Here is a 53,695-nt window from a genome sequence, read left to right as displayed (position 1 = left end):
GAAGCCGCTTTACCCTTCGCGGACTTCGACCTCGGCTCCTTGATGATGCCGAGCCGCAGCGCGGACACGAACCGCCGCAGGTCCTTCTGCCGCAATCCTGCCTCGCTCTTCCAGTAGGAGCCGTCGTCCATCGCTCCATGCGAGCACGACATCACACCTCGGATCAAGCCGTTTCACGCCCTCGCGCGCCACCCACGGAGGAGCCGCCAGCCGGTCCTTCCGGAGGTCGTATCCACGCGCTCCGTAGGCGCCAGCTCGGAGGTGAGATGACTACTCCCCGTCAGCCCGCGCCGGACGGGTCGTTCGTGCTGGGCAGTGTTTTCGGCCAGGACATCAACGAGGACTCCGCCAGAGCGGTGCTCAAAGAGTCGACGCTGGCGGTGTTCACCCGCTACCAGCAGCGGCTGCACAACCAGGTCGTCAACGTCATCAACGACCACTCCCAGTCGATCACAGAGCTGCGCCAAGCCTACGAACAACTCACCCTGCACGGGCGCACGATCGTGTTCCCCGGCAATGCGTCCTACACGCCCAGCAAAGGCATCGTCTTCGTCGACGTCATCCTCCTCGGCGGCGGAGCCGGAGGCGCGGCCGGCCGCTGGGACATCCTCGGGGCGAATCGCAAAACCGGAGGCGGCGGCGGAGGCGGAGGGGAAGTCCACTACAGCATCCCCGCCTCCCTCCTCCCGGTCGACCGCGACGGCAACTTCCGACCTATCGCCATCGTCATCGGACGCGGCGGAGGCGGCGGCACCGGCGACGCCCAACCTGGAAACGGCGGCGGCGACACCAAATTCGGTGACTTCCTCACCGCTGGCGGCGGTGTCGGCGGGCAAGCCGACGCCGAAATCGGCGGCACCGGAGGCCCCGGCGGGGTCGGCATGGTGCGCGGCGGCGACGGCGGCAAAGGCGCGGCCTCGGCTACCTACCCGGCAGCCGCGGGCGGTAACTCGTACTCGCCCTACTCACTCAACGGAGGCGGAGGGGGCGGCGGTGGAGGCGCGGGCATCGCCGGGCCGGGAATGTCAGGCGGCCAAGGCGGAATCTCCCTCGGTGGACTGCCCGGACAAAACGGCCAACCGCCGTCGAGCGTGGTCACCACCGGCGGCGGTGGAGGTGGCGGTGCACCCAGCACAACCACCAGCGGCGGCCACGGAGCTGCCCCCTCCGGTGGTGGCGGTGGAGGTGGCGCCGGAATGACCCCGCCCCGAGGCAACGGCGGCAACGGCGGGTCCGGCGTGCTGTATGTCATCGAGCGATTCAGCTGATGCGCACGGTCTTTCGGCTCTACTCGACCAACGACACCTGGCACAAACCGCCCGAGTTGGAATCGGTCGAAATCATCGACCGGGCCGGGGGAGGCGGCGGCAACGCCACCAACGGCGGAGGCGGCGGTGCCGCCGTGCACCCCCGCCGCATCCGCGCCAGCCAGCTACCCGACTCCGTCGTCATCATCGTCGGCCCCGGCGGCGACGTCGGGCTCGACGGTGGCCACACCGCATTCGGTGACCTCATCACCGCCCCGCCAGGACTCGGTGCCGACCACGGTGGCACCGGCGGGCGCTCGAACATGCGTGGCGGAAACGGCGGCGGCCCAAACCAACCCGGCGAATCGGTGAGCTCCGGCGTCGTCGCCCTGCTTGCCGGGGGCGGTGGCGGCGCGGGATCAGGATCGACCGGCGGCGCATCCGGACTCGTGCCCGCGGGCACGAGTTACCCAATGCTGTGGCAGGCCGGTCAATCCGGCGGCGGCGGCCACGCTGGGCAACCCGGCGGGTTCCCCGCCGGGGGCGGCGGCGCGGGCGCGCCCGGCGCGGCAGGGCTACTCACCCTCATCGAATACCTCTTCGAGCCTATGCCACCCAAACCCTGACTCCAACCCTCTGCATACCGGCCTATTTCAAGACACTAATCCCGAGAAGGAGGTAACCCATGGCGTACGCCGTGCTTCACGTCGAGGACCTCGGCGGGTACATCGGACCCGCCCGCTGCTACAAACTTGACCCGCCCGTCCGCCTCGGCGACACCGACCACGAATACGTCTCCGTATGGGTCCAGCCACGGCTACCACACCAGCAGGCCGAAGTCGGAGTCGTTGCCGCCACCTCCACCGGTGCGTGCGCCACCTGGTCGATGCTGCGCCAACCCGGAAGCTTTGTCCTGCACGGCGATCCCGACACCGACGACTACCTCGACGGCTGCTACACCATGGCACTCGGCTTGCTCGGCTACCAACTCAGCGACACGCCCTCCGCCGCCTAACCGCACACCACGCACCACGACGAGCCCGGCTACGGCCGGGGCTCGTCTTTCGTTGTCTCGCAGGCACTCAGTCTTCGGCCGTGTGTTGATAACCCTCTACCATCTGGCGCGCCCGCACCCAATCCTCAGGCCGTAAATCCCCTATCCCCACCATGTTCTGGTCGGAGGCGATTCGCATCGCGGCCGCGATCACCTCCACCGGCGGTACCAGCTCCACCGGTAGTTCGGTGTGAACCAGGCCGGGGGTGGCGATCGGTAGGTCCGCCGCGACCTCCACCCAGGTGTGGTTGGTGAACAACACCTGCACCCGACCGGGTCGCAGCGCGTCCGGCACGACCGACGACACCCGGCGGTCATCGGGCCAGCGGTCGCACGGCCGCAGGTCTCGCGCTGGTGTCGCCGGTGTCGGCCACGGGAAGGGTTCTGTGAAGGTGTAATCCAATGACCATGTGTCCATGCACTTCGGGCACACGGTGAATTGATGCTCGCATTCGGACGTGTCGGTGACAATCGGAATTCGTACCGATTCAATGTGCGAGGTCCACTCCATGGAATCAACGGGTCTGCTCGCGCACTCGAGTGTTGCGCCTACAGTTAAAGTTTGTTCGGCCATTGACCGTCCTTTCGGTTACGCGAAATGCGTACACGGAACGTAGCTCTGACCGTTTCGATATTGGAACCCGCAAATAGAGTCAAAATCGAGTCTTAATTCTGTTGCGGCACAACGTGATCGACGAGTGCTTGCGATGACCTCGGCGGGTAGATCCATGGCGCGGACCGAGTCCGGTATCGAAGCATCGGCTTGGTCGTCAGGTGGTTGCATGAGTGATACGCAATCTCTGGATCAGTGTTATCTTGCATGGATAAGCGACCGTCCACAACACCAAGGTCAGGTCCATGATTGTCCAACCATTGCGCCAGCAGCAGATACCCGATGTGATTTCGCTGATGGCGCTCGGCGGTCCATACATCACCGCACGAACCTCTTCCGACTACTGGCTGTATGCGACGTTGTTCTCCTCGACTTGTCTGGTGGCTGTTGTCGACAGCCAGTTGGTTGGTGTGGTTATCGGCTTCCGAAGCCAGGACGACTCGAACGAGCTTTACATCCAGGACGTGATGGTTCATCCGAACTATCAACGTCAGGGGGTCGTTCGAAGGTTGCTGAACGAGCTGCTCGGCCGGGCGAAGGTGATGGATTGTCGCCGTGTGTATCTGACCTCGGATCCGGGCAACCGCGCCGCCCATGAAGCCTGGATCGCGCTCGGATTCCGGAACGTCAGCGGCGATGGCGTCGTGGACGGGATCTCAGTCATCACCGACTTCAAAGGCCAGGGAAAGACGAGAGCCATCTACGAGTACTCGCCGACCTCAGCTGCCATGTCCGACAGAGTCGTTCGGGAGAAGGTCTTGTGCTACATCGTTCGTGACGGCAAGCTGCTGGTCTTCCGCCATACCGACTACTCCTGGGAAGAGGTCGGCGTGCAAGTACCCGCAGGCAGTATCCGCGCCGGAGAGACCCCAGAAGACGCAGCACTTCGTGAGGCCCGAGAGGAGACAGGGCTCAGCGACTTCTCGATCCGAAGCAAGCTCGGCGAAGCCGAATATGACATCAGCCCTTACCGTTTGGAGATTCAGCACCGCCACTTCTTCGAACTCGAACTGCATGAGCAGGCGCCGGAGCGGTGGACGAGCCAAGAAGACCACGATGGCCAAGGCGAGCCGACGAAGTTCGAGTGCTTCTGGATACCGCTGAGATCTGCGCATATCCTCCAGTCCGGACAGGGCGCGCTACTCGGTCGACTTATCTGCTGAGTTGATCTGGACTGGGCGTGGTTTCGGGGTTGACAACCAAATGCTGCGTGTCGTTATGGGTTTTCAGCATCCAACGCAGCCCTGCCGTCGGTCGGGTCCACGAAATCGGCTGCTCTTCCCATACCGTCAGGCTGGCGTGGTGGGACGCGACTGCGACTGTGGATCTGGTCTCGATTGGCAGCTGGAAGAAGAAGTGGAATGTAGTGTCGATGGTTTCGCCGTGGCCAGCGATCATAATGCGTTCGCCCGGGTGCCGGGCAAGGATCTCGCCGATCGCGATGCTGGATCGGTGGATGTATTGCTGCCAAGTCTCTCCGCCCATGGCCAGCGGCCGATCTGCGGCGAGTGCCGGGATGTCTCCGTATTCGGCAACGACCTCCCGCCAGGGTTGGCCATCGCCGTTGCCGTGGTCTTGCTCGGTGAGGTCCGGTATAGCCACCGCGTCCAAGCCTAGGTACGCGCCGAGGATTGCCGCGCTTTCGCGGGCGCGGCGTAAGGGAGTCGTGTAGAGGACGTGGATCGGTCGTTCGTGGTGCTGCTGGCTGAGGCGTGCTGCTAGCCGTTCGATTTGGCGGCGGCCTCGATCGGTGAGGCCACGGCAGCCCCTGGGGCCGCCGATGATTCCGTCGCGGTTGCAGCGCGCCTCGCCATGGCGGGCGATGAGCAGTTCAGTGGGCATCACGGATCGGTTCATGTGGCTCGCTTAGTGCGGGCGATGACGGTGTCGTACAGGCGCAGGCAATTCGCCGCGTGTTGGAGGCCAGTGAATTGAGTTGCGCGTCGGTTCGCATTGCGCCGCAGGGTATTTCGGTATTGCGGGTCTGATACAAGCTGGTCTATTGAGAGGGCGAAGGCGTCAGGGTCGTTTGCGGTGACGACTTGCCCGGCGTCGCCGATCAATTCGGCCATGTTGGCGACCTCGGTGGCCAGTATCGGCACGCCATGAGCCAGGTAGTCGGCAATCGCCCCGCTGCCCTGGAATGTGGGTACGGACCGATACGGAAACACCGCGAAGTCGGATGCTTGAACGAGCGCTTTGCGGTGTTGGGGGTACAAGTACGCTGCAACGACGTCGAGGTGGGCGCGCCCATGCTTGACACCACTTTCGGCCTCTTGGGTAAGGTCGGCTCCTGCCTCAATCGGACTGTCCCAGAACGGTCCAGCGATGATGACGTGGCTCGGGTTCTTGGTTTTCTGGCAGGCTGCGATGAGACCAGCGGTGTGCTTCCATGGTGCGGCGTAGCCGTAGAGGCTGGCCAAGGGGCCGTGGTCAACGGTCAATACCGACCGCAGCGGGCCGGGGTTTGCAAGGGTCCGCGCAGGAATGGTGCTGGGCAGCCAGGCCACGGTTGTAGCGACGTCTACGTTGTGTTTCCGGGCCAGTTGCGTGCGTCCGTACTCGCCGAAGAAGACGAGCCCGTCCATTCTGTGGATGGAACTCTCGACGGCTGAACGAAGTTCGGGGTCGGGCACGTGGTCGGCGAAGAGCGTCCAGTCCAGGCTGTGAACGTGGTAGACGGTGGGAGGAGTGTGGGCACCCAGCCACAGCGCGGCGATGACCTGCTCGACCTCAAGGTTGCCGTAGTGGACGCTGAGGAGGTCATAGGCGTTGAGGTCTACAGCAGAGAGAAGTTCTTCGGCGGCTTCAATGATGCGGTCGACGGGCCAGAACGTCGACGTCGTCTGATCGTAGGGAACGCTGGGTGCGCCTAGTCGATCGACGCGGACTCCAAGTCGCCGAAGTCCTTCGGCGAGAACGTCCAGGTAGGGCGGGAGGCTGCCTGCGCCGCCAGTGGGGCCGATCATGAGGACACGCATGGGCTAGCTCGCGTCGATCAGTTGCCGATAGTGGGCGAGGGTGACCTCGGCGTTGATAGTCCAGTCGAAGTGGTCGGGCAGATCGCCGGCCGGAGCCGTCGGTCCGCGGAGTATATCGGCGAGGTGGTCGGCATCGCGGTAGGTCAAACCGCCGCCTGCCGCCAGGAGCTCGGGCGCGGTGCCTAGTTGTTCGGGCATCAATGCCGGTGTGCCACAAGCGATTGCCTCAGCAAGTGCCAGGCCGAAACCTTCCCAGCGTGAGGTCGACAGTATCCAATCCGCGCTGCGATAGAGGTGGGGTAGGTCAGAGTCGCTGAGATCGTGCAGCACCGTGATCTGTTCTGAAGCGTTTGTGATGGGGCAGAGTGGGTGCGAATGCCCGAGCAACGCGGTGATGACCGCGACGTCCTTGAGACGAACTGCGAGGTGTTCGAGGAGGTCCCAGCCCTTCATCGGGGTGATCTTGCCGACCCAGATAAGTCGGGTACGCCCGTGAGGGTCGGTGGTAAAGGGCGGCACCAGCTCCCCTGCCTGTAATAGTTCCGCAATGGGTACTGGATTGTTTAGTTCTCCTGCCGCGTCGAGCGTCACCCGCAGACCGCTGGCTGGCTGACAATGTGGGCCTGGCCGGAAGCGGGCACGATCGATACCGTTGTACACCACAGCTGGAGTTCGGATCCCATAGGCTTCCGCGAGATCGGTTGCCGCCCAATGGCTAACAGCGACCGTCCTGTCGGCCATGTGGACGAGTTGATGCTCGTCGGCAGCGAGCTCCTGGGCGCCGAGAGTTGTGGCGCTGAACTCGCCTCGTACCAGGACGGGGGAGCGCCGTTCAACGGGCTCGGCGAGATAGGTGAGGGCCTCTGCTTCCCATGTGGAGCACTCGACGATGTCAGGTTCGAGCTGGCGCAACAGTTTTGCCACCGATGCACGGTGTGCTCGAAGGTCCTCGGTCCGCGGCAGGGTCTCGATACCTACCCCCGGATCGGCGGATACAGGGTGAGGTGTCTGCTGGGTGATCATCGTTACCCTGTGCCCCCGCGCGGCCATTTGTGTTGCGAGTGAGCGATATACGGTGCAGATTCCACCCCTGGTGATCTGATGGAGATCGCGGTGGACCATGGCGATGTGCATCTAAGTCTCCGAGGTGGTGTGCCGATGGAGTCGATCGCGGGCCTGGGCCCAGGCGGTCTCGATGAGCGGGAGCCGTGCGTCGCGCATCGGTCCTGCCAGCAACTCGTGATGTATACGGAGTTCTCGGGTCAGCACGGCGGCTAAGTTGACGATGAATGGAGCAGCGCTCCCCGACGCGGCGACGGCGGTATCGATGTGTTCTTTCAGAGCTGGAGTGTGAGCGCCGAGCTGGGTGTGCAGCATGGCCAGATCGAAGCCTGGCAAGAACAGTCCCGTGAACTCCCAGTCGAGAAGCGTCGCGTCGTTGCCGTCGTCGAGAAGGAAGTTGCTTGCAATCGGGTCGCCGTGGTTGATCTGAATGGGCGGGCCCGTTTGGGCGAGTAGTTGTTGAAGAGCAACGAGATCGGTGTCGGTGAGCCATCCCTGGGCGTGGTAGCGCCGGAAGCGGTCCTGATAGTCGAAGACGATCTCGAACCCTCCGGCCGCGGGCTGCCACTGATTGAAGCTTTCGACGCAGCGCAGAACGGCGTCGGTCTCGGCACCGGTGAGTGGTCGCTGAGGGTAGCGATCGTCATCGAGACGTCGCCCTTCAAGCCACTCCAAGACGAGCAGTCGGCTGTTGTCGGTGTAGAGCAGCTTCGGGACACGCAACGGCGGGGGCGTTGCCGTGAAGGCCTGATACACACCCAGCTCGTGGCGCCACTTCGCAGCCCAGAACGGGTCTGGGTCGACCAGGCACTTGATCGCGACACGCTCACCCGACAACTCGCCAACGGCAAGCATGGTCTTGTCGGTGCGATGCAGCATCTTGGTGAGTTGCAGCCCGATATCGTCTGCGATAGCGGCGATCTCAGGGGGCAGGTCAGATATAGACACCATCGGTTATCCCGTCATCGAATCAATGATGCGATCAGCGAGCCCGCCCTCGGGACGGTCACCATGCCAAACTTCGGCGATCTGGTCCATACAGCGTTGGAAATAGTCTCCTCGAAGCTGCTTTCCTTCAGCGAGAGTGGTCAGCCCATTGCAATACATGACGGTGATGTAGAGACGGAACCGCTGGGAGATCGCGGTGGTCGCAGGCCATCGCCGCCAGATGTGCTGGGCTAGCCGGCTGAAGCCAGCGAGAGCGGAAGACTCGGCGGCGGCGGTAGCACACATACCGCTATGGCCAGGAATCTGGTGATAGACCACGGTGGGTTGTGGCACATGGTGGAACCGGTATTTGTAGCGGCGGGTCAGATGCAGCCACATGTCCCAGTCCTCCAGCGCCGATAGGCCGGGATCGAAACGCGCCTCTCTTGGGGGCATCCGCAGGACCGGTGCGTGGACCGGGATGAAATTGGCCACCGAGAGCAGGTCGTGATCGAAGGGGTAGGAGGCGTACTGCGAGCTGAACGATGGCTGTTGCGGATCAACTCGCGTAGTACTCAATCCGCAGACGCCGTAGGCTGCATCCACCTTCTCACAGTCAATTGTGGTCAGCATTGTCGAGATGTGGTTCGGCAGGTACACATCATCGTCATCGAGCAGAGCCAGGAATTCGCCTCGGGCAGCATCGATTCCGGCATTGCGGGCGCGCGACAGTCCACTATTCGTTGCCAGATCGATCAACCGGATCGGTTGTCCGTGTTCGCTCGCCTTAGCGATCGCCGAACTGACATCGATACCTCCGTCGTTGACGACGATCACCTCGATCGTGCCGGGCACGTCGCGTTGTTGTTGAACGCTGGAGATCGCGAGTCCCACGACGTCGGGACGGTTGAAGGTTGGGATGACGACGCTCACCAATGGACTCATGATGGCGAGCCCCTCAATCCGGCATGTTCCAGGAGTTCGCGCGGATCGCCTCGATGGTTCCAACCGATTACCGTCGCTCGGCCGGCGAATGCCTCGACCAGTCGGCGCGCGTCGTCCCAGTACTCGATCTCGTCGCGTTCATGTCGTGGGAGATGGCGCTGGTTGAGCCGGGGATCGAACATCCAGTCCGTGCGCACGTGAGGCATGAGCGCCTCGACGGCGTCCTCGATCGGCACTTCGCGGACTGAACCGCGGGTGTAATTTCCGAGCGCTACCAGCACTGGACGTCCGGCGTGGGTGTCTGTGAGGTCAACCGCGATCGGGCTCTGTTGCCCGAGGCGGCGAAAGGTATAGAGCACTCGGCGGTCCAACCCGTACAACTGTTCGCGGGGCACCCGGCGATGTGCGTCGATGTCTAGCCCTTCTGTATCCCACGGCTCGGGCAGGTACTTCTCAAGGTCGAGGTACGTACCGATTTTGAGCGGGATCGGGGTGGGCAAGGAGGTCAGGGTCAGGTTCGACATGCTGGGATTACCGCCGTCGCAGGCATGGACGATCAGGTGATCGTTCGACAGGTACCGCATGCCGTGCAACAGTGCGGCCTTAAGGGCCAGGGTGGTTTTGCCGCTGCCCTTGTCGCCAACTACTACGAGAACCCTGTTGTCATCGACGACAGCCGAGGCATGCAGCATCACGTAACGACGCTGTTCGCAGTAGTCGACCATCACCTCCCGCACTACCTTGCGGGTGGTGATCGCCAAGTTCGCCAGATCGAGACCCCACAGCCAAATCTGCTGGACCTCAGGCTGCGCTGCGTACCCAACACCCCACTCGTTCGTGGCTACGGTGGGGGCAGGTTCGCCGAGGAGCGCGTGAACTGTCCAATCGGCAGAAACCTGGCTGCTTGACCCTGCACTGGTGACATAGAAATCGCTAAGATGGTCGATTACGAAGTCGTGGTTGGTCACGACAGCTGTTGATGTCGGGCCGAGCTGGCAGATAACAGTCGACGGGTTCATGCCGTTGCCCTCACCGCAGCTTGTGCTTCCTGTACGACGTGGTCGATCCCTGTCGCGAGCTCGACAGTTGGTTGCCAGCCGAGGGTTTCCCACGCTCGGCTGATATCGAAGACCATGCGGCGGGCCTCACCCGGCACGGCTGGAATCGCCGCCGGTGCCACGACTGAGCTCGTAGCGGCGCATACCGCGTCGTGTACCTGCGTGATGGACGTTTCGATGCCCGACGCGATATTCAGCAGCCCTATCCCGCTACGAGTGCACGCCAGCGCAACAGCGTCCGCGACATCGCTGACGTACACGAAGTCACGGGTCTGTTGACCATCTCCGGATATCGAGGCAGGGACTCCCGCCACGATGTCGTTGGCTATCTGGGGAATTACCCCGCAGCGAGGTCCAGATTGTCGGGGCCCGTACACATTTCCCAGGGCCAGCGCGGTCGCTGCAAGATTGTGGTGGCGTTGGTACCAGTTCACGTAATCCAGGGCGGCGGCCTTGCTCATCCCGTATGGCGAGGTCGGTGCGATTGCTGTCTGTTCGGTCACCGGGAGCTGTGACGGATCGACCTGGCCGTAAATCGCGGCGCTCGCGGCGAATACGAACAGGCCGACCCCACCGCGGACACATGCTTCCAGGACATTCACCGTCCCGCGAATATTGATGTCCGCGTCGGTGACCGGCGAGCGCACAGCGGCCGGAAGGCTTGCTTGTGCGGCCAGATGTACGACTACGTCTGGCCGCCACTCCCTGATGGCCTGCGCGCATTGTTCACTGCGCACGTCGACAATGCGGATGTTGTCTTCATCGAGTCCGAGCGCTTGAACATCAGCCAGCTTGCCGAGACTGCCGCTGGAAAGGTCGTCGATGATTGTCACGTCGACACCGGCTCGTATGAGTCTGGTGGCGACGTGGCTGCCGATGAATCCTGCTCCACCGGTAACGGTGATGCGCGAGCCGACCAGCGAGGCCAGTGGGCCGAGTCCGGGGCCGCGATGTGTGTTATTCAACGGAATTATCTCCCTTCCCTAATCTCAGTGGCGCCCAGCTCTGAGGTCAGCTCTGGCTGTCGCTGAAGCTGATTCGGTCCAGTGCCATCAAATCGATGCCATGGCGGGCGTAGACCTTGACGGTGTTTTCCCCGGTCAGCTCGGCTTCGGTGTATCCGAGGAGGCCAGCGATCCGTACGACTTCTTCCCGCGACTTCGCCTCAATCTCCAGGTAAGGGGGAATCATTGGCCACGCGTCGATCTCGAGCTGGGCACCATCGAGCTCAAAGCTCGTACGCCGATTCTCTTGATAGCTGCGTGCGGTGAAACCCATCATCTTGAGCAGATCGTTGGTGCTCTCGAACGCCGACACCTCGATCTCGACCTCGTCGGTTCCGTCGATGCCGTCGTGCCTGATCTCTTTGACCGACAAAGTCACGCAAGAGCCGTTGTCGCGCAGTCGAATCCATCGACTCTCGTCGCCAGGAACGATGTCGTAAACGTAGCGCCGCTGCAGGGTTGTGTCAGCTGTGCGACGCCCGCCCTGCGCGACGATCGCCTCGGCGGCGGCTGTCGTATCAATGTCGAGGACCTTGGCCTCAAACTCGATGTGCATTCACGGAATCCTTATCCATCAGGCAGATATCGGGGACAGATGAACGTACTCTTCGGAGCGCAGGTCGATGATCTCCTGCGGTAGCGGACTGCTCAAGAACTGCGCGACAGGCAGGCACAGGTCCATCCGTTGGATGCAGACCCCGACCTGGAAGCCGCCCGATCGGTCCCGATACAGCCTGACCCCGTAGTAACCCTCGTGGCAATCCTTACCGTTGTTGAACCGGCATCCCGCACATGTCTTCGGCAGGCGAACTGGTCGAATCCTCTTGAACCACAACACGCGGCCGTCGGGTAACTGGTAGGAAGTGCGCCACCCTGACGCGCCTGCGGTCACATGATGGGCGAGAGGCACCGCCGCTAGATCGTCCAGAATGTGCTCGATGGCGTCGATGGACACGATGCCCTCATCGAGGGAGTTGAGCAGGCGCACCGACAGCTCAGGTGCCCACTCATTGATGAGCCGGTGCACCCTGGAGGCGTGGGTGTAGTCGGGCACCACGATGTTCGCCGAGGCGCCGACTCCATGATCCAATGTCACCTGGACCGAGTTACGCAGTGCCAGTACCTTTTTCGAGGCACGCTCGATGTCCGCGAACTTGTGGTGCTGGACCTGGGCCAACTCGGCGGCTGTCGTCCCGAAGATGGAGAAGTTGACACGATCCAGACCTGCGCGGGCGCAGTCGGGAATTATCCGTGCCGCGTTTTCGCCGTTGGAAGTCATGCACACCCGGAAGCCAGCGTCACGACCGGCCGCCACGATGTGTGCCAGGCGGGGGTGCAGGCTCGGCTCACCGCCGGTGAGGTGTAGCTCGTTAAGATCGAGCACATCGCGCAGCCTCGCCAGCACCGCGGCGAATTCCTCATCCGGCGAGACGGCGGCCGGCAGAAATCGAGCGCCGTTGTCGGCCAAGTAGATCGAGACCCGCCCGGACCTACCACGGCCAGTCATTGCGGCGGACCGTGGAACGTTGAGATTGTCCGCCACTACAGGTGTTCCCTCGTTGTGGCAGAAGGTGCAAGCCATCCCGCACGCGTCGATAATCTTGACGCGCAGCGTACGGTCGCGTTCGACTCGAAGTGGCAGTCCATCCTTGATCGGCGGAGCATCTGGTGTTCCCACGGCGCTGAGCTGGCTCATCGGCGTCTCGCCTCCTCTAGATTGCCTGACGTCGATCCTGAGCCAGGGGGAAGCGGGGCGGAATTGACCAAACCCGTGGCATCAACCCACGGACAGGCACCATCATCTGATATGCGCAACGGCTATCCTGTTGCGCTGCAAGTCGATTACCCTTTCTTCCAGCACAAGGTGGGGCAATGTGAGTCGACGGAAAACGTTCGATCCTGGTGAGGTGCCGATTGGGTTCTGGCACCGCGATGACGTGCGCCTAGCGCTGGCGCGGCGAGAAGTCGGGCGGCTCTTCGGTATCTATCTCGGTGAATTCCCGGCCTGCACCCAAGCGCAACTGGCGCTGCTCACCGAGCACGACCGGTCCGACATCTCAAACTTCATCCGAGGCGCACGCAGTCCGCGGGTGACCGATATCGACGTCCTCAACCGCATTGCCGATGGATTGGACATGCCTGACGAGGCACGCACGCTGGTAGGGCTTGCCCCACGAGAGCCTGCTCCGGCGGAGCACCGGGTACTGAATCCGCTTCCAAAGGATGGTGAGGCTACGGTGACGGGCTGGTATCGGCCGGTCCCGGCGGCTCGACCATTGCGAATTGCCATCTGCGGGAGCCGATCTCCCAGTTGTAACCTCGCCTGCCTCGATGAGGCGATCCACGCGCTAAGCCGACTGCTGATGAACCGGCGATGCGAGGTCGATCACGGGCCTGTAGGCATCGGGATCGAAACCATGACCTACATCGCCGATCACTACCGGCCACCAACACTCCGCGCTGCCGTCGGGGTATTCGGACGGTCCAACGTGGTCCGTCACGCCGACTTCGTGCTCGTGATCGGTGGTGGCCCCGGTACCCTCGATGAAGTCGACCTGGCCATCTCAATGGGCAAACGCATCATCCCGTTCATCTGCAGCGGCGGGGCGGCCCGCCATGCCCTCGACCGCATGAACGCCGACGTCAGCTTACGAGCGTGGATGTCCGAGAACAGCTTTGCGGCATTGAGTAGCTGCGCATCTGCTGACGAGTACGCCAAGATAGTCGAGCAACTGTTCGCGGAGACAGAGAGTAGACCAAGTGAGTAAACGCCCATACGTGCTGTTGAGCTGCGCCGCATCGATCGACGGATACATCGATGACAACACCGACGAGCGCCTCCTGCTGTCGAACGACGCCGACTTCGATCGTGTCGACGAAGTCCGTGCAGGTTGCGATGCAATCCTGGTTGGAGCCAACACAATTCGCCAGGACAACCCACGACTGCTCGTGCGTTCCGACGCGCGCCGCGAGGACCGCGTAAGCCGGGGCCTGACCGCCAGCCCGACCAAGGTCACCGTCACCAGAAACGGTGACCTCGACCCGAACGCCAAGTTCTTCGGGGCCGGCGAGAACGAAAAGATCGTCTACACAGCATCTTCGGCACTGGACAAAACCCAACAATCCGTTGGAGCTGTCGCCCAGGTTGTGGATGCGGGCGACCCCGTCAACTTCCACCAGATACTCGACGACCTCACCGGACGCGGGATCAATAAGCTGATGGTCGAAGGTGGTGCGGCCATGCACACCGAATTTCTCACCGCAGGACTCGCCGACGAGCTACACCTTGTAGTCGCCCCCTTCTTTGTGGGCGATTCCAAAGCCCCGCGATTCGTCAAGGATGGCCAGTTTCCGTGGAACAAAGACCACCGTGCCCACCTGGCGAGTGTGACTCAGATCGGGGACGTGGTTCTTCTTCGCTATGCCCTGACGGAGCGATTCGACGCATAGATCATGCGCCCAGAGCTCCTGTAGAGGCCATGACAACCAGACTGTCCGCACTTAGATCATCCCAGCCAACAGATCGTGCGATTCCGGCTCGGCCACCAACATTGAGGAGACATGTTGCACGACATCGACCGCGGACGCATCTTCCGTTCCGCCTGGATAGCGGGAGTTACCGAGCACTACCCAGACGAGCCGAAGGCGGGCTACATCGCCCCTTGGGAACAGATGCCCGAGTGGGAACAGGCGAGCGCCATCGCGGCCTACAAACAGGTCGCCGCGTTCGTCGAAGCCACCGGCGGTGCTACCGAGAAGCTCAGCCGTGAGCAACGCGGACGCTTCGTGGCCCTGTGCTGGATCGGGCAGATCTACAAACATTTTCCCGACCCGAAACCCTCCTACGTCGCCGACTGGGATCAACTTCCCGGCTGGCAACAGCAGGTCGACGCCGACATCTTCGACGCCATCGAAAGTTCGCTGACAACCACGAACTAGCGACGGCCGAAAACGAGTCCTGGACGTGCGCCGAGGACACGCACCGTCGCTAAACTGTCGTAGACCTCCTCTAACGTCGTCTTCTATTCATGCGTTTAAAGGTAGAGGTAGTGACTAATTCCTTCGGCTTTCATGCGTTGTCCGACTCGGGACTGCCGCCAGGCAGGGTAGTCACGGCAGCTGACTCCCTGGAGGATGGCCGGGAGGTCCTGTGGGTGTCCGATGAGCTCCAACCCATGGCGGATGTGCTCTGGCGATGGCTCTACAACCAGCGAGCCGACACCGGGATGTATCCGCTGCTACTCGAGCCGCATGATTCCTTTTCGTCTTTGCCCGCAGATCAGGCGTATCGGCCCTGGCACAGCGGCGAGCTGGGATTCGTACCGGTCGAGAAGATCGACGCACTCGACGCAGGGCAAGTGCTGCAGGCCATGTGGCCGGCTACTGACGATGATTACTCGTCCGATCTCGGTGCCCCACGGCAGTGGCCAGGTTTGGCGCCGCCAGGTGTCGGTGGCGGCGATCCGGACGCAGCGGCTCGAAAGTTCGCTGAGGAGCTGGCGGACAAATCCGATCGTCTGATCGGATTGGTTCCGGCGACGCGCGGTGCAGACGCACTCGCGTTGTGCGGGTGGGAGGGTCCGGTGAACCTCACCGATTTCACCGAGGAAGTCGCTGTAATTGTTCGTTCTTGGGAGGAGCGGTACGGAGCGCGAGTGGTCATGCTCGGCTTCGACACGCTACATCTCTCTGTAGCCGCACCGCCGAAGACCCACGACCACGCGCTTCAAGTCGCCGCCGAGCACTTGGCTTTCTGTCCGGACAACTTCGACTACGGCACCTTCAGTGCATACGCGGCGACGCTGATCAGAGCCGATACTTGGGAGTTCTGGTGGGATTAGGCCCTGGGTAGTAGGGCTTTCCAGTAGGCGCGATTCCCCGGTTTGTCTCTGTATATGGAGAATCCGGCTGTGCGCTCGTAACCGCACTTCTCGTACAGCGCGTGCGAGGCTGCTTGCTTGCTGCCGGTGTCGAGGATTGCAGCTCGGTAACCGGCACTCCGGGCGTCGTCTTCCAGGCGGGCCAGCAGCTGCTGGGCGACGCCGCGTCGTCGCACGTGAGGTTCGACGTACATTCGCTTGATCTCTGCGGTGGTGCCGTTCTCGTCTTCAACATGGCGTCGGTATCCGCCACAGCCAATCGGCGCACCGTTGAGGTAGGCCACGACAAACGTACCGCCTTCTTGCGGTGTGAATTCCTCTGGCGCGACTGGTGTCTGGTCCGGGTGTCCGTAGAGCTCCTCGTTGACGGCGAGCGCTTTCGCGATCATCGCGGTGGCGTTCGGGGAATCGTATTGCTCCGAGCGCAGGACGACTGCCTGAGCGGTTGCCGACGAAGTCATACATCCAGAATTAGCAGATTTTTGCCTTCTTCATCGTCTCGAACGTGTCTAGGAAGTTGCGCACGGTCGAGGTGGTGCGGTGTGGGCGCAGCTCTGCGTTGATCGTGTCGATGAGTTTGCGGCAGCGAGCTGAGCCGACCTCTGGCAGCATCGGCAGCACTTGCCCAGCTTCGTAGCAGGCGAGCTCGAGGTCCTGTCGCCCGCCGGTTCCACGGGCATGGGCGAGAGCGAGGGAGAGTCCGTATAGGACCCGGTCGCGCGTCGCATCCTGGTTCAGGCTGGCGAGGCCCTCTGCGAGCTGTTGCTCGGCTTGAACGGTGTCGCCGAGATGGAGGTAGCAGCGGCCAGCTTCGCTGGTGAGAACGGTCGGACCCATCCAGTAGACCCACGCAGGATCGTTGTCGTGCTCCCCGTGTGCGAGCGCTTGGTGCGCGCGATCGAGTGCAGCAGATGTCTCGGAGTGCATTCCGGAGGTAGCGAATGCACGCGCCTCACGCATGGCGATCAGCGCTTGAACCCGAGGTGTCGTGGCTGTGCGGAGTCCCTGTCGAACAGTGCCCATGATGGAGACCGCGTCGTGAGGTCGGTTGCGCCATGTCTGCTGGAACGCGATGCAGCTCAGCACGAGGGCACCGAGTTGTTTGTCGCCTGCCGACACTGCGGCGCGGAGACCGAGAAGGTACATGCGCTGGGCAAATCCGTGTCTTCCGAGGTCGAAGCCGAGCCATCCTGACAGCTGGGCCATCTGGCCAGCCAGCGAGAGTAGGCGGCGTCCTAGGTCTGTCGGATACGACGAATCGCTGAGAAGGCCGACTGCCTCTCCAAGCCGGTTGACGACCGCACGCAGGACCAGTTCGCCGCCGTGCCCGTCATCGAGACGTCGAAGCTCGGCCAAGTCTTTTTCGAGGTAATCGATGTAGTCGGGGGTGATCCGGCCTTGTCCATTTGGCATGCGGTTCGACATCAACGGGTGGTTGCCGAAAGCCCAGGAGTCAGCGAGCGTGGTGAGCTCTCCTCCGGAGATCGCGAAATGGGTTTTTGCGTTCCCCGAGACTCGGAACTCCTTAAGCAGTGCCAGGGTGTCGTGCGGCAGCCACCTGTCTGTAGCTATCTGTGCTACAGCGGGCAGCCACACCTCGGTCTTATGGGTCTGCCCAGGCCACAACTGGTCGACCGTGACAATTTCGCCACGGGCCTCGGTGAGGATCCCGGCGACCACTGCAGGCAAAGGATCTCGCGGCACGGTACCCCGATCACGCCATGCGAAGGGTGTCTTGGCATGAATCCGACGATCCGGACTTACGACACGATTTACCGCTCGCGCCAATTCGTAAGGCGACCACCCGATTTCTTCCAGTAGCCGTCGCAGTTCCGCGTTGGAATTCAGCCCACCCATTCGTTGAATCGTACTGAAACTCTGCACTAGCGGAAGCGAATGTCCTGCTAGAACCCAAAATACGGCAAAATACTACACCCGCCTGCCGACGTTAGGCGATGTGCGGCATCGCGATCGCTAGCTACCGCCGCCCACATCGTTTGTGCTAGATGCAACCGGTCGCACCGGAGACGACCGACAAATCCTTCGGCCCCTGCCGATCGGGATTGAGGAGCGATGGCGGTACACGTAGTCGGCCACTCGATAACAAGTGACCAGATCGACCACCGAGCGCGGCGTGCAGCAGGTGGCGAGTGGGAGGTCAGCTTCCTGCCCGGGATGACATTCACCGCGGATCAAGCTGTTCTTGCCTTGCGGGCAGCCGAAGGGGTCTCGGCGCTGGGGACGTGGGCGGAGCTCCTCGGCCTGACGCCCTTGGAAGTGGTAGGCATGGCGACCGCGCCGTGCGTATGGCAGAACTGCCAACTCGGTGGTTCTGCCGGACCGAGCGCCCGTCCCGCACTGCGAGGCGTTCGATGACAGGCGACTGGGTGCTGCTACACGGAAAGCGGATTCAGCTGCAGGGCAGAAAGATTCAGGGCTTCATGGCCGGTGCGGCGGAGGGGCGACGCGACGCGGCGATGGACGGATGGGAGCCGATGGGGTCGCCAGCCCCGCTGGATGACCCTGGTGACGCGGCCGGACGCCACTTGAGGGTGGTGCGGTGATGTTCGAAGGCTGTCACACGCCAGAGGAAGTGGCGCAGTTCTACCGCAATCGGTACGGACTGGCGGCGGAGTTGTCTTATCAGCGGGCGTTCGTTCGGACCGATGACTCGATGGGCGCGATCTTGATGCCGCCGTGGCTGGGCCAGCAGGTGAAGAAGAGCTTCGGCGAGGACATTTCGGTTCCGATCATCCGCCATGGCCAGCGTGATGGTTCTTGGGTCTTCCTCGTCGGCAGGTGGCGCGGCCGTGTGCGCAATCGTGCGGTGCCCGCGCTGATCCGCAATGACGGGATGTTACTGCCGCCACGCTCGCCGGTGTGGCTGCCGATGACCGACGCCGGGCTCGGATGGACGTGGTACTCCCCGCCGCGTTTCGGCGCGTCGCTTCCCTCGCGTACTGAGGTGCTGCACTCGGTGTTGGTCATCATCGACAACGCTGACGCCGTACCAGATCCATTGCGCCACAGGTTGATTTCGGTGCGCGGTAAGCCGCCGATGCGGGCGCAGCGGCGGTGATCGTGATGGTACTTCCCTCCGATGACGAGCTGTTCCTTTCGATCCGTGGGCAGCTCAAGAGCGCGGATCGGCTGTGTCAGCTGGCTACCGAGATGGGTCGACTGCACTGGCGCAAACTGTGCGGCGGAGCCGGATGCGCCGAAAGTGTCTGTGACAGAGCAGAACTGATCGACGAGATCGACCTGTGCGTCTCGGAGCGCCTGCCGATTCCACACCCGAGCGCGACCTTGCACACCGAAACTGTGGGCCAACTGATCGACCGGTTCGCGTGCACCATCGTCCGCGCCTACCACCTCCTGATGACCCTGGATCCCGCCGACCCCCAGATCCATGCCGCCTGGTGCCAGGTCGCTGAACTCGCCGACGGCTACACCGACCTGTGTACCGACGTAGGCAACAGAGCGCGGCGGCTTCCCGTCTTCGGAGGGTGCTGTTGACCAGACCGTGGCCCATCGCATCGAACTCGACGGCTCGCCGCCTTGGCGGCGGTGCCTCCGCCAGGTCCCGTGCCCCGTCATCACCGAGCTTCCATTCGCAATCCAAATATCACCATGAAGGAGTGGATCGACCATGTTCGATGAACCGCCACCGCTGACCGGTCAACCCTTGAAGGCGGCGTATACCCGAGCGATGACCGGCTGGCTGGACCGGCTCGTGATCCTGGATACCGACCTGTTCTACGACCCGGATGACCTCGCGGCCTTGATCATCGCCGCCGAGACGACACCCAACCTCGTCGTGATCACCGCTGACGAGACCCAGGGTCGGCGCGCCCGCCTGGCCCGCTACGCCCTTGACCAACTGGGCCGCACCGACGTGCCGGTGATCGCCGGCCTCGATCTCGGCGGCGAGAAGCGGTTCCTGATGGACGACTACCTCGACGGTTTGGAGCCACAGCCCAACGATCTGGTCGACTCGGTGGCTCGGCTTTGTGACACCGTGAGCGGTCCGATCGACTGGGTCGGGATGGGACCGATGAGCAATTATGTCGCCGTCGTGACCGCCGCCCCGGAGCTGGCCGAGCGGTTCATGCTCTACCAGATGGGTGGTTGGCTCGATAACTATCGGGACAAGCGGGTCGCCAGCCACAACCTGCGCACTGACCAGGTCGCCGCCGGGCTGGGGCTACGAGTCGCCCACAAGCCTCGGCTGATGCTGTCTGATCACACCAACGCCCACGAAATCCGCATTACGCCCGACTGGGCAGTGATCCGCAGCCTGCGCTCCTCACCGAACCAGGCAGCCCAGTTGCTGGCAGCCAACTTCGATATCTGGTTCGCCCGGCGCGGCGGCAGTTGGATGCATGATCCGTTGACGCTCAGCCTCGCCCTCGGGTGCCCGTTCGTGACCATGCGCGGCGAGTGGATCCGGATCGAACGCGACGCCCGCCTCTACCGCGACCTCGACGGTCGCGTAATGGAAGTATCGTGCTCGGTCGACTACACCGGGTTCCTCGACTGGTTCCACGAAAGCCTCCTAGCCGGAGCCCACCGATGATGCGGCGACCCTGGCTACACCGCCGCCCGCGGACCAACTCTCACGAGAGTCCAGCGCTCGTGGACTCGCGATGTCGCACGATCCCGCTCGGCGTCACCGCAGGCTCGTCGCGTTACGTCCGGCTCCACGCTGATTGCGGCAGAGCCGAATTCGACGCTGATCACCAGCTGATCCGGGTCGCATGTCCGGCCGTGCTGTGCGGGTCGGTGCCGGTGGCAGACAACATCATTCGCTCGCACCGGACATGGGACCGCCGCCCGTGCCAGTGGAGCGGATGGCAAATCATCGATGACGGATTCACGGTAGAGAAGGCGGCATCGTGAACGCAGCGACTCCCGATCAGATCGGTGCCACAACGGGTTTCGGTGACTGCCTCGCCGATCCTGGTGAACTTACGCGCGGCGACGCGATCAAGGCGATGAGCCGCCATCACAACTGTTCGCGCGAGTGTCTACCGCTGCAGCGGGCCGGAGCGACGCTCAACACCGAGTACAGCTGGTCGCCGTCTGCCAACGTGGCGACCGACCTGAGCTGGGGCGTGGTCATGTCGACCCTGGTTCGGGAGGCGATACGGCTTTCCGGACAGAACCAGCACCGGCCCAGCCCCGGCGAAGCGATCTGACCCTGAATTCGAGGTCATCGTCGACAGTGCTCGCTCGCGAACCGCCGCTCGACCGATACCCACTTCGGTCCGGGCGCGGAATCTGGATCTATTGCTCAACAACGCTTTTCGAATACTTCAAGGAGGAATCCCCATGGGTCGCATATACACCGCTGTAGCGACGATGATCTACGCATTCACTGCGATTGTGGTCTACGGCGTAATCGTCAGTTTCACACGCCAGCAAGCATTCACAGATCTTCGCGGCGTGTGCTTCGGCGGTGACGAACCCGAGTACCAAGCCTGAAACGGTAGAATCGCACGGCCCGGCCGCCCCGCACGAGGGCGCGCCGGGCCGTGGCGCGTCAGGCCGCCACCCAGTACCGGCAGATTCCGTCGGTGGTGATGGTGTCGAGGTCACCGCCGCAGGCTGTGATCACCCGCCGTGAGGCGAGGTTGTCACAACGGCAGGTCAGCAAGGCGCGATGAATCCCGAGCTCTTTTGCCAGCGGTAGCGTTTGGCGGAGGATCGCGGTGCCGTATCCACGTTCGCGATGCTCCGGCGCGACGACGTAGCCGATGTGGCCGCCCCAGCGGTCCAGTCCGTCGGTGAGGTAGTGGCGGATGTCGCTGCTGCCGATGAACCGGCCGTCGGCGTCCTCGGCGATGAGGAAGGTCTCGGGTGCTTTGCCGGGGTCCAGCTCGATGCCGTGCCGTGCCGTGTCGAGTCGATCCAGGTAGTCCGGCCAGGGGCCGCGATAGTTCTTGGCGAACTCGAACCCGGCGGCGTGCAGACGTTCGCGGAGGTCGCGAAACCGATGCTCGTCGGCCGGGCCGAGCTGCCGAAGCCGTATATCGGCCGATCGCGCACCGCGTGCCGATGCGGTGGCCGAGCGGGAAACCAACGCCATCGACATCTCAACCTCGGTGACTGCGGTGTCGTCGAGGGCTGGTCGTCTGCGGCCGGTGTCGGTGAATCCAAGCCGGTCGTAAAGCGCTCGCGCGAAGATGTTGTCCTCGGTGAACCACAGCCGGAGCTGGCGATGCCCGCTGGCGCGAGCCCAGTCGGTCACCGCGCCGACAAGCAGATCTGAGAGTCCGGTGCCGCGGGCATCCGGCCGCACCCATACCGAGGCCACGGATGCCGTCTCGTCGGCGTCGAGCACGCCGCCGGCCGAACCGAGTCGGCCGCCGTCGTCGGACTCGGCGATGAACAGCGCCTGCGTCTCCATCCAGCTGCGCCACTGTCCTTCGGTCCACGCCGAGGCGACCGCGAATGCCGATCCGAAGACAGCGGAGCGGGTCTCTGCCAACGCATCCAGCCGAACCGCTCGCGCGAGTCGCCATTCGTCCACGCCCACCCTGCGCACGATCATCCGGCGATCCTGCTCGTCACTCATCTTGTCGGGCAACGCATTATCGACACCGCAGTGCGGTGAGGATGTCGCCGTAGATCCGGTCGACGATCTGCTCGCAGGTCCATGTGGCGTCGATGCGGACCTCGTCGATGCCGGGTAGCGGCTGCCAGCCGTGGTACCAGGCCGCCAGCATCTGCTCGGGGATCGTCGCGGCCTGTGGGCGCCCGGCGTGGCGGGCCGTGGTCTCGGCGAGGGTGAGATCGAATCCGTAGTGCAGCGAGCGGGGAGCCTCGGCGGTCAGGTGCGTGAGCATCGGCCCGTACCGGTGTGCGTCGAGGATGCCTTCGACGATTACCACGCGACCGCTGGTCAGACACGCCTGGGCGATCTGCGCGATCAGTTCGACGTTGAAGGCGCCCGGCTCGTCGGACTCGCGCAGTATCTGTCGGCGTACTACGTCCTGGGGCACCACCGCACACCTGCTCCGCTCGAAGCGCCGTTGGACAGCGGCGGCGACTGTCGATTTGCCGGAGGCCGAGTTGCCTCGCAGGGTGACCAGGACTGTCACGATGCGGCCCGCGGGGCGAGTGCGGATTCGAGTTTGGTGATGAATCGCGGCAGGTGCGGGTCGGATTCCGGGATGCCGAAGCGGTCGATGTCCCACCAGCGCCCGCCGTCGAACTCTCTTGGATTCAAACCGGATTCGCGAGTGCGGTCACCCGCGATCACGTACCACAGCGAGACATCGAGGTGGCCGTCGACGGTATCGGGGACCGAGGTCACGGTCAGCAGCAGTGGAGCGGGGCCGATCACATCGAACTCGGGTTCTGTGCCCAGTTTCTCTCGTGCCTCACGTCGGGCTGTCGCCAGCGGATGCTCGCCGGGTTCTACGTGGCCGCCTGGTGGTAGCCACAGCCGCGAAAGCCGGTGTCGGCCAAGCAAGATCCCTCGGCCGTCCGGATCGACCGGAACCACGTAGACCACCAGATGCGGTGTCGGAGTCGCGGGCTTGTCCCGACGGAAGATGTCGTCGGTCGCCGCGAGCCAGGCCAGCGTTTCGCGATGATGCTGCCGTTCGAGGTGGTCGTATGGGGCGATGCCCGCGACGATCTCGGCGACGGCAGCGGTGGCTGGCTCCATGGGCGAGCACCATAGACCTCGGGTCCGACAGATTTCTGGTCAGCTGGGCCGATCTCAGTAGCGGTCGTCGTCCCCATCGTCGCGATAGCTCTCGAAGTAGGCGCCGGACTCGGCGGTGCGCTCATGCGCTTCGACGAGCGGCTCGGCCAGGTCGAGCAGGCGCTGAGCGATATCCTCGGCGTCGGCACCGGGCAGGTAACCGCCATCGGTCTTGATCAGGCCGCCGATGAGCGGCGAAGCGAGAAAGTCCAGGACAGCGGCGACCTCGTCCACGTTCGGGGCAGGGTCGACGACGCGGCGCACCACGCGATAGATACCGAGCGCGGCGACCGGCTGTTCCATCTCGCCGTGGCCGGTGTCGGCGAGCTCTTCGACCTCGTCGGCGATTACCTGCAGCACCGCTGCCAGCCACGCCGCCGCATGCTCCATCCTCCATGCCTAACACACTCGGACCCGAACCGAGTGCGAAGCGGTCGGACGAGGCCGACGGGCAGGGAGCGCGCTCCTCTGCCCGTCGTTGTCGCCGTCGCTCAGCGGACGCGGGTTCCGTAGCGAGGGCTGGGGAAGATTTCGGGGTCGGTGCCGGGCCATTTCTCCTCGGCGCGCAGTCGGTCGCGCAGCTCACGCAGGTGGGTGTGGTGGGCCAGGTATCCGTTCTCGCCTTCGAGGAACTCGGCTCGGACCTTCGCGGCGATCTTGTCGATGGGCCGCTTGGTGCTCACCTTGATCCGTTCGAGCCAGTTCTCGGAATTTTCGTCGTAGAACATCCAGGGCAGGTCGTAGTTGAGTCCGACCACCTCCACCCGGTTCTTGCCGACCGGAGAGACCCGAATCCGTTGGCGCTGCGGCCCGTTGAGATATGCCTGCTCGATGCCGTTCATGTACGGATACAGCGTCCAGCCCGGCCCCCAATGCCCGGCCAGTGCCTCGGCGAAGTCGGCCAGAGCCATCCCGGTCAAACGCTCCGGCAGGGCTGTGGGTGTGGCGTCGCTCGTCATCGCGAATCCTCTCGTGCTGGTTGATTGCTGCGACACCATGAACGCTCTGCTCGGCGCATGAAGTCAAGCCCGGAAATACCGAAAAATATTGTGGTGCAACATCATTCGCTAACACCCGGCTTGACTTCGGTGCCGACGAGAGCGTTCATGGTGTCGTAGCCCGAACACACCGGCAGCACACCGGGGGCTACCGCCCCGACCGGGGCACGACCAGCCACCAACACCTCCCGAGGAGCTGTCATGCCGAACACCACCACGACCACCGAACCCACCACCGCCCAGAAGCTTTGGGTCGCGCTGCACGAAACCCCCGGCGCCACCTCGGCCGAACTCGCCGAGCGCGCCGGAATCGGCGGCTCCACCGCCCGCAAGCTCCTGGTCGCCCTGGAGCGCACCGACGGCGCGTACCGCACCGAAGGCGAATCCGACGGCAGCGCCCGCCGCCCCGCCGACCGCTGGTGGCCCAACACCGACTCCGGCGACACTGACGACGCGAGCGAGACCCTCGCCGACGACACCACCGAAGTCCCCGCTGAACCGGCCGACACCGCCGCAACGGCCCAAGACCCGGCCACGCCTACCACCGGCGAGGACGACGCGGCAGCGGGCCAGGACGAGGCCGACACCGCCGAGCCCGAGATCGACTCCGCCGAAACCGATCCCGACAACGCCACCGACGCCAGCGCCGAGAACGACGAACCGGCCGAGGGCGACGACGACGCCGAACCGGCGACGGCCGAGCCTGGCGCTGACGCCGAACCGGCGGCCGACGAAGCCGACGCCGACGCTGAGGCGACCCCGGACACCGAGGAATCGGCCAAGCCGAAGCGACTGGGCAAGGGGGTGCTGCGGGGGATGATCGAGGACTTCCTCACCGACTGCGAGGGCCGGGAATTCACCCCCAGCCAGCTCGCCAAGGAACTGGACCGCTCCGCCGGGGCCATCCACAACGCCCTGGAGAAGCTGGTCGCCGAGGGCACCGCGATCCGCACCTGCGACGCGCCCAAGCGCTACACCCTCGCCACGGAGGAGTAGCGGATCCAACGCCCAGCCTCGGGCACCGGCCGACCGGCCGGTGCACCTGGCTGGACGTTGGAACCCACATCGAAAGGAGCGCAAAACCCATGCCCGACAGCGATATCCGATACCGGACCTATGGCGAGGTCCTCGTCAAGCTCGCCGCCGACCCCGGCGCTCGTATCAGCCACGCCGAGGCCCGCGCGATCGCGTGGCGCTGGTTCACCGACTACCACGGCGGCACACCCTGGAACGGTGAGGAATTCTTCAACCTCGCCCACTGGTGCGGCAACGGACGCCACGCCGAGCAGATCGCCCGCGACCAGCTGGCCGCCGAAGCCGAGCGCCTGCTGGCCGAAGTCCGGCACCCGGCCGTCGCGACGCGATGGCGCACCTGGGATCCGGCAGGCGACCCGCACACCGCCGCCCTGGCTGTCGCCGCCCTGGTCGAGTTCCTGCACGCCGGGGCGGGCCAGCATGGATAAGCCGACCTACAACGCCATCGCCCGCCGCGCCTACCGCGACAACGGCACCGGCATCGCGCTCACCGACGCCGAAGCCAAAATCGTCGCCGCCGGATGGGTCGGCCGGTACTACTGCCTCGAGCTGTATCGATGGGTCTGCGGCGACACCGCGATCGACCCGAACACCCTGCTGCGCGAAGCAGGCAAGCTCCTCGACGACCTGTCTATCCATCGCGAGGATTGGCCACACGCCGGACAAGCCGAGCCCAGCATCGCCGCCGCCTCCGCCCTGGTGCGATACCTGACGGCGCTGTGCGGCAAGGGGGTAGGGGAATGAGCGAGCGGACCGAGATCCGGGTCGTGCTCGCCACGGTCGAGACCGACGCCGACGGACCGACGCGGTATGAGGTCCAGGTCAACGATTGGCCGTGCGGGCATGTCGCCCGCGTACCGACCGGCTGGCGCAAGGTCAGCGCAGCCACTGGCCGCACGCGCGGCCCGTTCTTCGACACCGCCGAGACCGCCGCGCTGGCGCTGGCCGGTGAATGGGGCTGAGCCTTCAGACGAGCGATGCCGCCCGGTGCGCCGGGCGGCATCGCTCGTCTCTCGGGGTTACCCGATCTTGAGCAGCTTCCAGTCCCCGCCTTGTGCGGTGGCGGCCTCCCAAGCGGCGAGGGCCGCAGGCGCGGCGTCGCCGCCGAAGTCCGCGTCATCGAAATACTGGGTGTCGGAGAGGGACTCGTCGAACGCCATCCCGTTGTTGTCGTACTCCTGCACGATGTAGAGGTTGTTCGCCATCGTCGCGTCCTTTCTCGCTCGGGTGTTCGTCCACACCATGAACCCTCTGCAGGCCGCCGAAGTCAACCGTCGTCATGGGTAATCGCTTGCCCGACAACGTGATACATATCTTCGGCAGCGTGGTGCGCGACGTACGCCGGAGTCCACCGCTACGCAGGGGCGTCGATGAACGAAAGAACCGACCGTCCCTCCCTGGTGCGGGAGCGGGCGGTCGGCCGTGTGGTTCGACGATAGCGTGTCGGTCACCGATTCATCCACCGGATTAGCGATGTCGACGTTCATCTCAGACCATCACGCGCCCCGCCCGCCGCGTCGACCTCGGTGGCGGACACAGCCGGGGCGAGATCGAATCCGGCTGGCTCGTTCCCATGAGTCGGGCGCCCGCGGGTTCGGCCCCCGTCCCCGCGCCTAGCCTCACCACCATCCCTAGTGCCTCCCTGCTCGCCGGCCGCCGCGGAGTGGCAGCTGTCGAGCTGGGTCGCGGCGCGTATCGGCCCGGCGCCACGGTTGGACTTCTACAGTGCGTGCATGACTTCCGATACCGCGCTGTGGCAGCCCCGCAGTGCCGCTGACCACGACTGCGCCGCCGCCGTCCAGGCGCTGACCGCGAAGTTCTTCCGCGACGATGACATGGGTGCCTCCTACGCGCCCGCCCAGTTCAAACAGGCCCTTGAGCTGATGTCGGTATTGAACCGCTATCTCGCCGACGCCATCGGCGGACCGGGCAGGTTTACCGCTCCCGATCTCGTGCAGCGTTTCGAGCTGACATGCGCGCTGACCGAAATGGCCTACCAGCAGCGCCGCTTGTACTGGGGCCTGGCGCGCTGGGCCAAGCAGAGCCACGAATACGACGAGCTGGATGCCTCGCAGGCGTTCACGGCCGCGCACCGGTTTCTCGACGCCCGTCGCCACGTCGCCGAGCTCGGCGACGCGCTCACCCACGCCCACAGCTACATCGGTCAGGGTTGCGACCGGGCGTGTACCCGGCACGAGAGCATCGCCAACGGCACGCACGAAGCCGATGACGACTACGACGAGGAGTTCCACGACCTCTGAACCGCACCGGCGTCGCGACGATCGGCGACCGGACAGCTCAGCTGGTCCAGCCTCTGTTGAGGCGTTCATAGTAGGCGTCGTCGGCGGCCTGAATCTCTTCCTCCGACATCGACCGTTGCGGTGCCGATGCTGGCTCCTCGATGATCTCGGCAACGGTGGAGAGCCCGGCCTGGACACGCCGGTCGTCACTGAGCGGCCGGGTGGCCTGCGCGGCTTTGGCGGCGGCGTCGGTTTCCGCCTCGGCGGTGGCTTGCAGGATCAGCTCGGCGAGCCGATCGCCGTAGCGCAGCGCCTCGCGACTCAGGCGCAGATCGCGAAGCCGACCTGCCGAGTCGACGACGGCGGTGATGGATCCGTTGCCCGCTGTTCCTTTCCCGCGGACGCGGGCCAACGCCGAACGTACCTGGCTGGCCTTGGATTTGATCTCCTCGACAGCGGCGTCGAAATCGACAAACTCACTCATCGAGGAGGTCCGCGAACTCTGCCCGGATGTGGGGCTCATTGGAGACCTGCTTGACCATGTGGAGAGTGCTGCGCGGCCCGAAGTAGGTCTGGATAGTTTCCTTGGTCGGATCGGCACCCCGTGCGCGGAGCAACCGAATGGTGGCAACCGGGTCTCCGGCGGCAGCGTTGACAGCCCAGTAGATCGCGGGGTGGCCTTTTGTTGTGACTGCGTCGATGTCGGCTCCGGCGTCGAGCAGCCGGGACACGATTCGGGGCGCGCCTGCTTGGGCAGCGAAGTGCAGCGCCGTCCAGCCATCGTTGTCGGCGGCGTTCACGTCCTCCGTGCCGAGCAGCCGTTCGACTGTCGCGAGATCGCCTTCTGCGGCGGCGTAATGCAGTGGTGTGCGGCCGAACTCGTCTGGTTGTGACATCTACTTGTGCTCCCGTCGGTGGCTTCGGTTCCCGGGGTGGTCCTCGACGTGGAAGTAGTCGGGGTGGCTGTTGACGTAGTCGTTGAATTCTTGCTGGGTCATGTTCTTGCTTTGCGCGATCTCCAGAAGCCGCCGGTGCTCGAACCCGGAGTTATGGCCGAACTCCCAGGCCGGATTCACCGGGTAGAGAGAATCATTCGCGGCATCGACGTAATACTTGCCGTCCTCGGTCTTCGGCAGCTGCGTCACCCAGGGCTTGTCGTCATAGGTTCGGTTGATCGGCACCTTGACCTCGTCCTCGGATTTGACGATGTACCACTGCTCCTCAACGTCGCCGGGCCGCTTCCACCGCTTGGTCTTGGCGAAGATCTTTTCTTGTGTTTCAACCCTGAGCCCTGGTCGGCGCAGGTTCGCGAACGTCGTGAACGGTCCCGGCGCGACGACTCCGTCGGCACCGGCGAGTGCCGGTCGGGCACGGATCAGCGGGATCAGCGCCTCGGAGCCGCGGGCGATAGCCTGGGACACCGCTATCGGGATCCGCACGATGTCGGTCAGACCGATCAGCGCGCGGATGATCGCGGCGATGCGGGCACCGTAGATGCTGATGGCCACCGCCATGCCGCCTTGGGCGGCGAGCGCGGAAGTGCCGCCGGTGAAGAACGCGCCGATCCACCCGGCGGCCTGGTCCAGCGCCACCAGCGCGAGCAACTCCAGCAGCGCTCGCTTGATCGCGTTCTTGGTCTGCTCGACCGAGTCGGCGTAGGAGTCACAGGATTTCCCGAGCTCGTCACAGACGCCAGCCAAAGTCTCGACCTGAGTTTTGATCAGGTCGGCTTGTTCGAGTGCCTGTGTGGTCTCCGGACTCTGCTGGGCTTCGATCCCGGTGCGGGCCGCAGGCAGCATGCCGGTGACGAACCGCAGACCATTGGCCATGTCGCGCCACGAGGCGCCCAACGCCCGCAACTTGTCCGGTGATCCGTTGGGCCACAACTCGCCCTCAACCGCGCCTTTGACCAGGTCCCAGCCGGTGGGCTCGGGGTCGCGGCCGCCGAAGGCGGCGGGCGGTTCCGGTGGCTGATAGATCTGCAACGAGCCCGGCGGATACACCAGGTCGTTTGGGTTCGGCTGCGGTGTGGACTGGGAGTTGGCGTTGGCGTGGTTGGCGGCGGTGAACTGCAGCAGATCGTGCATCTGCCCGATCGCCAGGGCGAGATCACCGAGCGCGTCGACGGCGCTCCATGCCGCCGGGTCGTAGTCGGCGGACCATTTGCGGCCCGCGTTGTCCGAGCCCGCGGTGCCGCCGCCTTTGGCCAGCCGGTTACTCAGCGTGGTGATGTCGTTGACCAGGGTGTTGTGGACCCGCTCGTACTCGCTGGCAGCGTGGACGAAGCCGTCCGGGTCCACGCGTACGGTCGGCGGGGCCATCTAAGGCCACATTCTCGTGTTGGTCTCGATGGCTGCGGTGTAGTTCGTGTGCGCCTTGCGGGCGATTTCGCGCAGCTCGTCGAGGTTCTCTCGCAGCTCGGCGGCACCGGTCATCCACCGATCGTGGGCGGCCCGTTGCGCGGTCGCGGCGTCGCTGGACCACGACAGATGAAGCTCGCCGATCCTGCGATCGATGTCGGCGAGCTCGGCCTCGACGTCGCGGCTGAACGCTTGCAGCACCGTCACGGCCGCGTCGAGCTGGTCGAGGTCTACGGTGTAGGCGTCCTCGCTCATGGCCGCTGTTCCTCGACTCCATCGAGGCCGGCGGCGCGGTCGTGGTCTTGGGCTTCGTAGCGGCCAGCGGCGTCGGTCAGGGCGGTCGCCGAATCACGTAGCGCGGCGATGATCTCCCCGGCGCCGTGCATCCATTCCAGCCAGCTCTCGTCGTAGGCGCTGGCGGCCTTGCCTCGCCAACCGTCGGTGAGCAGCTCCCGGCCGATGGTGCGGTCGAGTTCCCGTACCCGGTCATCGATGATCTGGGTCTTGTCGGCGACGTAGCGTGAAGTCTCTCGTAGCTGGACCGGGTCCACTCGCAACTCGTCGGCCACGCCGTCTCCCCCTTCGCGTCAGCTCGCTGAACCGCTCCCGACTCGATGAAACGCTTCCGACTATAGAGCGCGCAAGCGAATCGTCGGAGGGGTTGTTCATAGGCCGACGACGTCGAGAGCAGGTGGCGGCGCGCCCGGTGGTACCGCCGCCCCTACGGCGCGGGGTGCTCGATCGCGGAAACGATGGTGGCGACGGCGGCCGTCATGGCGGCGTCGAGCTCGTCCATGGCGACGTGTTCGCGCAGCGCCCCGCGCTCGTCGCCGAATACGCTGAGGCGCAAGGTATCCGGGTGCGCCGCCGGTCGGGCGATGATCGCCGCGTACTGGCCTGTCGCGCAGTCGCCGGTGCGCAGCATCCACAACTCGGTCGCGTCGAACCCGTCGAGTACCTCGGGGTCGGCCTCGCGCGTCCAGCCCGAGGTCGGCGTCGCGCCGAACAGGGTGTGCTCGCAGCCCCAATGCTCCTGTGCCGCAACGTCGTGTTCGGTGGGCACGCTGATGTCGAGGTCGTCGTGCCGATACTTCGACCAGGTCGAACACCCGGCGGCGAACCCGGCGACATCGGAGTCCACCACGATCACCTCGCCGACGAACATGGTGTTCTGATCGTCGATGATCGCGCTCGCCTCGGCGTCGTAGTCGCCGAGGTCCTCGGTCGGGATCCGCAGGATCTTCCACGCCTCGGTGTGAGTGGTGTAGACGCCGACGACGCCGGAGGTCACGGCGCGGACAGCGACGCGGGTCATGCTCATGGTGTCCTCGAATCGAGAGGGCCGAACCGCCCTGGGCGAGCGTGTTTACGTGCCCAGGGCGGTGGTCGGGTCAGCGGCGAGTCAGGAGTTCGCGAGCGGCTCGGGCGTGATCCTCGGCTTGCATCAGCTGGAAGATCGCCACCTCGGGCAGGTAGGCCGCGTTGTGGTGGCCGGGTGCACGCCTGATCTTCATCAGGTTGATCCCGCCGAGCCAGCTCAGCGCCGCCTTGATCAAGGCGGCGCGAGCGGCTTGATCGCTCCCCGGCGCGGCGCTCAGTTTGGAGCGGGCCTCGGCCAGCGCGGTGAGTGTCGTGTGCAGGCGCGCGTCGGTCTCCAGCGCTGACACTTCGATCGGATCCGGAAGTGCGCCAAAGGCTTCGGCGATCGCGTGGTAGCTGTCGACCATGAGGGTGTAGATCCTCTCGGCGTCGTCGCGGTTCATTTCGATCCCTTTCGTTGTGGTGATCTGTCGCGCCGGGCGTATCCGACCCCGCCCAACAGCACCGACATTACAACGATAGGGTAGTTATTACAACGCAATGGTCTGCGAAAACTGTTCTATCGCAACAGTTTTCACGCGACGGCTGAAAGTGGCGGATGCCCGGCGCGCTGGGGTGCGCGCCGGGCATCGTCGTGGTCAGCGTCGGATCGAGGTCACCATGTCCAGCGCGAGGTGGGCACGCAGTTCGGTGGCGAGCATCTGGTAGTAGGCCGCTTCGAGTATCCAGTCGTCGGTGCCGTCCTCGTCGGGCTCGACCGCCGCGATGGTCACGGCGGTGAGCCAGCCGAGCAACACCGCCACGACCGCGTCGCCGATCGCCTCGCCGATCGGCATGTCGTGCATCGCGGTGCGCGCGCTGGCCATCTCATCGAGTGCGTCGTCGGGGTCGGCGAGTGCGAGCGGGGTCACGATGATCGGGATCGGTAGTGCGGCAAGAATATTCGCGATGACGCCGTGAGTGTGCCTGCTCAGTACGCCGATCTTTTCCAGGTCGAATTCCTGGTGATACTGGTCGTCGTGCGGGTAGCTCATGGTGAGCCCTTCCTGGTGGTCGGTGATTTGCCCGTCGGGCGGATCCGACCCCGCCCGACGGCACCAACACTACGATGGAAGAGTAGTGATTACAACGACATGATCGGTGAAATCGACTGTCCCTCAATATATTTCACTGCGACTTGCGAAGATAAATTCGTCGCGCTGCGGCGTCCGCGTCGACGGTCGCGCGACGCCAGCGCTTGACCCCGTCCTTGTCCTCGTCCGGGGCGGGGTACTGGCCCCGCGAGACGTAGGCGGCGATCGTGCCTCGGGCTTTGCCGGTGTAGTCGGCGATCTGGGTGATGGTGAGCAGCTCGTCCGGATCGCCGGGTGCGCCAGCGGGCTCGGCGGGGGCCGGTGGTGACCCGATCGCGGCCTCGACGTCGGCGGCGAGGTACTCGTTCCAGCGCCCGCGCCGCCCGACCGGGGCGGGCCAGCCGGGCTTGACCATCCAGACCTTCTGCACGGTGGTCAGTGCGCGACCGTAGCGCGCGGCGATTTCGGGCGCGATCCACCGTGGCGCGGCCGGGCCGTCTGGGCTTACCATCGTGTGTTGACCCCCTTTCTGGGTTGGTCGATTTGTCTGGCCAGCGGGGTTCCGACTCAGAGGTTCGCCTCGCCCCGCTGGCCGTCCAAACCTTCAACGGGCGGATGCCCGGCGCGCTGTGCGCCGGGCATCCGCTGTTGTTCAGTCCTGCAGGCCGTCGAGCTCCTCGATCGAGATCTGGCCGGTGAGCAGGCCGTAGGCGATGCTCACCTGCTCGTGGACCCGGTACATGCTCAGCAGTGCCGCGCGCAGCAGCCACTCCGCGTCGCCGGGGTTGTCGAAGGCGGTGTTGGTCAAGCTCAGCCCGCCCAGGAAGTCGAGTATCGCCGTGTTCAGCACGCTCTCGTGTACCGGGTGCGTCGGCAGCTCGCGCATGAGCTGGCGGGCGTTGAGCAGGGCGTCGATGGCTGCGGAGTCCTGCGCGTCCTCGGGTATCTCGATCTTGATCGGGATGTCGAGTAGTAGCAGGACCTTGGCGATCCGGGCGTGGTTGCGGTCGGTGACCTCGCTGAGTGTGGCCACCAGGTCGTCGTGTTCGTTGCTCATGTGAGCCCCTTTCGGGTTTGTTGGTGATTTGTCCGCCGGGCGGGTCCGACCCCGTCCAACGACACCCACATTACAACGAAAGAGTAGTAATTACAACGCTATTGGCGGGGGTCGTGCACCAGCTCGAACCCGTCGAGTCCCGCCTCGTCGCCGGTGGCCCAGAAGTGCCGGCCGGGCAACTCGCCCGCGGGCAGGCCCGCCTGCGCGGCGATCACCGACGCCGCCACTCGCATCGGTTCCCGGCCCTGATGCCACGGCGTCGCCAGCTGCGCCACCGCGTCCGCGCCCTCGCCGTACACCAGGATGCAGCGCACCTGCACCCGTTCCTCGGTCATGACCGTCATTCTCGTCCATCTCCCTCTCGATCGGCGTGACGCGACGGGTGTCGGTCACAACAGCGGGGCGGCCCGGATCTCACCGAGCCGCCCCGCCGGATGTGCCTTCGGCCGGTGTCTACTGTTCCCCGGCAGCCGTGGCCAGGGCCTGTGGATGTGCTCGCAGGAATCCGGAGGTCCGGCGGAAGCCGAGGTGTGCCGCGATCAGCGGCCATGCCACGCCCGCCTCGGCCATCCACTGCGCGCATGTCACGCGCAGCACGTCCACACCGGGGCGTGCTCCGTCGAGCACCTCGTCGGACACCGCCGCGACGGCCGGAGTCCAGATCCGGCGCACGTAGCGGCGCAGCAGCCCCGGTCCGCTCGCTCCGTCGATGCGGAACAACTCCTCGCTGGTCCCGGCCAGCTCCAGCTGCGCCACCAATCCCTCCGGCAGCCAGATCCGGCGTGGCGCGGGCGAATCCGTCAGCACCCACCGATCGCCGAACCGCCGCCAGTAGCGCGTGACTTCACACGCCCCGGTGCCGGGGTCGATGTCGGTGTCGGCATGGGCGAACGCTTCGGCCATTCGCTCGCCGGAGCAGGCAAGGTAGTCGGTCAACAGCCGCCACTGGGGTGCGGGCATCCGCTCGATGATCGCGGCGTACTGCGCGTGCCGCAGCGGTGTCGGTGGCCGCAGCGGTGAGCGGCGGGCGGCACCGGCAGTGCCGCCGATGGTGTTGTGCGCCATGGTGATCACGCCGCCTTCGCGAATGCCGGGGTGTCGTAGACCGGGGCGGGCAGCGAGATCACCTTCGCCAGCGCGGGCGGCAGCGGGGTGAGCTCGGGCGGCAGCGGCGGCGCGGGCTCGACTCCGACGGCGAGCTTGTCGCCGATCACCGCCGCCGCCTCGGCGGCGGCGCGGCGGTCGAGGTGACCGTAGGTGTCCACGGTCGTCTTGATCGACTCGTGCCCGAGATGGGCCTGCACCACATGGATCGGCACTCCCGCCGAGAGCATCCACGCCGCGCAGGTGTGCCGCAGATCGTGGATACGGGGGCTCTTGCCGTTGAGGGGATCGTTGGCGGCGAGGGCGAGTGCATCGCGGGTGGGCACCCACACGTCCTTGTAGAAGTGCGAAATGCTCACCGGCTCACCGTCTCCGGTGCAGAACAGCCACTCGTCGAGATCGCGGCCGTCCAAGGGCAGCTTGGCCACCAGCCCGATCGGCAGGTTGAGCGTGCGCGTGGACTTCTTGGTCTTGGGCGGACCGAGTCGGCGTTTGCCGCCGGTGTACTTCCACGCCTTATGAATTCGCGCCGTGGCCGCGCGGCGGTTGATGTCGCGCACCCGCAGCGCGGTCACCTCGCCCCAGCGCGCTCCCGAGGCCACCAGGAACTCCACCAGGAGTCGCCACCGCTCCGGTAGCGCGCGCAGTAGGGCGGCGAACTCCTCGGGTTCGAGGTGGCACATCTCCGCGCGCACCACGCGCGGCAACTCGGTCTGCTCGCACGGGTTGGACGGGATCACTCCCCGGCGCGCGAGCTTCTTGAGGATGCCGAACAGGACGCCGTGCTTGTTCGCAATGGTTTTCGCGGCGTTGCCGATGTTCTCGGCGAGGTGGTTGATCCAGCGTCCGATCACCGTCTCGCAGAACACCGTCACCGGTGACTTGGCTCCGAAGAACGGCTCGATGTCGTTGACCAGCACTCGCCGGTACCGGTGCCGGGTGCCCGGTTCCACGGCGGTCATCGCATCGATGATCTCGGTGAAGGCGTCGTGGATGGTGGGCACTTCGCTTGCGGCGGCCTCGTTCTCGGCCTCGGCGTAGAGGAACTTCAGCGCCTCGATCGGACCGTAGAGATGCAGGACCGACTGCCAGCGCTCGGCCTCGTCGAGGGTGTCGAAGCGCTCGGAGCACTGACGTTTGTTGTGCCGGAACAGGACTTGGAAATAGGAGGGGCCGCGCTTGGTGGTGCGTTCGCGGATACTCGACATCTGGTACCTCTGGGGTCGCGCCTACAGGATGTGTAGCTGCGCCGAATCGAGCCTCAGATGCAAGCGAATGATGTTGACCGCTTGTTGACCGCAACCCGGGGGCTATCCGAAAATAGCCCCCGACCTGCGTCTTCTCTGCGGAGGATAGGGGATTTGAACCCCTGAGGGCGTTAACCCAACCCGCGTTCCAGGCGAGCGCCATAGGCCACTAGGCGAATCCTCCGTGGAGCAGCATACCGGGTGTACCCGGTCGGTCACCAAATGGGGCCGTTCGGGCCGGAGAAGTCCCAGTTCGGTGCGGTTTCGTCGCCTTTGGGTCCACCCCGTGATTATCGGTGTCGGATCCGACCGGCTACACTGGCCAACGGATCCCGCGCGGCGCGCATCCTGTGAACTCCCCCAGGGCCGGAAGGCAGCAAGGGTCAACGGGCTCTGCCGGGTGCGCGGGGTCCCCTATATTCACTCCAATTCGGAGCAACCGCCGGGTAACGTGAACACGGTCCGCCGGACGTCGAACGCGCTCGGCCGGATCAACGGTCCGACCGCGGCACATCGGCTCGGACGTCACCCGCCCCTTCGCTGCTTCGAAAGGCTGCCCAGGATGCCCCGGCAAACGCAGATCGGTTTGATGAGCAATCCGGAGCTCGTGTCCGAACACGAGACCCAGACCGCGAATTACGCGACGCTCAAGACCGAGAAGCTCACGCTGGATCTCACGCGGGGAAAACCCTCGCCGGAACAACTCGACCTCTCCGCGGAACTGCTGTCGCTGCCCGGCGCGGGCGATTTCCGGGACGGCACCGGTACCGACTGCCGCAACTACGGTGGGCTGCACGGTCTCCCGGAACTGCGCGCGATCTTCGGTGAGCTGCTCGGGATTCCGGTCGAGAACCTGATCGCGGGCAATAACGCCAGCCTCGAGCTGATGCACGATGTGATCACCTACGCACTGCTGTACGGCACCCCGGATTCCGAGCGGCGCTGGGTGGCCGAGCCCACGCTGAAGTTCCTGTGTCCCAGCCCGGGCTATGACCGGCACTTCGCCATTACCGAGGCGCTCGGCTTCGAGATGATTCCGATTCCGATCCGTCAGGACGGCCCGGATGTCCACGCCATCGCCGCGCTGGTGGCGAACGATCCGCAGATCAAGGGTCTGTGGGCGGTGCCGAACTATTCCAACCCGACCGGTGTCGTCTTCTCCGAAGAGGTTGTCCGGGAACTGGTTTCGATGCCGACTGCGGCGCCGGACTTCCGGCTGTTCTGGGATAACGCCTATGCGGTGCACCCGCTGACCGATACCGCCGCGCCCGTCCTCGACGTGCTCGGTGCGGCGGCCGCCGCGGGAAACCCCAACCGGCCCATTGTCTTCGCCTCCACCTCGAAGATCACCTTCGCCGGCGCGGGCGTCAGCTTCCTCGGTGCGTCCACGCCGAACCTGAACTGGTATCTCGGTCACGCGGCGAAGAAGAGCATCGGCCCGGACAAGGTCAACCAGCTGCGCCACCTGCGTTTCTTCAAGGACGCCGACGGCGTGCGCGCGCATATGCAGAAGCATCGCGCCATTCTGGAACCGAAATTCGCACTGGTGCTCAAGATCCTGGAGGACCGGCTCGGCGCGTCCAAGGTGGCGTCCTGGACCGAGCCGAAGGGCGGCTACTTCATCAGCCTCGACGTCCTGGAGGGCACTGCGGCCCGGGTGATCGCGCTGGCCAAGGACGCCGGAATCGCGCTCACCGCCGCTGGTTCGGCCTTCCCGTACCGGAATGATCCGGAGGACAAGAACATTCGCATCGCGCCCAGCTTCCCGCAGCTGCCGGAACTGGAAAAGGCGATGGACGGTTTGGCCACCTGCGTGCTCTTGGCGGCCACCGAGAAGCTGCTCGGAAAATAGTCGGACAATATGATGGGCGCGCACCGAATCGGTACGCGCCCATCGTATTTCGGCAGTATCAGGTCGCTTCCAGCAGCGCCTTGAGCCGCGCCAGATCGGCGCGATTGGCCCGTCGCATCGCCGTCTCCATGATCGGTGCGGCGATCTTGCCGAATCCACTGGGAATTCCGGTGTTGCGCAGGGTCATTCGGGTGCTGTCCGGTCCGGCGTCCGCCCAGGTGTAGGTCGTCTCCATGGGAAACGGCCCCTGGGCGGTACGCATCACCAGTCGCTCGCCGGGCGTGTACTCGACTACTTCATAGGTGTAGACGAGCTGCCTGCCGAGAAACCGTGCGACGAATTCCATGCGCGAACCGATCCGCAGTGGCGGATCGGTCTGCCAGTCGATGCGGTCGATATTGGCGTACCACTGCGGCGCGTTCGACGGATCGCCCGCGAATGCGGCGACCTGTGCCCGCGGTCGATCGATGACCGCCTCGGTCGATACGTCGACGGCCACGATTCAGCGGGGTTTGTGGGCGAGTACCGCGAACATGGTGACCGACAGGTGGATGTCGCCGGTTTCGGCAGCCCGCTCCAGGTCGGCGATCAGCCGATCGCGCTGGGTCTCGGTGATGGATCCGCGCGCCACCGCCATGGCCGAGATCCGGTTGACGAGTGCGCCGGCGCCGACCGTTCGATCCTGTACCAGCGCGTGCGAGCCGATGTCGTCGATCACCAGGCCCGCCTTGGTCAGCAGTCCGGGCAGTCGGCGGCCGGAGAACGGATTGGTGGTCGCGGCGATCAGCGTGTCGACGACCTCGCGAACAACCTGGCGGTCACCCGGGTGCACGATCGCTGTGCCCCAGTCGCTGTCCACCACCACGACGCGGCCGCCGGGCCTGAGCACCCGGGCGATCTCGCTGGCGGCGCGATTGGGCGCGGTCAGATGCTGGAACACTCGCTCGCAGAGTGCGGCGTCGAAGGTGTTCGCGCCGAACGGCAGCCCGTAGGCGTCGCCGGAGTGGAACTTTGCCGTCGAACCGGCCTGTTCGGCGCGGCGTTGGGCGGAGCCGAGCAGGTGCGGATCGGGTTCGACACCGATCGCGGTGCCGGTCGGGCCGACCGCGTCCGCGAAGGCCATGGCCTCGGTACCGGTGCCCGATCCGATATCGACCGCACTCTCGCCGGGCTGCAGTGCCAATGCCTCGTGTGCCCACGTGCGCAGCCGCCGGATGCCCGGCAGCGCGGCTTGCAGATCGCGCACGTCGACCAGTTGATCCTGGCCCGCGCTGTCGAAGCGATCCGGGCGTAACCCCTGCATATTCATGGGCCCGATTCCGTCTCTAGGTATTGCCGTCGTCTGAGGCATGCGCAGAGCCTACTTGGGGGGTGGGCCCCCCGCACGGTAGGTCTGTGAGGTCGGTCACGATTCCGGCATACCACCGATCCAGGCGGTGCGGAACACTTGGCGGTGTCGAATGAGATGATCGGGGAGCTGATCTTTTCGAGCGACCTGCATGCAGTCGCCAGCGCCGATCTTTTCGAGCGACCTGCAAGCAGTCGCCAGCGTATCCAGCGAAAGGAAGTCCCGTGGCCAAAGCGAAGTCCGCGACTGTCAAGCTGTGTCTCGCGCAAGAACCCGAGGCGGACAAACTCCTCTCCGAGGATCCCTTCGCGCTGCTGACGGGCATGCTGCTGGATCAGCAGTTTCCGCTCGAACATGCCTTCCGCGGGCCGAAGAAGATCGCCGACCGGATGCAGGGCTTCGATATCCAGCGGATCGCCGACGCCGATACCGAGGCGTTCGAGGAGCTGTGTGCCACTCCGCCCGCCATCCACCGCTACGGCCGGTCCATGGCGCGCCGGACCCAGGAACTCGCTCGCTACGTGGTCGAACACTACGACGGCAAGACCGAACGGATCTGGACCCAAGGCGATCCGGACGGCAAAGAGGTACTGCGCCGACTGAAGGACCTCCCCGGCTACGGCGATCAGAAGGCCAGGATCTTCCTCGCATTGCTCGGCAAGCAGCTCGGCGTGCGTCCGGACGGGTGGGAATCGGCGGCGGGGGCCTACTCCGAGCAGGGTTCTCGTCGCTCGGCCGCCGACATCGTCGACGGTGAATCCCTCCTGGAAGTGCGGGCATTCAAGAAGCAGATGAAGGCAGCCGCCAAGAAGTCCTGAGGTCGCTCCGGGTTTGCCTATTGGAATCTGCCTGCATTTTTCCCTCGTGGCAGACCGAGTTCTGGTTGATGCTTTTCCCTCGATAGCAACATCTAGATGAGGGAACGCAGTACATGAGGATGAGGAAGCTCGCCGTTGTCGCGGCGCTGGTGACCATGGCGACCGGGGTGGCCGCGGGCACCTCGGTCGCGGCGCCGACCGCGCCCGAAAGCGACAATGGCGCAATCAATTTCACCGCGGAAGCGGTCAACGATTCATCGATCATCAAGACCGACGCCGGTTCGCTGGTTGTCGAGGACGATGTCTTCGAGATCAAGGCGGCCAACGGTGCCGTGCTCGCGGGCACGCCGCTGAAGTTCAAGATCGATGACTTCGAATTCCCGATCGCCGCACAGATTTCCGATCGCACCGCGACGTTGACCCCGCAGATCGATCGCGAGCACGCGGTCTACAAGCCGGTCGCGCTGCCGTACGAGGACCAGGCGCCGTGGAAGACCCCGTACGACCGTGAGGTCGCGGCCTGGACCCGGCTGACGAGCACCATCTCGGCGGCCGCCACCATCGGCACGCTGGTCGGTGGGCTTGCGGGCGGTGCGGTCGGTTGCGTGCTCGGCGGCATCGCCGGCGCCACGGTCGCCTCGGCCACCATCGTCGGCCTGTTCGGTCCGTTCATTCCGGCCGCCGCCATCGGCTGCCTCGGCGGCATCATCGCGGTCGGCGCGCTCGGCACCCTGGCCGGCCAGATCTTCGTGACCGCCCCGGTCGCGATCGGTGCGGCGATCCAGTACTTCACCACGATCAACCAGCCGTTCGTTTCGCCGAAGTAGCCGACGCGCCGATAACGGCATCCGTGGCTCCACCGTCGCCACGGACACCGGCCCCGCCCAGTACCTCTCGACTGGGCGGGGCCGTTTCGTGCTGTCCGGGCAAGATCATGACCAGGGCTTTTATGCGCGCACATTACTTGCGTTGACATTTAATGCGTATGCATCTAAATTACCGAACGTGACTATGACAGCTACCGCACCCGAGACCCGGACCGCCACATCTACCGAGCACGCCCCAGGCCGTTGGGGCCCGAAGCTGTGGGCCGTGCTGTTCGTCGCCGGTCTGGCGATGTTCCTCGACGCACTCGACGTCTCGATGGTCGGCGTCGCCCTGCCCTCCATCGGATCCGAACTCCGCCTGAATACCGAGAGCCTGCAATGGATCGTCAACGGCTACATCCTCGGCTACGGCGGCCTGCTGCTGCTGGGTGGACGGGCCGCCGATCTGCTCGGCCGTCGGCAGGTATTCCTCACCGCCCTGGTGGTTTTCGGACTCGCCTCGCTGGCGGGCGGTCTGGTCGATGACGGTGCGCTGCTGATCGCCAGCCGCATCATCAAGGGTGTCGCCGCCGCCTTCACCGCGCCGGCCGCGCTCTCGATCATTACCACCACCTTCAAGGAAGGGCGCGACCGCAACCGCGCGCTGTCGATCTTCACGGTCTTCGGCGCCACCGGATACGCCTCCGGCCTGATCGTCTCCGGTCTGCTCACCGGCATCGACTGGCGACTGACCTTCTACGTCCCGGTGCTGGTCGTCGCGGCCGTCGTGCTCACCGCCTACTTCGTGGTGCCGCGCAATATCGAGAAGGAGCAGGGCCGCGTCGACTTCGTGGGTGCCGCGTTGCTGACCGGTGGCATGTTGGCCGCCGTCTACACCATCGTCACCGCACCCGAAAAGGGTCTCACCGCGAGCGTTGTCGCTATCGGTCTCGTCGCCGTCGCCCTGCTGAGCGCGTTCTTCGTGGTGGAGAACAAGGTCGCCCACCCGCTGGTGCGGCTGAGCATCTTCAAGGTCAAGTCGATCGTCCGGGCCAACCTGGCCGCGCTGGCCATCTTCGGCTCCTACATCAGCTTCCAGACGATCGTGTCGCTGTACCTGCAGAACACCCTGGGCTGGGCGCCGCTGAAGATGGCGCTCGCGCTGGCCCCCACGGGCATCATCGTGGCGATCCTGTCCCCGGTCGCCGGCAAGCTGATCGACCGCTACGGCACCACGCCGATGATCATCGCCTCGATGACCTCGTTCGTGGCCGGCTACGTCTGGTTCATCTCCTTCGGCGGCAGCGCCGACCCGAACTACGTCCTCGACTACCTGCCCGCATTCCTGTTGCTGGGCCTGGGCTTCGCGCTCGGCTTCTCCTCGGTCATGGTGCAGGCCACCGAGGGCATCGCCGACCATGAGCAGGGACTTGCCTCGGGTCTGGTGCAGACCTCGGGCCAGATCGGCGGGGCGGTCGTGCTGGCCGTGGTCACCGGCCTGATCAGCGGTGGTGCCGCCACCAGCATCGCGCAGTACCGGCCGGGGCTCTACCTGGTCACCGTGGTCGCGCTGGTCGGGCTGATCGCCTCCGCCACCGCGCTGCTGGCCCGTCGTCAGCTGGTCGCCGACGCGGCCTAACCGAGGAGCCCGGGATCGGGCGAGCCAGTCACCCCTTGGGGGTCGCCGAAGCGGCGGCCCCCATTCGGCTTTTTCGGACAAATCGTGCGGTGGGCCACATTCTTCGCGGAACCTGGTGCGCGGCAAGGATTTCGGAACGAATCACGCATCCGGTGAGTTCCCGCCGCGCCGACAGGGCTTGGTGCGTGGCGATTTCGGTGTTAACTTTGATCCCATGTCTTCGAGCCGTCCGACCGCACTGCGGGTCACTTATGTGACCGCCGCACTGGGTCTGCGACTGCCGTTGACTCGCGAACTGTGTTGTTCCTGCTGCAGCTGAGCCGTTCTTCCGGCTCGTGCGCTGCCCCGCCGCCGCACGTGTAGGCACGTCCCGTCATACGGGACTTCAGCAAGGAATTTCATATGTCCCTCCCTACCCTTGATCGTTCCGCCTCCAGGGTCGTCACCGGTCGTGTCCGGGTTCAGCGCCCGGTCGTCGCGCCGGAACTCCGCATCGCCGACAATCCGGCGGCGGCCGTGCTGCGCACCGCGACCGGCGGCCCGGTTTCGCGCGACAATGCCGCGCGCACAACGGGTTTGAGCATCGCGACGGTCAACCGTCAGGTCTCGGCGCTATTGGCCGCCGGTCTGCTGCGCGAGCGCCCCGACCTGACCGCGTCGGGTGCGGTCGGACGTCCCCGGGTTCCATTCGAAATCGACCACGAGGCCTATCTGACCCTCGGCATCCATATCGGCGCCGCGGTTACCAAGATCGTCGCGGCCGACCTGCGCGGACGCATTCTCGGCGGGCTGGCGATCGCGACCCCGCAGACCGGTCAGGACTTCGCGACCATGACCGTCGCACGCAGTGCCAAGGCCTTCCTGCAGCGCTGGCATCGGCGTAAACCGCTGTGGGCCGGGGTGGCGATCGGTGGGCGGGTCGATCCGCTGACCGGTGTCGTCGACCACCCCAAGTTGGCCTGGCAAGGCGCACAGGTCGGTTCGGTGCTCGGTGAGGTGCTGGAGCTGCCGGTTTCGGTGGCGCCGCACGTCGAGGCGATGGCGGCCTCGGAGCTGTTGCTGCCGACCGGCGAACCGAAGGAGGTGGATCGGCGGGGTGCGCGAACCGCTGGCCCGGGCAGCAGCCTGTACTTCTACGTTCGCGAAACCGCCGGCATCGCAGTGACTTTGGACGGCCGCGTGCACACCCCGAGCAGCGGCCCCGGTTCGATCGCGCACTTGCCGACCGGCTCCGATGTCGAATGCACCTGCGGCCGACGCGGCTGCCTCGAGGTGACCGTCGGTGATCGGTCGCTGCACGCCAGAGCCGTTGGGCGCGGGATCATTCCGGCACACAAGGGCACCGGCGGCACCACCATCGCCGACCTGTACCGCGCCGCCGAGGCGGGCGCGGCGGATGCGCAGGAACTGCTCGCCGAGCGTGCCACCATCCTCGGGCACACCGTCGCGATGGTCCGCGACATGCTCAACCCGGACCGCGTCATCCTCGGCGGCCAAGCCTTCACCGGCTACCGCCCCGCGGTCGCCCATGTGGCCCGCGCCTTCGCTCAGTCCTCCCAACTGCCGCCCACCGATATCCGCATCAGCGGATTCGGCGGCAAGGTCCAGGAATTCGCGGCGGTCGTCACCTCGCTGAGTGCCATCTATGCCGACCCGCTCTCCGCGGTCCGCCGCACCGGGCTGATCGACTAGTCACTGCCACGCTGACCGGCCGCCGCGTTGACCCCCGGCGGCCGGTCGGCCGCGTTGTGCAGTCGAGTGCCTATGGACCGGCTGCCCGAGGATGCGTCGGGGACAGTGAGTCTCGGCCGTTCCGATCTCAATGGCCGCGGCCTCCGGCTCCGGCGAACAGGCCCTCGAGGGCGGTGATGAAGTAGGGGAAGTGGCCCGCGAAGCGTTGCAGGTTGCGGTCGCGTTCGAAGCCGCCGAACCAGTACAGGCCGGGCTGGGAGTCGGCGGCCGGATTCAGGTCGCGGAAGGCGCGGATCCAGTTGTCGGCGCGGCCGCCGATCACCATGAACGGCAGCGCCCTGGAGAAGACCAATTCCTGGTCGGCGGGAGGGATCTGGTCGCGGCTGGTCGCGTCGAGGCCGCGCTGCAGTGCGCGGATCTGGCCGACGAGTTCGCGGCCCTGGGCGGTGCGCACCGGTAGGAAGCGCGGCAGCAGCACGGTCGCCACGCCCGCGAGCAGGATCGCGATACCGACCAGCGCGCTGCCCGAGGTGAGTGCCAGCGCGATGGTCGCGGCGATACCGCCAACGATCAGCGCCCCGCCCAACAGGATCGGCAGGCCGATGCGGGCCCGATCGATGAATGCGCCGCGCTCGACCGCATCGGCGAGCATCGCGGTGCGCACCGACTGGGCCTGTACGCGGCCGGGCGCGCGCAACTCGCCGACTGTCACCGATTTGGTGCCGTCGGGCAAAAGCATTGCGTAGACGGCCTTTTCATAATCACGCAGTTGATCGTCGGGTGCGTTGACCCGGTCGATGCGCCAGTCGCTGTCGCTGATGGGAGTGATCCACAGGTACCGGCGCACCGCGAGGTCGATCACCGTGGTCGCGATATCGCCCGGATCCACATGCTCGTCGAGCAAGACGCCCGCCTCGCCCGGCAGAATGCCGTCGGGGGAGGTGAACTGGACGTGTTGGCCATTACGCAGCAACGGGTCGATCGTTTCCGATCCTGCTGTGGCAGCGCCGTTTTCCCGCCGGGCCTTTAGCACATAAGCTGCCAAACCTGCCAGCACGAGCAGCAATACCCCGAACGCGACCAGCACCGGAGTCGTGAAGGAGAAGGCACCCGCTTGCTTGCCGTCGCGGACATCGGCGTTGGCGGGCACGGTGCCGGGCGGCAGTTGCAGGGTCAGGTCGATATTGTCGCCCTTGTGCAGGTCGGTCTGCTTCCAGAAGAGCACCCCGTCCGCCTCGATCTGCAGATCGGAGCACTGCCGCAGATTGCCGGGCGGTCCGAGTTTGCAGTCCACCACGCCCATTTCGTAGCTCGGGCTGATCAGCGAGGCGTCGATCGAGGCGACATCGGCATTGATCGTGCCGAGCCAGCGGAAGACCTGGGTGCCCGGTGCGTCGCTGACCGTATTGTGGATCGCGTAGGTGAAGGTCGACTCACCCGGCTTGGCGTCGATGGTGAACAGATCGTTGGCGACCGTGGCGGTGCCCGCGCCCTTGGTATCGACATCGGTGACCTTGAAGACGCGTTCCACGTCCTCGCCCACCTTCAGCCGCAGCGGCAGTGTCATCTTGAATTCGCTGTCGGCGGGGACGACCACCTTCTCGGTGACCTCGAGCACGCCGTCCCGGCTCAGTTTCAGATCGGCGACGATATTCACACCATCGGTTGCGGGCTCCGCGTGGGCAACCGGTGCGGCGCCCAGCATTCCCGCGGTGGCGAGAAGTAGTGCGCTCGCGGCGCCCCCCCGTAAAGTCAGCATGGCTGCCTACTCTAGACAAGTTGCTATTCTGCGTCAGCAGCCCGGCGCGAGCGACGGGCCGGCGGTAGCGCTCGGATAGTACAGTCGGCCGGAGGCCGCCCGTTGAGGGTGGCGGTGGGTGACGGGCGGGCCCATGAAGGGACCCGGGAGCGCCGCAAGACCTACACTGTCGGCGATCATGGAAACGAGGGGGTACGGGGGCGTGACACAACCACCGTACGGCTATGGACCGGTTCCGCCTGGTGGACAACCGGTTCCGCCGCGTCCAGGGCCCGGCTCGCCGCATGGACAGCCGGTCTATCGCCCCGCCCCCGGCCAACCGGGTTACGGCCAGCAGCCCGGATATGGCCAACAGCCCGTCTACCCACCCGGATACGGCCAGCCGACGGGTTATGGTTCGCCGCCGGGATATGGCCAGCAGCCTGGTTATTCGGCGTACGGACCACCCGGACAGCGCGCGCCGATGCCGGCCCCGATGCCCTACGGCCCGCCCGGACGCCCACCCCAGCGCCGCAAGCGCGGCGGCGGCTGGGTGGCATTGCTGTTGGTCATCGTCTTCGTCGTAGCGGGCGGCCTGGTGCGCAATGCGGTCGCACACGGCAGGATCGGCAGCACCGCATCGGGTCCCGGCCCGAGCATCACCTACACCCCGGATTCCGGCGGCGGCGTATCGGAAACCGGAACCAATCCGCTGCTGACCGATCCGAACACCACCTTGATTCCGGCGAAGTGCTCCTATGCGCCATGGAGTACGCAGGTCGACACCGCGCGCAAGTTCTTCGAAACGGCCGCCGGATGTCTGGAGTCGGCCTGGAAACCCATTCTGGCGCAGAAGAATCTGCCGTTCCAGTCGCCGACGCTGAACGTCAGCGCCAGCACCGATGGCATCACCACGCCGTGCACCGGATCCACCAGCAATTTCGCCGCGTTCTACTGCCCGGCGAACAAGACCATCTATATGCCGCTCAGCCAGCTGCAGACCGACCTGTTCAAGGACAACTGGATCGTCTACCTGTCGGTCTTCGCCCACGAATACGGCCATCACGTCCAGGCGATGGCCGGAATCCTGCGCAAGGCCAATAGCGATCGCGTCGACGCGGGTGTGCGCAGTGAGAAGGGCTTGGAATTGTCGCGCCGAATCGAGTTGCAGGCCAACTGCTTCGACGGAATGTATCTCGGCTCCTCCGCCAATGGCGGTTCGTTGACCACGGCGCAGATCACCGTCGCCCGCCGCGACGCGCACGGCCGCGGCGACCAGCGCGGCGATATGCGCGATCACGGGACCGCGGCGAACGGCGGGGCGTGGTTCGAGATCGGCGTCGACAAGGACCGTGCGGCACAGTGCAATACGTTTACGGCCTCGACGGGTTCGGTGTCGTGAGCAGATGACGCAACCGCCCTACGGCTATGGTCCGCCCGGATCGCAGCCGCCCGGTTATCAACCCGCACCGGGGTATCAGCCGCCGCCCGGATACCAACCACCGCCCGGCTATCAGGCGGGATATGCCCCGCCGCCGGGTTATCCGCCCGGCTATGGTCCACCGAACGCGGCGCCCTATGGTCCGCCGGTGCCGTACCAGCGGCCGGGTTATCCGCCGCGTCCGTACCCGCCGCGGCGGCGCGGCTCCGGCGCCGGGCTCAGTGCGCTGCTCGGTGTGCTCACGGCCATCGTTCTGGTCGTCGGACTGCTTGTCGCATCAGCGATTTCGGCCGACAACGAGAAGAAGCGCAACCGCCCGTCGGCCTACACCCCACCGACGCCGAGCTACACCTACACTCCGCCGACTTCGTCGACGACCTCCTCGCCCAGCCCGACGACGCGCGCCGCGGCGGCGGCGACCACAACCCGCGCCGCCGCGCCGACCACGACGAAACCCGCTGGGCCGCAACCGGTTGCCGCCCTCGGGGATAATCCGCTGTTCAGCGACGAGAGCAACGGGCTGATCAATGTCGACTGCGACTATCCGGCCTGGTCCGCGAATTCCGCGGCGGCCCTTGCCTTCTTCGAGGCCGCCGCGGCTTGCCTGGATAAGAAGTGGCGACCCGCCCTGCAGAGTGCGAACTTGCCGTTCTCCAGCCCGAACGTGACCGCGCCCGCCCGAGCGGCGGATGAGCCGTCACCATGCACCTCATCCGGTGGTAACTATGCGGCGTTCTACTGTTCGGCAAACCACACGATCTACATGCCGCTGGACAAGATCCAGGTCGAGAAGTACGGCAATGATGTGGTGATCTACCTGGCGGTCTTCGCGCACGAATACGGCCACCACGTCCAGGCGATCTCCGGGATCATGGGTCGGGAGAGTAGTGAGCGCTCCGAGGCGGGCGCACGCAGCGCCCGGGGGCTGGAGTTGTCGCGCCGCCTGGAACTAGAGGCACAGTGCTTCTCTGGAATGTATGTAGGCACCTCGACCTACGACGGCACCTTCAATGCGGCGCAGCAGCAGCGCGCCACGCAGGACACCTACGGGCGCGGCGACCGCCAGGGTGATGCGCGCGATCACGGCAGCGGGCAGAACGCCGGGGATTGGTTCGCCCAAGGCGCCAAGTACGACAGAACATTCCAGTGCAACACCTGGAAGGCATCTTCGGACTCGGTCTCGTAGCAACCGCTTTCGGGTGTCGAGGGATGCAGAGCGACACCTGGCCGTTGCCCAGCGGAATAGCCGCTCTACGTGCCGGTTCCGCGATGGCGTCAGCCAGGTGTCGTAGTGCTACCGCGTGATCAGTGATCTCCGCCGTGCGGCTGCCCGAAGTGACCCTCGCCGAAGCGCCGCGGCGAATGTCCGTGCACGCCTTCGGCGTACGCGGTCTCCGCATGCAGTGCGAAGTCGATGCCCGCGGTCTCGTCTTCCTTGGTCACCCGGAATCCGAGCAACCGGTCGATGGCCTTGCCGAGTACGAAGGTGACGGTGAACGCGTAGGCCGCGGCCACCAGCACGCCGACCAGCTGCTTGCCCAGCTGGGCGAACCCGCCGCCGTAGAACAGACCCTCGACGCCACCGGTCATCACCTGGTTGGCCAAAAGGCCGATCAGCAGCGTGCCGACAATGCCGCCGACGAAGTGCACGCCCACCACGTCGAGCGAATCGTCATAGCCCGCCTTGAATTTCCAGCCCACCGCGAACGAACACACCACACCCGCCGTCAGGCCGACGATCAGCGCGCCGAGCGTATTCACCGAACCGCAGGAAGGGGTGATCGCGACCAGTCCGGCCACCACACCCGAGGCCGCGCCGAAGGTGGTCGGCCGACCGTCGCGGATCTGCTCGACCGCGAGCCAGCCGAGCATGCCCAGACAGCCCGCCACCAACGTGTTCAGGAACACCGCCGCCGCAATGCCATTCGCGGTCAGTGCCGACCCGGCATTGAAACCGAACCAGCCGAACCACAGCAGACCCGCGCCGAGCAGCACGAATGGCAGATTGTGCGGACGCATCGCCTCGGTCTTGAAGCCGATGCGCGGGCCGAGCACGATGGCCAGCGCCAGCGCGGACGCACCGGAGGCGATCTCGACGACCATGCCGCCCGCGTAGTCGAGCGCGCCGAAGGAGGCCAGCCAGCCGTCCGGACCCCACACCCAGTGCGCGATCGGCACGTAGACCACCAGCGCCCACAGCGGGACGAAGACCATCCAGCCGGAGAACTTCGCGCGGTCCGCGATGGCGCCGCTGACCAGTGCCGCGGTCAGGATCGCGAAGGTCAGCTGGAAGGTGGCGTACAGCAGTTCCGGAATCGTGCCGTGTACGGAATGCGGGTCGATACCCGCCATGCCGAAGTGGTCGAGGTTGCCGATCAGGCCGCCGCCCGCATCCTCGCTGAACGCGAGGCTGTAACCGGCCAGCAACCAGACCACGGTGACCAGGGGGATCGCGATGAAGTTCATCATCAGCATGTTGAGCACGCCGGTCGAGCGCACCATCCCGCCATAGAAAATGGCCAGGGCCGGTGTCATCAGCAGCACCAGGGCAGTGCTGATGAGCAGCCAGGCGGTGGCCGCGGGATCGATGGTTGAGGACACGGGGTAACTCCTTCCACGCGTGAATGCGTTGCGAAGAAATTACCGAATGCTCACAGCGGGTCCGAGCACCGCTATGGGTATCGGCCCAGACAGTTCAGCGCCGCGACTTCTTGGCCAACGCCCGCAGGCCGCGCCGTCCGGGCACCGGAAGGTCATCGCGCACGGCCATCCATTCGGCGGTGGTTAGCCACCGCCGCTGGATGCGCGCGTCGGCGGTGTCGTGGAAGATCCGGCGGCCGCGATCGTCGCGCAGGTCGTAGGCCAGGGTGGACCAGCGCGGCGGGCGGTCGTGCTCGGTCAGGTGGTCGTTGAGATAGCTCGCGATGATCGTGCCGATCATGTTGACCGGTCGCAGCGAGACCCGGTTGCCGTATTTGGCGGAGTAGAAGCGCCTTGCGGCACATAGGGATCCGGCGTTGGCGTTGGAGGCGATCCAGCCGGCCCGCTGTGCGCGTTCGACCAGCCAGAGGTGTTTCACCGCGCTCGGCGCGATATCGCCGATCCGGTCCCGGATCAGCGCCATTACCGGTTCGGACTGCAGCACGTCGCGTCGCGTCGGGCCGGTGCCGTGCGCGAGCCAATGGTCCTCGGCCAGTCGGGCCAGCACCCGGCCGAAGTCGTCGATGCTGCGCTGGGCGCGGCGACCCAGGCGTTCGATGCGCTCGGCCTCGCGGCGCATCTCGTTCTGGGCGGTGAGGGTGCGGATCGCCGCCATGGTCGGCACCTGGCCGCGCTCTAGTAGCTCGAGGATGGCGGTGGCGGTCGCCGGATCGGCCGCGGCGGCCACCGGTAGGGAATCGCGCTTGATCGCGAAGTCCTCAGGGCTGATGGCCCGGCTGAGCAGGTCGACGGCGGCATGGTCGTCGGCGAAGTCTGTGCTCGAAAGCCAGGCGGCGGCGATGTCGTCACACGACACGGTGGAAATTTCCTCCGGTGGAAGCGGTGTGAGTTCGGCAAAGAGCGCCGGAAGAGCTGTGGAGATTTCAGGTTGTGCCCCGGTCGGGATGAGGGACCGGCCGGGGCCACCAACCTGATGAAGGTTTGGCTACCGAAGTTGCCGCTAACCACGGTAGCCAGGCAATTGCGTTGATGTCATCATTGGTGACGGATTCGTTATCTCCGCAAAAGGGCCCAGAACCAGGGCGTGAGTTCAAGTAATCGACGCCAAGGGCACTGGACAGGTGCCAAAATTACCTGTTCGTCCGTTATTGATCTTCGATTGCTCCGGCGTTGCCGCCTTCGGCGCTGATCAGCGGGGGCTAACAAAGGTTTGAGCATCTTGTGATCTACGTCACATTTCTGCCACGAAACGCCCGGCAGCACGCCGCGCCCGGCCTGTCGGTCGGCGGGAATGGGCATTGTCGGTGGGCGCCGGTAACCTCTGGCCGTGGCTCTGTACCGGAAGTACCGACCGGCAACGTTCGCTGAAGTGGTGGGTCAGGAGCACGTCACCGACCCGCTGAGTACCGCGCTCGACACCGGTCGCATCAGTCATGCCTACCTGTTCTCCGGTCCCCGGGGCTGTGGCAAAACCTCCTCGGCGCGCATCCTCGCGCGCTCGTTGAACTGCGTGCAGGGCCCGACCTCGACGCCGTGCGGTGTCTGCCCGTCCTGTGTGGCGCTGGGTCCCGGTGGTCCTGGCAATCTCGATGTGATCGAGTTGGACGCCGCGAGTCACGGTGGTGTCGACGACACCCGCGAACTGCGTGACCGGGCCTTCTATGCGCCCGCGGAGTCGCGCTATCGGGTGTTCATCGTCGACGAGGCGCATATGGTCACCACCGCGGGCTTCAATGCGCTGCTCAAGATTGTCGAGGAGCCGCCGGCCCACCTGATCTTCATCTTCGCGACCACCGAGCCGGACAAGGTGCTGCCCACCATCCGCTCGCGCACCCACCACTATCCGTTCCGGCTGCTGCCGCCCGCGACCATGCGCGGACTGCTCGGGAAGATCTGCGAGCAGGAGCATGTGCCGGTCGAGGAAGCGGTGTACCCGCTGGTGATCCGCGCGGGCGGCGGGTCGCCGCGCGATAGTTTGAGTGTGCTCGACCAGCTGCTCGCGGGCGCGGGTCCAGAAGGTGTCACCTATTCGCGGGCCGTTTCCCTGCTCGGTGTCACCGATGTCGCGTTGATCGACGATGCGATCGACGCACTCGCCGCCGGCGACGGCGCCGCCCTCTTCGGCACCATCGACCGCGTCATGGAGGCGGGCCACGACCCGCGCCGCTTCGCCGTCGACCTCCTCGAGCGACTGCGCGACCTGATCCTGCTGCAGGCCGTCCCCGACGCCGCCGACCGCGGCCTGGTCTCCGGCCCCGGCGACGTCCTGGACCGCATGCGCGAACAGGCCGGGCGCACCGGCCCCGCCACCCTGGCCCGACACGCCGAACTCCTGCACGAGGGCCTCGGCGACATGCGCGGCGCCACCGCCCCCCGCCTCCTCCTCGAAATCGTCTGCGCCCGCATGCTGCTGCCGTCGGTCTCGGACGCCGAATCGGCGACCTTGCAACGCCTGGAGCGCCTCGAACGCGGCATCGCCACCGCGGCGATACCCCCCGGCGCCGCCCCGACCCCATCCGCCGACTCACCGTCCCCGGCGCCCCAGACCGCACCCGCGCCCCAGCCGACCCCGCCCCGCGCCGCAAACGAGCCTCCACGCCGCCGAGGCGCGGAACTCCTCGCCGCCGCCCGCCGCGAAAAGGACGCCACCCGCGCAGGCGCGAGCCCTGCGAGCGCTCCGGCGCAGGCTGGTGCTCCGGCGCAGGCTGGTGCTCCGGCGCAGGCTGGTGGCTCAGCGCAGGTTGGTGGTGCGGCGCAGGTTGGTGGTGCGGCGCAGGTTGGTGGTGCGGCGCAGGTTGGTGGCTCGGCGCAGGCTGGTGGCGCGGCGCGGACTGGCGCGCACTCTGGTGGTGCGGCGCAGGGTGACGCGCAGGCTGGTGGCGAGGTGCGGAGTGCTGCTCCGGGGCTGAGTCTGCCCGCGGAGCGTGCAGCGGCTGCCGAACAACGCTCGACCGCCGGGCGAAGTGCTGGTCCGGATGGGGTTGTCGGTGCGGATGCCGCCCGTGCAGAGCAGCCTGTCCAGGGGGCTGCTGGGCGAGCTGTCGCTGACGAGCAAGGTGCAGCCGCAGGACGGCAGGCCGATCCCAGGCAAGCCGACTCTGGGCAGGCCGATCCCGGGCAGGTCGACCCCGGGCCGGATTTCGCTTTCGTGCCCGGCGATTCGACAGCGGAGCGAGAGCGGGTTGATGCCTCGGCCGCCGAGTTCGATGATCGCGTCGTCGCGACCGGTCCGAGTGGGGTCGAGGATTCGACCGAGTCGGCTGGTAGCGCGGCCTCACCTGTCGGCGCTGGGTCGTTGGAATCTGGAGCGGCGCAGGCGATTTCGGAGGTGACCGCACAGGAAGGTCAGCAGGCGGCCGGGGTCGCGGATGCCGTACCGGCTCCGGCGTCGTCGAATCATGATGTTGTGCAGACGGTTTCGGCTGAGCAGGCCGGACGGGCTGTGGGTGAGCAGGCGTCGGCCGCCGGTGCCGTGTCGCCTCGAACGGGCGAGTCGACGGCCGGGCCAGGTGCGGGCGCTTCGGAACGAGGTGCAGCGCAAAGCGTCGAGGCGCAGCGGAATGCCGAGGTGCAGGCGGGTGCGGGGTCGAGTGCCGAGGGGCGGCCGGGTGGGGCGCCGAGCGGCGAGGTGCGGCCGGCTGCGGGGCTGGGCGACGAGGTGCGGCCAGGTGGGGAGCTGAGCGGTGAGGTGCGGTCGGGTGGGGTGCCGAGTGCTGAGGTGCGGCCGGCTGCGGGGCCGAGCGGCGACGTGCGGCCGGGTGCGGGGCTGAGCGGCGACGTG

General features: G+C 65.5%; 63 protein-coding genes, 1 tRNA gene, 1 other RNA gene and 1 pseudogene (1 of these 66 cut by a window edge). 27 read left to right on the top strand and 39 right to left on the bottom strand.

Going from position 1 to position 53,695, the window contains the following annotated elements; all coding sequences use genetic code 11:
* Positions 1-131, bottom strand: partial view of a RusA family crossover junction endodeoxyribonuclease gene (locus ACHQ4I_RS00820; RefSeq protein WP_420769693.1) — the 5' portion only. The gene continues 1,123 nt to the left of window position 1, outside the view; 131 of the gene's 1,254 nt are visible here — the first part of the coding sequence; its start codon is at positions 129-131; the stop codon falls past the left edge of the window.
* Between the two features lie 135 nt (positions 132-266).
* Here ACHQ4I_RS00820 and ACHQ4I_RS00815 point away from each other — a divergent pair, with 135 nt between their 5' ends.
* From ACHQ4I_RS00815 to ACHQ4I_RS00805, 3 genes are read left to right on the top strand one after another with little or no spacing between them, the layout of a single operon-like run.
* Positions 267-1,268, top strand: a complete 1,002-nt coding sequence (locus tag ACHQ4I_RS00815; RefSeq protein ID WP_420769692.1) for a glycine-rich domain-containing protein — start codon at positions 267-269, stop codon at positions 1,266-1,268.
* Positions 1,268-1,873, top strand: coding sequence for a hypothetical protein (locus ACHQ4I_RS00810; RefSeq protein ID WP_420769691.1), 606 nt, complete (start codon positions 1,268-1,270; stop codon positions 1,871-1,873). The genes ACHQ4I_RS00815 and ACHQ4I_RS00810 overlap by 1 nt, the downstream gene beginning before the upstream one ends.
* A gap of 59 nt (positions 1,874-1,932) precedes the next feature.
* Entirely contained in the window at positions 1,933-2,262 is a 330-nt protein-coding gene (locus ACHQ4I_RS00805) for a hypothetical protein (RefSeq protein WP_420769690.1), read from the top strand.
* A 67-nt stretch (positions 2,263-2,329) separates the two neighbouring features.
* On the opposite strand, the gene ACHQ4I_RS00800 is transcribed toward ACHQ4I_RS00805, so the two are convergent.
* Positions 2,330-2,719 carry a hypothetical protein gene (locus tag ACHQ4I_RS00800; protein WP_420769689.1) on the bottom strand — a complete coding sequence of 130 codons (390 nt, stop codon included), beginning with the start codon at positions 2,717-2,719 and terminating at the stop codon, positions 2,330-2,332.
* Positions 2,720-3,159: 440 nt separating this feature from the next.
* On the opposite strand from ACHQ4I_RS00800, the gene ACHQ4I_RS00795 reads away from it, so the two are divergent.
* Entirely contained in the window at positions 3,160-4,077 is a 918-nt protein-coding gene (locus tag ACHQ4I_RS00795) for a GNAT family N-acetyltransferase (protein ID WP_420769688.1), read from the top strand.
* On the opposite strand, the gene ACHQ4I_RS00790 is transcribed toward ACHQ4I_RS00795, so the two are convergent.
* The 9 genes from ACHQ4I_RS00790 to ACHQ4I_RS00750 all read right to left on the bottom strand — a co-directional run bounded on the left by ACHQ4I_RS00790 (position 4,067) and on the right by ACHQ4I_RS00750 (position 12,587).
* The gene (locus tag ACHQ4I_RS00790) at positions 4,067-4,771 is read right to left on the bottom strand and encodes a histidine phosphatase family protein (RefSeq protein WP_420769687.1); all 705 of its coding nucleotides are present in this window, start codon (positions 4,769-4,771) and stop codon (positions 4,067-4,069) included. The two genes, ACHQ4I_RS00795 and ACHQ4I_RS00790, sit on opposite strands and share 11 nt — an antisense overlap.
* On the bottom strand, positions 4,768-5,883 hold the full coding sequence (locus tag ACHQ4I_RS00785; protein WP_420769686.1) for a glycosyltransferase family 4 protein: 1,116 nt from the start codon (positions 5,881-5,883) through the stop codon (positions 4,768-4,770). The genes ACHQ4I_RS00790 and ACHQ4I_RS00785 overlap by 4 nt, the downstream gene beginning before the upstream one ends.
* A 15-nt stretch (positions 5,884-5,898) precedes the next feature.
* The gene (locus ACHQ4I_RS00780) at positions 5,899-7,017 is read right to left on the bottom strand and encodes a glycosyltransferase family 4 protein (RefSeq protein WP_420770153.1); all 1,119 of its coding nucleotides are present in this window, start codon (positions 7,015-7,017) and stop codon (positions 5,899-5,901) included.
* A gap of 12 nt (positions 7,018-7,029) precedes the next feature.
* Complete coding sequence (locus tag ACHQ4I_RS00775; RefSeq protein ID WP_420769685.1) at positions 7,030-7,836, bottom strand: phosphotransferase family protein; 807 nt, start codon at positions 7,834-7,836, stop codon at positions 7,030-7,032.
* Between the two features lie 75 nt (positions 7,837-7,911).
* On the bottom strand, positions 7,912-8,829 hold the full coding sequence (locus ACHQ4I_RS00770; protein WP_420769684.1) for a glycosyltransferase family 2 protein: 918 nt from the start codon (positions 8,827-8,829) through the stop codon (positions 7,912-7,914).
* On the bottom strand, positions 8,826-9,848 hold the full coding sequence (locus ACHQ4I_RS00765; protein ID WP_420769683.1) for a DEAD/DEAH box helicase family protein: 1,023 nt from the start codon (positions 9,846-9,848) through the stop codon (positions 8,826-8,828). The genes ACHQ4I_RS00770 and ACHQ4I_RS00765 overlap by 4 nt, the downstream gene beginning before the upstream one ends.
* Entirely contained in the window at positions 9,845-10,852 is a 1,008-nt protein-coding gene (locus ACHQ4I_RS00760; protein ID WP_420769682.1) for an NAD-dependent epimerase/dehydratase family protein, read from the bottom strand. The genes ACHQ4I_RS00765 and ACHQ4I_RS00760 overlap by 4 nt, the downstream gene beginning before the upstream one ends.
* Positions 10,853-10,898: 46 nt before the next feature.
* On the bottom strand, positions 10,899-11,447 hold the full coding sequence (locus tag ACHQ4I_RS00755) for a hypothetical protein (protein ID WP_420769681.1): 549 nt from the start codon (positions 11,445-11,447) through the stop codon (positions 10,899-10,901).
* Positions 11,448-11,465: 18 nt separating this feature from the next.
* Positions 11,466-12,587 carry a radical SAM protein gene (locus ACHQ4I_RS00750; RefSeq protein ID WP_420769680.1) on the bottom strand — a complete coding sequence of 374 codons (1,122 nt, stop codon included), beginning with the start codon at positions 12,585-12,587 and terminating at the stop codon, positions 11,466-11,468.
* Between the two features lie 178 nt (positions 12,588-12,765).
* Here ACHQ4I_RS00750 and ACHQ4I_RS00745 point away from each other — a divergent pair, with 178 nt between their 5' ends.
* From ACHQ4I_RS00745 to ACHQ4I_RS00730, 4 genes are all read left to right on the top strand, one after another.
* Complete coding sequence (locus ACHQ4I_RS00745; RefSeq protein WP_420769679.1) at positions 12,766-13,659, top strand: hypothetical protein; 894 nt, start codon at positions 12,766-12,768, stop codon at positions 13,657-13,659.
* A gap of 10 nt (positions 13,660-13,669) precedes the next feature.
* Positions 13,670-14,341: a RibD family protein gene (locus tag ACHQ4I_RS00740; protein WP_420769678.1), complete on the top strand. Its 672-nt coding sequence runs from the start codon at positions 13,670-13,672 to the stop codon at positions 14,339-14,341.
* A 111-nt stretch (positions 14,342-14,452) separates the two neighbouring features.
* Positions 14,453-14,830 carry a hypothetical protein gene (locus ACHQ4I_RS00735; protein WP_420769677.1) on the top strand — a complete coding sequence of 126 codons (378 nt, stop codon included), beginning with the start codon at positions 14,453-14,455 and terminating at the stop codon, positions 14,828-14,830.
* Between the two features lie 215 nt (positions 14,831-15,045).
* Positions 15,046-15,732 (top strand): DUF4253 domain-containing protein, encoded by a 687-nt coding sequence (locus ACHQ4I_RS00730; protein WP_420769676.1) that lies wholly within the window; start codon positions 15,046-15,048, stop codon positions 15,730-15,732.
* On the opposite strand, the gene ACHQ4I_RS00725 is transcribed toward ACHQ4I_RS00730, so the two are convergent.
* Positions 15,729-16,232, bottom strand: a complete 504-nt coding sequence (locus tag ACHQ4I_RS00725; protein WP_420769675.1) for a GNAT family N-acetyltransferase — start codon at positions 16,230-16,232, stop codon at positions 15,729-15,731. The two genes, ACHQ4I_RS00730 and ACHQ4I_RS00725, sit on opposite strands and share 4 nt — an antisense overlap.
* Positions 16,233-16,242: 10 nt before the next feature.
* Positions 16,243-17,628, bottom strand: coding sequence for an NsdA family TPR-like regulatory protein (locus ACHQ4I_RS00720; RefSeq protein ID WP_420769674.1), 1,386 nt, complete (start codon positions 17,626-17,628; stop codon positions 16,243-16,245).
* A 515-nt stretch (positions 17,629-18,143) separates the two neighbouring features.
* On the opposite strand from ACHQ4I_RS00720, the gene ACHQ4I_RS00715 reads away from it, so the two are divergent.
* The 5 genes from ACHQ4I_RS00715 to ACHQ4I_RS00695 all read left to right on the top strand — a co-directional run bounded on the left by ACHQ4I_RS00715 (position 18,144) and on the right by ACHQ4I_RS00695 (position 20,969).
* The gene (locus tag ACHQ4I_RS00715) at positions 18,144-18,335 is read left to right on the top strand and encodes a hypothetical protein (protein WP_420769673.1); all 192 of its coding nucleotides are present in this window, start codon (positions 18,144-18,146) and stop codon (positions 18,333-18,335) included.
* Positions 18,335-18,850, top strand: coding sequence for a hypothetical protein (locus ACHQ4I_RS00710; protein ID WP_420769672.1), 516 nt, complete (start codon positions 18,335-18,337; stop codon positions 18,848-18,850). The genes ACHQ4I_RS00715 and ACHQ4I_RS00710 overlap by 1 nt, the downstream gene beginning before the upstream one ends.
* A gap of 5 nt (positions 18,851-18,855) precedes the next feature.
* On the top strand, positions 18,856-19,287 hold the full coding sequence (locus tag ACHQ4I_RS00705) for a DUF4254 domain-containing protein (RefSeq protein WP_420769671.1): 432 nt from the start codon (positions 18,856-18,858) through the stop codon (positions 19,285-19,287).
* Between the two features lie 133 nt (positions 19,288-19,420).
* Positions 19,421-20,347 carry a nucleoside hydrolase gene (locus ACHQ4I_RS00700; RefSeq protein ID WP_420769670.1) on the top strand — a complete coding sequence of 309 codons (927 nt, stop codon included), beginning with the start codon at positions 19,421-19,423 and terminating at the stop codon, positions 20,345-20,347.
* Positions 20,348-20,666: 319 nt separating this feature from the next.
* On the top strand, positions 20,667-20,969 hold the full coding sequence (locus tag ACHQ4I_RS00695; protein WP_420769669.1) for a hypothetical protein: 303 nt from the start codon (positions 20,667-20,669) through the stop codon (positions 20,967-20,969).
* 344 nt (positions 20,970-21,313) lie between these two features.
* Here ACHQ4I_RS00695 and ACHQ4I_RS00690 read toward each other — a convergent pair whose 3' ends face one another.
* The 6 genes from ACHQ4I_RS00690 to ACHQ4I_RS00665 all read right to left on the bottom strand — a co-directional run bounded on the left by ACHQ4I_RS00690 (position 21,314) and on the right by ACHQ4I_RS00665 (position 24,686).
* Complete coding sequence (locus ACHQ4I_RS00690) at positions 21,314-22,348, bottom strand: GNAT family N-acetyltransferase (protein WP_420769668.1); 1,035 nt, start codon at positions 22,346-22,348, stop codon at positions 21,314-21,316.
* 16 nt (positions 22,349-22,364) lie between these two features.
* The gene (locus ACHQ4I_RS00685) at positions 22,365-22,874 is read right to left on the bottom strand and encodes an AAA family ATPase (protein ID WP_420769667.1); all 510 of its coding nucleotides are present in this window, start codon (positions 22,872-22,874) and stop codon (positions 22,365-22,367) included.
* On the bottom strand, positions 22,871-23,446 hold the full coding sequence (locus ACHQ4I_RS00680; protein WP_420769666.1) for an NUDIX domain-containing protein: 576 nt from the start codon (positions 23,444-23,446) through the stop codon (positions 22,871-22,873). Before ACHQ4I_RS00680 ends, ACHQ4I_RS00685 begins: the two co-directional genes overlap by 4 nt.
* A gap of 54 nt (positions 23,447-23,500) precedes the next feature.
* The gene (locus ACHQ4I_RS00675) at positions 23,501-23,875 is read right to left on the bottom strand and encodes a hypothetical protein (protein ID WP_420769665.1); all 375 of its coding nucleotides are present in this window, start codon (positions 23,873-23,875) and stop codon (positions 23,501-23,503) included.
* 101 nt (positions 23,876-23,976) lie between these two features.
* The gene (locus ACHQ4I_RS00670; protein WP_420769664.1) at positions 23,977-24,444 is read right to left on the bottom strand and encodes a hypothetical protein; all 468 of its coding nucleotides are present in this window, start codon (positions 24,442-24,444) and stop codon (positions 23,977-23,979) included.
* A gap of 101 nt (positions 24,445-24,545) precedes the next feature.
* On the bottom strand, positions 24,546-24,686 hold the full coding sequence (locus tag ACHQ4I_RS00665) for a hypothetical protein (RefSeq protein ID WP_420769663.1): 141 nt from the start codon (positions 24,684-24,686) through the stop codon (positions 24,546-24,548).
* Between ACHQ4I_RS00665 and ACHQ4I_RS00660 the strand changes: the two genes are divergently transcribed.
* From ACHQ4I_RS00660 to ACHQ4I_RS00645, 4 genes are all read left to right on the top strand, one after another.
* Positions 24,685-25,479 carry a hypothetical protein gene (locus tag ACHQ4I_RS00660; protein ID WP_420769662.1) on the top strand — a complete coding sequence of 265 codons (795 nt, stop codon included), beginning with the start codon at positions 24,685-24,687 and terminating at the stop codon, positions 25,477-25,479. The two genes, ACHQ4I_RS00665 and ACHQ4I_RS00660, sit on opposite strands and share 2 nt — an antisense overlap.
* An 89-nt stretch (positions 25,480-25,568) precedes the next feature.
* Positions 25,569-25,946: a hypothetical protein gene (locus tag ACHQ4I_RS00655; RefSeq protein ID WP_420769661.1), complete on the top strand. Its 378-nt coding sequence runs from the start codon at positions 25,569-25,571 to the stop codon at positions 25,944-25,946.
* Positions 25,939-26,262 (top strand): hypothetical protein, encoded by a 324-nt coding sequence (locus ACHQ4I_RS00650; protein ID WP_420769660.1) that lies wholly within the window; start codon positions 25,939-25,941, stop codon positions 26,260-26,262. The genes ACHQ4I_RS00655 and ACHQ4I_RS00650 overlap by 8 nt, the downstream gene beginning before the upstream one ends.
* Positions 26,259-26,480 carry a hypothetical protein gene (locus ACHQ4I_RS00645; protein WP_420769659.1) on the top strand — a complete coding sequence of 74 codons (222 nt, stop codon included), beginning with the start codon at positions 26,259-26,261 and terminating at the stop codon, positions 26,478-26,480. The genes ACHQ4I_RS00650 and ACHQ4I_RS00645 overlap by 4 nt, the downstream gene beginning before the upstream one ends.
* A 57-nt stretch (positions 26,481-26,537) precedes the next feature.
* Here the strand turns inward: ACHQ4I_RS00645 and ACHQ4I_RS00640 are convergent, their stop codons facing one another.
* Positions 26,538-26,723: a hypothetical protein gene (locus ACHQ4I_RS00640; RefSeq protein WP_420769658.1), complete on the bottom strand. Its 186-nt coding sequence runs from the start codon at positions 26,721-26,723 to the stop codon at positions 26,538-26,540.
* 528 nt (positions 26,724-27,251) lie between these two features.
* Here ACHQ4I_RS00640 and ACHQ4I_RS00635 point away from each other — a divergent pair.
* On the top strand, positions 27,252-27,779 hold the full coding sequence (locus ACHQ4I_RS00635; protein ID WP_420769657.1) for a hypothetical protein: 528 nt from the start codon (positions 27,252-27,254) through the stop codon (positions 27,777-27,779).
* A gap of 37 nt (positions 27,780-27,816) precedes the next feature.
* Here the strand turns inward: ACHQ4I_RS00635 and ACHQ4I_RS00630 are convergent, their stop codons facing one another.
* From ACHQ4I_RS00630 to ACHQ4I_RS00565, 14 genes are all read right to left on the bottom strand, one after another.
* The gene (locus ACHQ4I_RS00630; RefSeq protein WP_420769656.1) at positions 27,817-28,242 is read right to left on the bottom strand and encodes a YbaB/EbfC family nucleoid-associated protein; all 426 of its coding nucleotides are present in this window, start codon (positions 28,240-28,242) and stop codon (positions 27,817-27,819) included.
* Positions 28,235-28,654 carry an ankyrin repeat domain-containing protein gene (locus ACHQ4I_RS00625; protein ID WP_420769655.1) on the bottom strand — a complete coding sequence of 140 codons (420 nt, stop codon included), beginning with the start codon at positions 28,652-28,654 and terminating at the stop codon, positions 28,235-28,237. The genes ACHQ4I_RS00630 and ACHQ4I_RS00625 overlap by 8 nt, the downstream gene beginning before the upstream one ends.
* Positions 28,655-30,079, bottom strand: a complete 1,425-nt coding sequence (locus ACHQ4I_RS00620; RefSeq protein ID WP_420769654.1) for an HNH/ENDO VII family nuclease — start codon at positions 30,077-30,079, stop codon at positions 28,655-28,657.
* A complete protein-coding gene (locus ACHQ4I_RS00615) occupies positions 30,080-30,373 on the bottom strand; it encodes a WXG100 family type VII secretion target (protein ID WP_420769653.1) in 294 nt (97 codons plus the stop codon).
* Positions 30,370-30,687: a WXG100 family type VII secretion target gene (locus ACHQ4I_RS00610; protein WP_420769652.1), complete on the bottom strand. Its 318-nt coding sequence runs from the start codon at positions 30,685-30,687 to the stop codon at positions 30,370-30,372. The genes ACHQ4I_RS00615 and ACHQ4I_RS00610 overlap by 4 nt, the downstream gene beginning before the upstream one ends.
* Positions 30,688-30,839: 152 nt before the next feature.
* A complete protein-coding gene (locus ACHQ4I_RS00605) occupies positions 30,840-31,433 on the bottom strand; it encodes a hypothetical protein (protein WP_420769651.1) in 594 nt (197 codons plus the stop codon).
* A gap of 76 nt (positions 31,434-31,509) precedes the next feature.
* The gene (locus ACHQ4I_RS00600) at positions 31,510-31,881 is read right to left on the bottom strand and encodes a hypothetical protein (protein ID WP_420769650.1); all 372 of its coding nucleotides are present in this window, start codon (positions 31,879-31,881) and stop codon (positions 31,510-31,512) included.
* Between the two features lie 195 nt (positions 31,882-32,076).
* Positions 32,077-32,472: a hypothetical protein gene (locus ACHQ4I_RS00595; RefSeq protein ID WP_420769649.1), complete on the bottom strand. Its 396-nt coding sequence runs from the start codon at positions 32,470-32,472 to the stop codon at positions 32,077-32,079.
* A 133-nt stretch (positions 32,473-32,605) separates the two neighbouring features.
* Complete coding sequence (locus ACHQ4I_RS00590; protein ID WP_420769648.1) at positions 32,606-33,022, bottom strand: helix-turn-helix transcriptional regulator; 417 nt, start codon at positions 33,020-33,022, stop codon at positions 32,606-32,608.
* A 141-nt stretch (positions 33,023-33,163) separates the two neighbouring features.
* Entirely contained in the window at positions 33,164-33,568 is a 405-nt protein-coding gene (locus ACHQ4I_RS00585) for a hypothetical protein (RefSeq protein ID WP_420769647.1), read from the bottom strand.
* 98 nt (positions 33,569-33,666) lie between these two features.
* On the bottom strand, positions 33,667-33,903 hold the full coding sequence (locus tag ACHQ4I_RS00580) for a hypothetical protein (RefSeq protein WP_420769646.1): 237 nt from the start codon (positions 33,901-33,903) through the stop codon (positions 33,667-33,669).
* Positions 33,904-34,021: 118 nt separating this feature from the next.
* A complete protein-coding gene (locus tag ACHQ4I_RS00575) occupies positions 34,022-34,633 on the bottom strand; it encodes a site-specific integrase (RefSeq protein WP_420769645.1) in 612 nt (203 codons plus the stop codon).
* A gap of 5 nt (positions 34,634-34,638) precedes the next feature.
* Positions 34,639-35,880: a tyrosine-type recombinase/integrase gene (locus ACHQ4I_RS00570; RefSeq protein ID WP_420769644.1), complete on the bottom strand. Its 1,242-nt coding sequence runs from the start codon at positions 35,878-35,880 to the stop codon at positions 34,639-34,641.
* 138 nt (positions 35,881-36,018) lie between these two features.
* A tRNA-Ser gene (locus tag ACHQ4I_RS00565) sits at positions 36,019-36,103 on the bottom strand.
* Positions 36,104-36,243: 140 nt separating this feature from the next.
* Here ACHQ4I_RS00565 and ffs point away from each other — a divergent pair.
* Together ffs and ACHQ4I_RS00555 are read left to right on the top strand one after the other, a co-directional pair.
* Positions 36,244-36,338, top strand: an RNA gene (gene ffs / locus ACHQ4I_RS00560) — signal recognition particle sRNA small type.
* 143 nt (positions 36,339-36,481) lie between these two features.
* Positions 36,482-37,771, top strand: coding sequence for an aspartate aminotransferase type Ic (locus ACHQ4I_RS00555; protein ID WP_420769643.1), 1,290 nt, complete (start codon positions 36,482-36,484; stop codon positions 37,769-37,771).
* A 58-nt stretch (positions 37,772-37,829) separates the two neighbouring features.
* On the opposite strand, the gene ACHQ4I_RS00550 is transcribed toward ACHQ4I_RS00555, so the two are convergent.
* A complete protein-coding gene (locus tag ACHQ4I_RS00550) occupies positions 37,830-38,270 on the bottom strand; it encodes an SRPBCC family protein (RefSeq protein WP_420769642.1) in 441 nt (146 codons plus the stop codon).
* Between the two features lie 3 nt (positions 38,271-38,273).
* The gene (locus ACHQ4I_RS00545; protein ID WP_420769641.1) at positions 38,274-39,122 is read right to left on the bottom strand and encodes a methyltransferase domain-containing protein; all 849 of its coding nucleotides are present in this window, start codon (positions 39,120-39,122) and stop codon (positions 38,274-38,276) included.
* A 221-nt stretch (positions 39,123-39,343) separates the two neighbouring features.
* On the opposite strand from ACHQ4I_RS00545, the gene ACHQ4I_RS00540 reads away from it, so the two are divergent.
* From ACHQ4I_RS00540 to ACHQ4I_RS00525, 4 genes are all read left to right on the top strand, one after another.
* Positions 39,344-39,937 (top strand): HhH-GPD-type base excision DNA repair protein, encoded by a 594-nt coding sequence (locus ACHQ4I_RS00540; RefSeq protein WP_420769640.1) that lies wholly within the window; start codon positions 39,344-39,346, stop codon positions 39,935-39,937.
* Positions 39,938-40,050: 113 nt separating this feature from the next.
* Positions 40,051-40,764: a DUF8020 domain-containing protein gene (locus ACHQ4I_RS00535; RefSeq protein WP_420769639.1), complete on the top strand. Its 714-nt coding sequence runs from the start codon at positions 40,051-40,053 to the stop codon at positions 40,762-40,764.
* 184 nt (positions 40,765-40,948) lie between these two features.
* Entirely contained in the window at positions 40,949-42,382 is a 1,434-nt protein-coding gene (locus tag ACHQ4I_RS00530; RefSeq protein WP_420770152.1) for an MFS transporter, read from the top strand.
* A 402-nt stretch (positions 42,383-42,784) separates the two neighbouring features.
* The gene (locus ACHQ4I_RS00525; RefSeq protein WP_420769638.1) at positions 42,785-44,074 is read left to right on the top strand and encodes an ROK family transcriptional regulator; all 1,290 of its coding nucleotides are present in this window, start codon (positions 42,785-42,787) and stop codon (positions 44,072-44,074) included.
* 127 nt (positions 44,075-44,201) lie between these two features.
* Here the strand turns inward: ACHQ4I_RS00525 and ACHQ4I_RS00520 are convergent, their stop codons facing one another.
* Positions 44,202-45,833: a DUF2207 family protein gene (locus ACHQ4I_RS00520; protein WP_420769637.1), complete on the bottom strand. Its 1,632-nt coding sequence runs from the start codon at positions 45,831-45,833 to the stop codon at positions 44,202-44,204.
* A 463-nt stretch (positions 45,834-46,296) separates the two neighbouring features.
* Here ACHQ4I_RS00520 and ACHQ4I_RS00515 point away from each other — a divergent pair, with 463 nt between their 5' ends.
* Together ACHQ4I_RS00515 and ACHQ4I_RS00510 are read left to right on the top strand one after the other, a co-directional pair.
* A complete protein-coding gene (locus ACHQ4I_RS00515; RefSeq protein WP_420769636.1) occupies positions 46,297-47,214 on the top strand; it encodes a neutral zinc metallopeptidase in 918 nt (305 codons plus the stop codon).
* 4 nt (positions 47,215-47,218) lie between these two features.
* On the top strand, positions 47,219-48,439 hold the full coding sequence (locus ACHQ4I_RS00510) for a neutral zinc metallopeptidase (protein WP_420769635.1): 1,221 nt from the start codon (positions 47,219-47,221) through the stop codon (positions 48,437-48,439).
* Between the two features lie 119 nt (positions 48,440-48,558).
* On the opposite strand, the gene ACHQ4I_RS00505 is transcribed toward ACHQ4I_RS00510, so the two are convergent.
* Entirely contained in the window at positions 48,559-49,854 is a 1,296-nt protein-coding gene (locus ACHQ4I_RS00505; protein ID WP_420769634.1) for an ammonium transporter, read from the bottom strand.
* Positions 49,855-49,948: 94 nt separating this feature from the next.
* A complete protein-coding gene (locus tag ACHQ4I_RS00500; RefSeq protein WP_420769633.1) occupies positions 49,949-50,770 on the bottom strand; it encodes a hypothetical protein in 822 nt (273 codons plus the stop codon).
* Positions 50,771-51,241: 471 nt separating this feature from the next.
* Here ACHQ4I_RS00500 and ACHQ4I_RS00495 point away from each other — a divergent pair.
* Positions 51,242-52,876: pseudogene (locus ACHQ4I_RS00495) on the top strand (DNA polymerase III subunit gamma and tau); the annotation flags it as partial.
* Positions 52,877-53,695 lie beyond the last annotated feature (819 nt).

This window comes from Nocardia nepalensis (assembly GCF_048910785.1).
Classification (GTDB): Bacteria; Actinomycetota; Actinomycetes; order Mycobacteriales; family Mycobacteriaceae; genus Nocardia; species Nocardia nepalensis.
Note: the sequence above shows the minus strand (reverse complement) of the source record. Positions and strands in the feature narration are given on the sequence as shown.

Bases quoted from the DNA above. Each gene is read 5' to 3' on its own strand.
- ACHQ4I_RS00815 (WP_420769692.1), top strand. From the start codon at position 267: ATGACTACTCCCCGTCAGCCCGCGCCGGACGGGTCGTTCGTGCTGGGC.
- ACHQ4I_RS00810 (WP_420769691.1), top strand. From the start codon at position 1,268: ATGCGCACGGTCTTTCGGCTCTACTCGACCAACGACACCTGGCACAAA.
- ACHQ4I_RS00805 (WP_420769690.1), top strand. From the start codon at position 1,933: ATGGCGTACGCCGTGCTTCACGTCGAGGACCTCGGCGGGTACATCGGA.
- ACHQ4I_RS00800 (WP_420769689.1), bottom strand. From the start codon at position 2,719: ATGGACACATGGTCATTGGATTACACCTTCACAGAACCCTTCCCGTGG.
- ACHQ4I_RS00795 (WP_420769688.1), top strand. From the start codon at position 3,160: ATGATTGTCCAACCATTGCGCCAGCAGCAGATACCCGATGTGATTTCG.
- ACHQ4I_RS00790 (WP_420769687.1), bottom strand. From the start codon at position 4,771: ATGAACCGATCCGTGATGCCCACTGAACTGCTCATCGCCCGCCATGGC.
- ACHQ4I_RS00785 (WP_420769686.1), bottom strand. From the start codon at position 5,883: ATGATCGGCCCCACTGGCGGCGCAGGCAGCCTCCCGCCCTACCTGGAC.
- ACHQ4I_RS00780 (WP_420770153.1), bottom strand. From the start codon at position 7,017: ATGGTCCACCGCGATCTCCATCAGATCACCAGGGGTGGAATCTGCACC.
- ACHQ4I_RS00775 (WP_420769685.1), bottom strand. From the start codon at position 7,836: ATGCTGCATCGCACCGACAAGACCATGCTTGCCGTTGGCGAGTTGTCG.
- ACHQ4I_RS00770 (WP_420769684.1), bottom strand. From the start codon at position 8,829: ATGAGTCCATTGGTGAGCGTCGTCATCCCAACCTTCAACCGTCCCGAC.
- ACHQ4I_RS00765 (WP_420769683.1), bottom strand. From the start codon at position 9,848: ATGAACCCGTCGACTGTTATCTGCCAGCTCGGCCCGACATCAACAGCT.
- ACHQ4I_RS00755 (WP_420769681.1), bottom strand. From the start codon at position 11,447: ATGCACATCGAGTTTGAGGCCAAGGTCCTCGACATTGATACGACAGCC.
- ACHQ4I_RS00750 (WP_420769680.1), bottom strand. From the start codon at position 12,587: ATGAGCCAGCTCAGCGCCGTGGGAACACCAGATGCTCCGCCGATCAAG.
- ACHQ4I_RS00735 (WP_420769677.1), top strand. From the start codon at position 14,453: ATGTTGCACGACATCGACCGCGGACGCATCTTCCGTTCCGCCTGGATA.
- ACHQ4I_RS00725 (WP_420769675.1), bottom strand. From the start codon at position 16,232: ATGACTTCGTCGGCAACCGCTCAGGCAGTCGTCCTGCGCTCGGAGCAA.
- ACHQ4I_RS00720 (WP_420769674.1), bottom strand. From the start codon at position 17,628: ATGGGTGGGCTGAATTCCAACGCGGAACTGCGACGGCTACTGGAAGAA.
- ACHQ4I_RS00715 (WP_420769673.1), top strand. From the start codon at position 18,144: ATGACAGGCGACTGGGTGCTGCTACACGGAAAGCGGATTCAGCTGCAG.
- ACHQ4I_RS00710 (WP_420769672.1), top strand. From the start codon at position 18,335: ATGTTCGAAGGCTGTCACACGCCAGAGGAAGTGGCGCAGTTCTACCGC.
- ACHQ4I_RS00705 (WP_420769671.1), top strand. From the start codon at position 18,856: ATGGTACTTCCCTCCGATGACGAGCTGTTCCTTTCGATCCGTGGGCAG.
- ACHQ4I_RS00700 (WP_420769670.1), top strand. From the start codon at position 19,421: ATGTTCGATGAACCGCCACCGCTGACCGGTCAACCCTTGAAGGCGGCG.
- ACHQ4I_RS00690 (WP_420769668.1), bottom strand. From the start codon at position 22,348: ATGAGTGACGAGCAGGATCGCCGGATGATCGTGCGCAGGGTGGGCGTG.
- ACHQ4I_RS00680 (WP_420769666.1), bottom strand. From the start codon at position 23,446: ATGGAGCCAGCCACCGCTGCCGTCGCCGAGATCGTCGCGGGCATCGCC.
- ACHQ4I_RS00675 (WP_420769665.1), bottom strand. From the start codon at position 23,875: ATGGAGCATGCGGCGGCGTGGCTGGCAGCGGTGCTGCAGGTAATCGCC.
- ACHQ4I_RS00670 (WP_420769664.1), bottom strand. From the start codon at position 24,444: ATGACGAGCGACGCCACACCCACAGCCCTGCCGGAGCGTTTGACCGGG.
- ACHQ4I_RS00660 (WP_420769662.1), top strand. From the start codon at position 24,685: ATGCCGAACACCACCACGACCACCGAACCCACCACCGCCCAGAAGCTT.
- ACHQ4I_RS00665 (WP_420769663.1), bottom strand. From the start codon at position 24,686: ATGACAGCTCCTCGGGAGGTGTTGGTGGCTGGTCGTGCCCCGGTCGGG.
- ACHQ4I_RS00655 (WP_420769661.1), top strand. From the start codon at position 25,569: ATGCCCGACAGCGATATCCGATACCGGACCTATGGCGAGGTCCTCGTC.
- ACHQ4I_RS00650 (WP_420769660.1), top strand. From the start codon at position 25,939: ATGGATAAGCCGACCTACAACGCCATCGCCCGCCGCGCCTACCGCGAC.
- ACHQ4I_RS00645 (WP_420769659.1), top strand. From the start codon at position 26,259: ATGAGCGAGCGGACCGAGATCCGGGTCGTGCTCGCCACGGTCGAGACC.
- ACHQ4I_RS00640 (WP_420769658.1), bottom strand. From the start codon at position 26,723: ATGGCGAACAACCTCTACATCGTGCAGGAGTACGACAACAACGGGATG.
- ACHQ4I_RS00635 (WP_420769657.1), top strand. From the start codon at position 27,252: ATGACTTCCGATACCGCGCTGTGGCAGCCCCGCAGTGCCGCTGACCAC.
- ACHQ4I_RS00630 (WP_420769656.1), bottom strand. From the start codon at position 28,242: ATGAGTGAGTTTGTCGATTTCGACGCCGCTGTCGAGGAGATCAAATCC.
- ACHQ4I_RS00625 (WP_420769655.1), bottom strand. From the start codon at position 28,654: ATGTCACAACCAGACGAGTTCGGCCGCACACCACTGCATTACGCCGCC.
- ACHQ4I_RS00620 (WP_420769654.1), bottom strand. From the start codon at position 30,079: ATGGCCCCGCCGACCGTACGCGTGGACCCGGACGGCTTCGTCCACGCT.
- ACHQ4I_RS00615 (WP_420769653.1), bottom strand. From the start codon at position 30,373: ATGAGCGAGGACGCCTACACCGTAGACCTCGACCAGCTCGACGCGGCC.
- ACHQ4I_RS00605 (WP_420769651.1), bottom strand. From the start codon at position 31,433: ATGACCCGCGTCGCTGTCCGCGCCGTGACCTCCGGCGTCGTCGGCGTC.
- ACHQ4I_RS00600 (WP_420769650.1), bottom strand. From the start codon at position 31,881: ATGAACCGCGACGACGCCGAGAGGATCTACACCCTCATGGTCGACAGC.
- ACHQ4I_RS00595 (WP_420769649.1), bottom strand. From the start codon at position 32,472: ATGAGCTACCCGCACGACGACCAGTATCACCAGGAATTCGACCTGGAA.
- ACHQ4I_RS00590 (WP_420769648.1), bottom strand. From the start codon at position 33,022: ATGGTAAGCCCAGACGGCCCGGCCGCGCCACGGTGGATCGCGCCCGAA.
- ACHQ4I_RS00585 (WP_420769647.1), bottom strand. From the start codon at position 33,568: ATGAGCAACGAACACGACGACCTGGTGGCCACACTCAGCGAGGTCACC.
- ACHQ4I_RS00580 (WP_420769646.1), bottom strand. From the start codon at position 33,903: ATGACCGAGGAACGGGTGCAGGTGCGCTGCATCCTGGTGTACGGCGAG.
- ACHQ4I_RS00575 (WP_420769645.1), bottom strand. From the start codon at position 34,633: ATGGCGCACAACACCATCGGCGGCACTGCCGGTGCCGCCCGCCGCTCA.
- ACHQ4I_RS00570 (WP_420769644.1), bottom strand. From the start codon at position 35,880: ATGTCGAGTATCCGCGAACGCACCACCAAGCGCGGCCCCTCCTATTTC.
- ACHQ4I_RS00555 (WP_420769643.1), top strand. From the start codon at position 36,482: ATGCCCCGGCAAACGCAGATCGGTTTGATGAGCAATCCGGAGCTCGTG.
- ACHQ4I_RS00545 (WP_420769641.1), bottom strand. From the start codon at position 39,122: ATGCCTCAGACGACGGCAATACCTAGAGACGGAATCGGGCCCATGAAT.
- ACHQ4I_RS00535 (WP_420769639.1), top strand. From the start codon at position 40,051: ATGAGGATGAGGAAGCTCGCCGTTGTCGCGGCGCTGGTGACCATGGCG.
- ACHQ4I_RS00530 (WP_420770152.1), top strand. From the start codon at position 40,949: ATGACAGCTACCGCACCCGAGACCCGGACCGCCACATCTACCGAGCAC.
- ACHQ4I_RS00525 (WP_420769638.1), top strand. From the start codon at position 42,785: ATGTCCCTCCCTACCCTTGATCGTTCCGCCTCCAGGGTCGTCACCGGT.
- ACHQ4I_RS00520 (WP_420769637.1), bottom strand. From the start codon at position 45,833: ATGCTGACTTTACGGGGGGGCGCCGCGAGCGCACTACTTCTCGCCACC.
- ACHQ4I_RS00515 (WP_420769636.1), top strand. From the start codon at position 46,297: ATGCCGGCCCCGATGCCCTACGGCCCGCCCGGACGCCCACCCCAGCGC.
- ACHQ4I_RS00510 (WP_420769635.1), top strand. From the start codon at position 47,219: ATGACGCAACCGCCCTACGGCTATGGTCCGCCCGGATCGCAGCCGCCC.